We start from the raw sequence: 55,029 nt of genomic DNA on the forward strand, positions 1-55,029 counted from the left end.
GGATGGTCCTCACCGAGCCGGACGACCTGCTGAGCACCGGCGTCGACGTCGAAGCGCGCCCGCCGGGCAAGAAGGTCAAGCGGCTGTCGCTGCTGTCGGGTGGCGAGAAGTCGCTGGTCGCGGTGGGCATGCTGGTCGCGATCTTCCGCGCCCGGCCCTCACCCTTCTACGTCATGGACGAGGTCGAGGCGGCGCTCGACGACACGAACATGCGCCGCCTGATCGGGCTGCTGGAGCAGCTGCGCGACTCGTCGCAGCTGATCATCATCACCCACCAGAAGCCGACCATGGAGATCGCCGACGCGCTCTACGGCGTGAGCATGCAGGGTGACGGCATCACGAAGGTGATCTCGCAGCGCCTGCGCACGGCCGACGACGAGCCCGTCGCGGTCGGCTGACCCTCACATCTGGTCTTCGCGCGGCGCGCGGCGGTCTTCGCCGCGCACGCGCGGCTCGTAGGTGCTCAGGTCGTTGCCGACGCTTCCGGCGTCGCCCATCTGCGGCCGCCGCCCGCCGGGCCGGAGCATGCCGTGCCTGACCCCGCGCTTGCGGTCGAACCGGTCCATGACCAGGCCGACGACGAGCAGCACGGCGATGACCACGCCCAAGCCGATGAAGAACCCCATGTGAAACCCCCTGTCCCCGCAGCCAGTCTACGGCGGTGCGGGAGCAGGGGGCAGTTCGATTTCCCGAACGCTACTACTGGGCCACCCAGAAGGCGTAGTCGGCCGAGTAGCGCACCGCGGTCTGCGCGCCGTCGGTGCAGGCTCCCGTGGGGGCCACGCCGCCGCGGGTGTTGAGCCGCTGGACGTACGTGACCTTCCCGAAGATCCCGTCACCCGTGTTGAGGTTGGCCTTGAGCAGCAGTTCCGGGATCGCGCCGTCGCGCGGCGCGTTCGCCACCGCCGCCGCGCCGACCGTGCTGCCGTCCACAATGGACGTCCACACCGGACCCTTGCTGTGCAGGGCCACCGGCTTGCCGTGTCTGGAGAGCACCGCCGCGGGCTGGATCAGCGTCCACGCGCCGGTGGTGCACCCGTAGATCTGGACACCCTCGGCCGGGTACGTCGCGAGCGCCCGGTTGCCGGCCGGGACCTTGATCGTCTCCGGCACCTTCGGGCCCGCCGGGCTGGCCGAAGCCGTCGCCGCGCCGCCGAGCACCAGGGCGCCGACCGCGAGCGCCACCGTCATCCGTTTCATGAACCCACCTTCGATTCCTCCCGCCGCTTCCCGGCGGGCACCCGCTGACCAACACGGGCGCCCGCCGGAAGCGGTTCAGAAGAATCAGGCGGCGGCTTCCTCCGGCGCCGTCTCGGCGGCCTCGGCCTCGGCCGCCTTCGGGTCCGGCGTCCGGTGCCGCAGCGAAAGCAACCCGCCGACGACCAGCGTGATCACCACGCCCAGCAGCGTGTACCAGGGGTAGGCGAGCGCGACCTTGTCCCCGGCCGCCTTGCTGAAGTCGATGCCCAGCAGACCGCCGGTCTTCGCGCTGAACTTCACGCCGAGGATCACGAACGCCATCACCACGACCGTCGTGACGAACGCGATGACCGCGTCCGCCTGCCGCGCCTTCTTGACCAGCAGGCCGAGCAGGAACGACCCGAGCAGCGCGCCGTACGTGTAACCGGTGATCGCGAGGCCCAGCTCGATCACCGAGTTCTTCGTGGTGGAGAACAGCGACGCGAACACCGCGAACACCACGGCCCAGATGAGTGTCCACATGCGACCGTGCTGCAGCAGCTTGGAGTCTTCCGGCGAGCGCTTGGTGAAGCGCTGGTAGAGGTCGGCCACGGTCGACGTCGAAAGGGCGTTGAGCGCCGACGCCAGAGCACCCATGGTCGAGGCGAGGACACCCGCGATGAGCAGGCCCGACACCCCGACCGGCAGGTCGTCGATGATGAACCGCGAGAACACGTCGTCCGGGCTCTGCAGGCCGAGCTCCGCGACCGACTTGCGGCCGTTGAACACCCACAGCATCGCCCCGACCAGCAGGAACAGCGCGAACTGGATCGTCACGATGATGCCGCTGCCGATGAGCGCCTTCTGGCCGTCGCGCAGGCTGCGCGTCGCCATCAGCCGCTGCGCGATCAGCTGGTCGGCGCCGTGCGAGGCCATCGAAAGCGCCGCGCCGCCGAGCACCGCCGTCACGAAGGCGTACGGGCTGGTCAGCAGGTTCTTCGTGAAGTCGACGAGCATGAACTTGCCGTCGTCGGACGCCTGGGTCATCCAGTCGCCGGGCAGCTTGTTCAGCAGCACGATCGCGGCCACCGCGGCGCCGCCGAGGTACAGCGTGAGCTGGATGACGTCGACCCAGACGACCGCCTTGATCCCGCCGATGTAGGCGTAGATCAGCGTCAGCGCGGTCAGGATCACCACGATCACCCAGTAGTCCAGGTGGATGTTGTAGTGCCCGAGGATCACCTTGATCGGGATCGCGCCGGCGAACAGGCGCACGCCCTCGGCGAGCAGCCGGGTGATCACGAACGTCACCGACGCAGTGCCCTGCAGGCCCGAGCCGAACCGCTTGCCCAGGAAGGCGTACGCGCTCACGAGGTTGCCCCGGAAGTACCGCGGCAGCAGCACGAACGCCGCGATGACCCGGCCGATGATGTAGCCGAAGGCCAGCTGCAGGAACAGGAACGCGTTGCCGAACACGAGACCCGGCGTGCTGATCACGGTGAGCGTGGAGGTCTCCGTGGCCACCACGGACAGCATCACCGCGCCCCACGGCAGGCTGCGCTCGCCGACGAAGTAGTCGGCGGCCGAGCGTTGTTTCCGCCCGACCAGCACGCCTATCAGCGGCATCGCCGCCAGATAGACCACGATGATGGCGAGGTCAACACCGCGCATGGGCTTCTCCTACTTGTGATCCGGCCTTCTCCGCGACTCGCAACCGCGTCACGGCGCCCCCCAGTGGGGCGGGAAGGGTCAGTGGCCCGGCGCCCGGCACGAGCGCGCCGAGCAGGCGGGGCCCGCGGGCGCCGGTCGCCGGCGGAACCGTACCCGGCACACCGCACCAGGTGAGCCAGCCGAGCAGCGCGGTCAGGTACGCCTCCTTGCCGGCGCCGGGCAGGCCGAGGTCGTCGCTGGTCTTGAGCGCGGCGGACGGCAGGTTCCGCGCCAGCGCGGCCATCACGGCCGGGTTCGCGACCCCGCCGCCGGAGGCGATGACCGCCGTGACGCCGTGCCGGCGGCATTCGTCGGCGACGCTCACCGCGGTGAGCTCGGTCAGCGTCGCCAGCAGGTCGCCGGGGGCGACCGGCGGGAGGTCGTGCAGGGCGGCGTCGAGGAAAGGCGCGTTGAAGTGCTCCTTGCCGGTGGACTTCGGCGGCGCGGCGGCGAAGTACGGATCGGCGAGCAGCCGCTGGAGCAGGTCCGCGCGCACCGAGCCGCTGAGCGCGAGCTGCCCGTCGACGTCGCTGCGGCGCCCGGTGACGCGGTAGGCGGCCAGGTCGAGCAACGCGTTGGCGGGCCCGGTGTCGTAGGCGAGGACCGGCCTTCCCTCGGCGACGACGGTGATGTTCGCGATGCCGCCGAGGTTGAGCGCGGCGACGGGCCCGCCGGTGTCCTCGGCCACGCCGCGCAGCCACAGCTGGTCGAACGTGCTCGCCAGCGGCGCGCCGTGCCCGCCCGCGGCGACGTCCCGGGCCCGCAGGTCGGCGACCACCGGCAGCCCGGTGCGCTCGGCGATCCACGCGGGCTGGCCGAGCTGCAGCGTGCCGTGGACGTGGCCGCCCTCGACCCAGTGGAACACCGTCTGGCCCAGCGAAGCGACGAAGTCCGCGGTGCCACCGGCCAGCTCGACGGCGCCGCGCAGGGCCGCGTCGGCGAACGCCTGGCCGACGCCGGTGTCGAGCCGCGTCAGCTCGCCGGCGGTGCACGGGTTCGGCGGGAGGGCGGCGAGCAGGCCGTCACGCAGCGGCTCGGGGTAGGCGACGTCGAGCTCGCCCAGCGGGGTCAGCACCACCGTGCCGTCCTCGGCGTGCAGGTCGGCGGCGGCCACGTCGATGCCGTCGACCGACGTGCCCGAAATCAGCCCGATCACCCGGAAGCCGTGGCCGGCTCGTTTCCCCATCCGGAGGGGTTTAGTGCAGGCTTCCGGGTGACGCAACCCACGTGGTGAAGTCTTGGCCCAATCGGGATCTACGTCGTTACGAATTGCCTGTGCGGACGGGGTGTCCGGCGCGAGCGGGTGCGGATGAAAGGATGGGCCGGTGTCGAGCACCTGGTTCCTGTTCGTAGTCCTCGCCGTTGTCGTGCTGGTCGCCCTCCTGGTGACCGGCCTGCTCATCGCGCGCCGGCGCCGGATCACCCTGGACGCCCAGCGGGAGGTCGAGGAGAAACCGAAGGGCGGCAGTTACGCGGCCAGCGGCGGCATCGCGCTCGCGCCCGGCGGGACCGAGGTCGAGCACCCCGTCGACGACCGGCCGGAGACCGACGGCCAGCCCGCGGTCGGTGACGACGCCGCGGTGCCGCGCGACTCGGCCCAGCGCACGGTGCGCGACGTCAAGCTGCCCGACGCCGAGGTCGTCGAGCCGGCGCCGGTCACCGAGGAGATCGACCCCGCGACCGGGCGCATGGAGCGGCTGCGCGGGCGGCTGGCGAAGTCGCGGTCGGTGTTCGGGACGAGCCTGCTCGGCCTGCTCGGCGCCGGTGACCTCGACGAGGACTCCTGGCAGGACGTCGAAGACACGCTGCTGATGGCCGACCTGGGCGCGGCCACCACGAACCAGATCGTCGAGCGGCTGCGCGACGAGCTGTCCCGCCGCGCGATCCGGTCGTCGGCCGAGGCCCGTGAGGTGCTGCACGAGGTGCTGACGGCGCAGCTGTCCACCGACGGCGAGCGCGCGGTGCGGGCGCTGCCGCACATCGTCGACGGCCAGAAGCAGCCCGCGGTGGTCCTGGTGGCCGGCGTCAACGGCACGGGCAAGACGACGACCACGGGCAAGCTCGCCCGCGTCCTGGTGGCCCAGGACAAGACGGTGGTCCTGGGCGCGGCGGACACGTTCCGCGCGGCGGCGGCCGACCAGCTCCAGACGTGGGCCGAGCGCGTGGGCGCCGAAGTCGTCCGCGGCAAGGAAGGCGCGGACCCCGCCGCCGTGGCGTTCGACGCGGTCAAGCGCGGCGTGGACACGGGGGTCGACACGGTCCTGATCGACACCGCGGGCCGCCTGCACACGAAGACCGGCCTGATGGACGAGCTGGGCAAGGTCAAGCGAGTCGTCGAGAAGCAGGCGAAGGTCGACGAGGTCCTGCTGGTCCTGGACGCGACGACCGGCCAGAACGGGTTGATGCAGGCCCGCGTGTTCGCCGAGGTCATCGACGTGACGGGCATCGTGCTGACCAAGCTGGACGGCACCGCCAAGGGCGGCATCGTGTTCCAGGTCCAGCGCGAGCTCGGGGTGCCGGTGAAGCTGGTCGGGCTCGGTGAAGGCCCGGACGACCTGGCGCCGTTCGAGCCCGGCGCGTTCGTGGACGCCCTGCTCGGCTAGAGGCGGAAGAGCGGCGTCCCGTCGGTCCGGCGCAGGCCGAGCTGCAGGACGGCGGGCTCCGACGGCCGCTGGGCCGAGATGAGCAGCGGCGACGTCCGGTGCGCCGCGACCGTCAGGTGCGACCACCCGATGCCCTGCAGGACCGGGCCCGACCGGGTCCGACGACCGGGGTCGACGACCAGGGCGGCCCCGAAGTACCGGCCGCCCGGCAGGGTGAGGCGGGCCGTGTGCCCCAGCACCACGGAAAACGCCGTGCCGCTGCGGCTGCCGTCCAGCTGCAGGGTGACGATCACCGGCGTGCGGACCTTAGCGGCCCGGTGGTGCCGCACGGTGATCTCGACCTTCCCGCCCGTGCCCGAAGCGGGCGGGTGCGGCCACGCGGGAGGCGGCGGCGAGCCGTCGAGCGCACGGTCGACGAGTCTTTCGACGGTGTGCGAAGCGGCGAGCCACGCGAGCGCGCCGCCGACGTGCGGGTCCATGGTGGTCCCTTCGGCGAAAATCGGATGACGGAGGACGCGCGCCGGCGCACACCCCGGGCATGCCCGGTTGACGCACGTCCTCTCGTGCCCCTCCTCGTACCCGACGTCGCCCAAAGCCGTCATTCGCTACGAGAGAGGACCAAAGCATGCCCATCATCCCTGGTGCGCGCGTACTTTTGCGTACCATTTCGGCAAAAGACCGCGGCCGCGTCCGCGAGATCCTGGCCACCCCGGAGGTCGCCCGCTGGTGGGGCGACCCGGACCACGAGGTCAACGGCCTGTACGAGGTCGAAGACGGCTACACCTGCTACGTCATCGAACTCGGCGGTGAGGTCGTGGGAGTCATCCAGAGCTGCGAGGAGCTGGAGCCGCAGTACCGCCACGCCGGGATCGACATCTCGGTCCATCCGGACGTCCACGGTCGCGGCGTTGGCACGGACGCTCTGCGTACGTTGGCCCGGCATTTGCTGGAGAACGGCCACCACCGCTTGACGATCGACCCGGCGGCGTCCAACGAGACGGCGATCCACGTGTACGAGAAGGTCGGCTTCCGCAGGGTCGGAATCATGCGGAACTACGAGCGCGCCCCGGACGGCACCTGGCACGACGGCCTGCTCATGGACCTGCTGAAGGGAGAGCTGAAGTAGCGGTCAGTCCTTGTCGACGACCTGCTGGAGCAACCGGCTGATCTGGTCCATGCTGGTGCCGATCTTGGTGAAGCCGCTGGTCAGGTCGGCCCTGAGGCTGCCAACCTCGATCTTGAGATCGGAGACATCGGTCTTGAGGGTCGCGATGTCCTGACCCTGCTCGACCTGCGTCTCACGTACCGCGTTCAGCACTTTGGTGTGACCGTTCAAGGCCTGCTTGAACTCGGAGACGTCGCGGTCCGCTGTCCCGGCGAGTACGCGAGCGGCCGCGGCGTCTTGCCTGGTCGACCGCATCTGCTCTTCCAGTGCGGACACCCGGGTTTCGAGGTCTTCGAGGCTGGCCATGTCCGGAACTTTACCGGCCGGGTCGGAGCCCTCGGCAGCAGGGTCACTTTCAGTCACTAGATATCACCTAAAGTTACACTGATAGTGGGGCGCTGGACAGGCTGGCTCCCAGTGCGTCCGCCACCCGCTGCACCGCCGGGGCGATGTGCGCCACCGCCTCGGCGGTCAGCCGGCCCGACGGGCCCGACACCGAAACCGCCGCCGGCACCGGAGCCCCCGGCACCGCCACCGCCACGCACCGGACGCCCAGCTCCTGCTCGGCCTCGTCGAGCGCGTACCCCTGCTGGGCGATCCGCGAGAGCTCCACGGCCAGCGCGTCCGCGTCGGTGAACGTGTGCTCGGTGTAGGCCGGCATCCCGGTCCGGTCCAGGATCGAGCGGACCTCCGACGCCGGCAGGTGCGCCAGCATCGCCTTGCCGACGCCGGTGCCGTGCGGCAGCAGCCGCCGGCCGACCTCGGTGAACATCCGCATCGAGTGCTTCGAGGGCACCTGGGCCACGTACACCACTTCGTCGCGCTCCAGGACCGCCAGGTTCGCCGTCTCGCCGACCTCCTCGACCAGCTCCGCCAGCAGTGGCCGCGCCCAGGCGCCGAACTGCATGCTCGCGTTCTCGCCGAGGCGGATCAGCCGGGCGCCCAGCGCGTACCGGCGGTTGGTGTTCTGCCGGACGTACCCCAGGTCGACCAGGGTGCGGATGAGCCGGTGGATCGTCGGCATCGGCAGTCCGGACAGCGTCGCGAGCTCGGACAGGCTGGCTTCACCGCCGGTGTCCGCGAGGTGTTCCAGCAGCTCGAAGGCACGCTGCAGGGACTGGACGCCGCCGTCGCGCCCGTTCTTCTCCGCCGGCACGGTGGCCCTCCTTACGTCGGCGTTGAGCTTCCGCTATGCAGAAACTATAGTCCGGCTGGTAGAAAACCGTAGGGCCGTTATCCAAAGATCCGAACCCTCGAGGTGTTCCACATGTCTTCTGAAGCCCAGGTGCTGGGTGACGCGGTCGAGCGCGGCGACGAGATCCTCACGCCGGCGGCGCTCGACTTCCTCGCCGGCCTGCACGATGCCTTCGCCGGTCGCCGCGACGAGCTGCTCCAGGCGCGGAGCAAGCGTCGCGAGGAGGCCCGGACCACCGGCCGGCTCGACTTCCTGCCGGAGACGAAGGGGATCCGCGAGGGCGACTGGCAGGTCGCCGGCGCGCCCGAGGCCCTGCGTGACCGCCGGGTCGAGATCACCGGGCCGACCGAGCGCAAGATGACCATCAACGCGCTCAACTCCGGCGCCAAGGTCTGGCTCGCCGACCTCGAGGACGCCAACACGCCGCACTGGGCGAACGTCGTGTCCGGCCAGGTCAACCTCTACGACGCCGTCCGCGAAAGCATCACGCTGGAGAGCGGTGGCAAGAGCTACGCGCTGAAGGACGACGTCGAGCACGCCACGATCGTGGTCCGCCCGCGCGGCTGGCACCTGCCCGAGCGCGGCCTGTCCTTCGGTGGCCGCCAGGCGGTCGGCGCGCTCGTCGACTTCGGCCTGCACTTCTTCCACAACGCGGCCGAGCTGCTCAAGCGCGGCAAGGGCCCGTACTACTACCTCCCGAAGATGGAGAGCCACCTCGAAGCGCGGCTCTGGAACGACGTCTTCACCCACGCCGAGAAGACCCTCGGCATCGACCACGGCACCATCCGCGCGACCGTGCTGATCGAGACCATCCCGGCCGCGTTCGAGATGGAAGAGATCCTCTACGAGCTGCGCGAGCACGCGTCCGGCCTCAACGCGGGCCGCTGGGACTACCTCTTCAGCGTCATCAAGTACTTCCGCGACGCGGGGGAGAAGTTCGTCCTGCCGGACCGCAACTCCGTCACCATGACCGCGCCGTTCATGCGCGCCTACACCGAACTGCTCGTGCGCACCTGCCACAAGCGCGGCGCGTTCGCGATCGGCGGCATGGCCGCGTTCATCCCGAGCAAGGACCCGGAGACGAACAAGGGCGCCTTCGACAAGGTGCACGCGGACAAGTCCCGCGAGGCCGGCGACGGCTTCGACGGCTCCTGGGTCGCGCACCCCGGCATGGTCGCCCTCTGCAAGGAGGAGTTCGACAAGGTCCTCGGCGACCAGCCGAACCAGCTCGGCCGTACCCGCGACGAGGTCAGCGTGACCGCCGACCAGCTGCTGGACGTCGCCTCGACGCCGGGTGGCGCGACGGCGGGCGGCCTGCGCGCCGCGGTCGACGTCGGCGTCCGCTACATCGCGTCCTGGCTGGGCGGCAACGGCGCGGCGGCGATCCACAACCTGATGGAAGACGCGGCGACGGCGGAGATCTCGCGCTCGCAGATCTGGCAGTGGGTCAAGAACGGGACCACTTTGGACACCGGCGACGTCGTGACGTCGGAGCTGGTGCGCGGGGTGCTGGCGGAGGTCCGCGGTGAGCTGGCCGCCGAGCTCAAGCCGGAGCTGCTGGAGCCGGCCGTGGAGCTGTTCGAGCAGGTCGCGCTGGCCGACGACTTCCCGGACTTCCTGACGCTGCCCGCTTACGAGCGGATCAAGTAGTGCGGCTGTCCCAGGACGTCTACGACGCCGCGGACGCGCGCTTGGCCGAGGCCGACGCGCGCGTCGCGGCGGCGTACCCGGGGGAGCGCCCGGGACGGCAGCCGGTGCACACCGTCTACGTCCCGGCGTCGCAGTACCGCACCCGCCTGGTCGCCGACTGGGGCAAGCAGGCGATGCGGGTGTTCATCGAGCACGAGGACCTGCTCGGAGTCGACGCGGACGTCTACGAACGCGTGCGGGCGAAGCTGCTCACCGAGCCGATCGAGGACCTGCGGATCGACTTCGAGGACGGTTTCGGCCGGGTGCCGGACGACGTCGAGGACGCGGCCGCGCGGGCGGCCGGGCAGACTCTGGCCACGACCGGCGGAACGCCGTTCTGCGGCATCCGCTTCAAGAGCTTCGAAGCGGCGACGCGCCGGCGGGGCATCCGCACCTTGGACCTGTTCCTGGGCTCGTTGCTGGACAACGGGCCGCTGCCGCCGGGGTTCGTGGTCACCCTGCCCAAGGTGACGGCGGTCGAGCAGGTCTCGGTGGCCGCGGAAGTGCTGGCCCGGCTGGAATCCGCGTACGGCCTGGCTTCGGGAGCGCTGCGGTTCGAGGTCCAGATCGAGACGGCTCAGTCCATTGTGGACGTCGACGGCACGCTCTCGGTGGCGCGCATCGTGCATGCCGCGGCCGGGCGCTGCACCGGGCTGCACTACGGCACGTACGACTACAGCGCCGGACTCGGCATCGCGGCGGCGTACCAGAGCATGGAGCACCCGGCGGCGGACCTCGCCAAGGGCCTGATGCAGGTTTCGGCGGCCGGCACGGGCGTACGGCTGTCGGATGGTTCGACCAACCGCCTGCCCATCGGCGACGCGCTGCCTTCGGCGTGGGCGGAGCACCTGCGCCTGGTCCGGCGTTCGCTGGAGCGGGGCTTCTACCAGGGCTGGGACCTGCACCCCCACCAGCTGCCCACACGCTTCGCGGCGACGTACACGTTCTACCGCTCGGGATTTCCGGCGGCGGTGGAGCGGCTGCGCGCGTACGCGGAGAAGCAGGCCGGGGGAGTACTGGACGAACCGGCGACGGCGCAGGCCCTGGCGGTGTACCTGCTGCGCGGCCTGGACTGCGGGGCCCTCGACGAGGGGGAGCTGCCGTTCGGTCGGCCGGAGCTGGAGAAGTACGCCCGCCGCGAGGACTAGCGGAGGCGGGCGCGGTCGGCGGCCGACCGGCCCGCGTCCCAGCCGTCGAGGTCGCGCACCGTCACGGACTTGCCGACCACGTCGGGGAAGAGTGCGGTGAAGGCCGACTCCACCTTCAGCTCGTGCGAAGCCAGCACGGGCAGCAGGCGAGCCGAGTCCGGTGACGCCGCGATCGTCGTTTCCGCGGCGCGTTCGAGGCGCTCGCCGATCCGGGTGGCGTAGGCGACGAGGAACGACTTCCGGAACGGCCGCGACCGGCCGGCCGGGTCGGCGATCATCGCCCGTGTCGCCTGCACGAGCAGCGACGTCGTCAGCACCGCGACGGCGTCCAGGTCTTCCTCGTCGCCGACGACGGTGACGAACCCGAAGCGCGGGTCGAAGATCGCGCGGCACCGGTTGGCCTTCGAAACCACCTGGACCAGCAGCGACTTGGCGTCGACGTACGGCGTGTCGAGCCAGATCCGGCGCGACGTCGGCCGGTCGCGTTCGGCTTCATCCGCCTCGACCAGCACCCGGTCGAGGGCGTGGCGGGTCATCAGCTCCTGCGCCTTCGCCGAAAGGGCTTCGGCCTCCTCCGGGAACGAGCTCGACTCGGCCTTGGCCAGCAGCGCGCGGACCCGGCCCAGCTTCTTCTCGTCGACCGTGTGGGGGACCGTCCGGTCCGGCAGCGGCAGGTCCGGCAGCGACAGCAGGAATCCCAGCGCTTCGATGACGGAGGTCAGCGCTTCGGCCGGGGTGAGGATGTGCCGGGCCGCCCACTCAGCCAGGTTTGGCTCGGCGAGGGCGTCGAGCACGTAGGAGCGGGCGAACTCGTCGACGCGCCGCCGAGCCGCTTGGTCGAGGTCTTCGCGCAGCCACCCGCCCCGCCGGACCCGCGCGCTGACGTGCCGGGTCGCGAGCCCGGCGCCTTCGACCGGTCCGGCCGGCCAGTCGAGACCCGGGGCGAGCCGGTTCGCGCACCGCTCGGCCGCGCCCGGGATCCCTCGCGCGGTCTCGGAAGCGGCGACGAGCAGCGTGTCGCGGAACTCTTCGGCTGTGCTCTCGCCGCCCCGAGCCGCACGCTTCTGCTTGCCCATGCTCTCCCCTCTACCGGTCTCGCGCTGGGCCCGAGCCGTCGTTCGCCGCCTGCCGGGCCGAGGTGATCTCGTCGGTCATCCTGGTTGGTCTCCCGCGCGCAACGCCAGGTAGACGTCGAGCTGGTCGGTGAACTCGGTCAGGTCCGCGCCGAGCAGCTCGCCCGCCCGGCCGATGCGGTAGCGGAGGGTGTTGACGTGGACGTGCAGCGCCTTCGCCGCCCGCGTCGGCGATCCCGAGCACTCGAGGAACACCCGCACCGTGTGGACGAGGTCCGTGTGCTGCTCGGCGTCGTACTCCAGCAGCGGCCCGAGGACCCGCCGCCGCACGGCCGCGCGCAGCCCGTCGGGTGCTCCGGCCAGCAGCAGCCGGTGCACGTCCACCTCACCGGCCGAGACCACCCGCGCGTGCCGCCGGGCCGCGACTTCCAGCGCGTACCGGGCCGATTCCCACGCTTCGTCCCGGGGGCCGGGGTCGCTCACCCCGCACCAGATCCGTTTCGACCGCAGCAACGGTTCCACAGTGGACAGCTCGGCCGCGGACGGCCGCCCCGCGGTCGCCGCGAAGGAAGTGTCCCCGGTGGATTCGAGCAGCAGCCCGTCCGGGAGCAGCTCCAGCAGGACGTCCCGGCTCTCGTCGCTGCCCTCGGTCCGCAACGCGACGACGCGCGCCTCTCCGGGCAATTCGGCCTCGGGCCGCGGAGAGCGCGCCCGCGTGACGCCGACGAGCCCGGCCAGCTCCTCGGCCAGCTCGGCCTGCGCGGTGCTCAGCGTCCCGCCCGCGGCGATCAGCCACGGCACGGCGTGCCGGCCCTCGACCGGGACCACCGTCAGCGGCCCGGGCTCCTTCGCCGCGTACTTGCCGACGACGTCGGCGGCGGGCACTGGCAGCGTCGTCGTCCCGGCGACCACCCGGCCGAGGCCCGACAGCACCCAGCAGGGCACCCCGAGCTCGGCCGACGCGCGCTCCAGCAGCGTCTCGACGGGCGCATCCGCGGCGGCCTGCAAACGTTTGCGCGCGCTTTCGGACGCGGCTGCCAGTGCCAGCACCACCTGCTCGGTGATCACCGAGAACGAAAGGTCGGTGGGCACTTCCAGCAGCGGGATCCGGTGCCGCTCGCAGGCCTCGGCGACGTCACCGGGGATGCCGCCGGAGTCGGCGCCGGACGCGGCCAGCGCTGCCGCGCCCGCCCGGGCCAGCGCGGCCACGAACGGCTCGGCGTCGCCTGGGCGACGCCACCAGAGCAGGCCGGAAAGCACCAGCTCACCGGCCGACAGGTACCGTCCGGGGTCGGGTAGCTCCGTGACGTAGATGCGCGTCACCGGCCGGTCGAGCAGGTCGGCCCCGGCCAGCGGGCGCAGTCGCAGCCCCGGCAGTCCCAGCAGAGTTTTCACGGTCGTCATCAGGCTTGTAGGAAAGCACAAACGCCCGGTGTTTCGCTGCTGTGCGTTTCATGCGCCGTGCCGTTGCCGCCCGGCCCGGCATAGGCGTCTACTGGTCTATCGCCCCTCACAAAGGAGCAAGCGTGGAGTTCCTGCGTCCCACGACGCTGGCCGAGGCCCTGGCGCTGAAGGCCGAGCGGCCCGACGCCGTGCCCATCGCCGGCGGCACCGACGTCATGGTCGAGCTGAACTTCGACCACCGGCGTCCCGAGGCCCTGCTGGACCTGACCACGGTCCCCGAGCTCACGGAGTGGTCCACATCGGACGGAAAGGTCCGGCTCGGCGCCGGTGTCCCCTACAGCCGCATCATCGCTGAAGTGGGTGAATCCGTCCCCGCGCTGGCGATGGCGTCGCGCACGGTCGGCTCGCCCCAGATCCGCAACCGCGGCACGGTCGGCGGCAACCTCGGGGCGGCGTCCCCGGCCGGTGACACCCACCCGGTGCTGCTGGCCCTGGACGCGCGGGTCGAGGTCGCGTCCGTCCGGGGGACCCGGCTCCTCCGCGCGGAGGAGTTCTACGTCGGGGTGAAGCGCCACGCGCTCGAGCCGGACGAGCTGATCACCGCCGTCCACCTGCCCGCGCACGCCGGGCCGCAGCAGTTCGCCAAGGTCGGGACGCGCAACGCGATGGTCATCGCGGTCTGCTCGTTCGCCCTGGCCCTGCGAGGTGGCGAGGTCGGCGCCGCGATCGGCTCCGCCGCGCCGACGCCGCGCCGGGCTCGCGCGGCGGAGGACTTCCTCGCCGCCGAACTGCCGTGGGGCTCGCCGGAGCCGCTGCCCGACTCCCTGAAGCGCCGCTTCGGCGACCTGGTGGCCGAAGCGACGGCGCCGATCGACGACGTCCGGGGCAGCGCCGCGTATCGAAAGCACGCGCTGGGGGTACTCGCCCGGCGTACGTTGACCTGGGCCTGGGACGAACACCGGACGGGGGAGCGGGCATGCGCCTGAATGTCACGATCAACGGCGAGAAACGGCAGGCCGACGACGTCTGGGAGGGCGAAAGCCTCCTCTACGTCCTGCGCGAGCGGCTCGGCCTGCCGGGCTCGAAGAACGCCTGTGAGCAGGGCGAATGCGGCTCCTGCACGGTCTACCTCGACGCCGTCCCGGTGTGCGCCTGCCTGGTCGCGGCCGGGCAGGCCGAGGGCCGCGTGGTGCGCACGGTCGAGGGCCTGGCCGACGGCGACACGCTCGACCCGATCCAGCAGTCCTTTGTGGACCAGGGTGCGGTGCAGTGCGGCTTCTGCACACCGGGCCTGGTCGTGGCCGCGCACGACCTGCTGAACCGCGTCCCCGATCCGAGTGACGAGGAGATCCGCGAGGCGCTGGCGGGGAACCTGTGCCGCTGCACCGGCTACGAGAAGATCCTCGACGCGGTGCGGGTCGCGGCGAAGGGTGGTGTCGCGTGAGGACGCTCATCTCCGGTGCCGCGATCGCTACGGTCAGCGGTCCTGAGCACAAGTCCGGCCACGTCGTCATCGAGAACGACCGGATCGCCGAAGTCGGCGAAGGCGTCTACACCGGCGAGTTCGACGAGCGTGTCGACGCGTCGGGCTGCCTGGTCACGCCCGGCCTGATCAACACCCACCACCACCTCTACCAGTGGGCGACCCGCGGGCTGGCCGCCGACCACACGCTCTTCGAGTGGCTGGTCGCGCTCTACCCGGTCTGGGGCCGCCTCGACGACGGGATCACGCACGCCGCGGGCACCGCCGGGATGGCCCGGCTGGCGCTGACCGGCTGCACGACCGTCGCCGACCACCACTACGTCTTCCCGCGCGACGGCGGTGACCAGGTCGCGGCGCTGGCCGCGGCCCGCCAGCGGATCGGCGTCCGGCTGCACGTCGTGCGCGGGTCGATGGACCGCGGCGAGTCCGACGGCGGGCTCCCGCCCGACAACCTCGTCGAGACGACCGAGGACGCGCTGACCGGCACCGAAGCCGCGATCGCCCGCTTCCACGACGACTCGGCGGGTGCGCACCTGCAGATCGCCGCGGGCCCGTGCTCGCCGTTCTCGGTCACCGAGCGCCTGATGTCCGGCGCGGCCGAGCTGGCCCGCCGCAAGGGTGTCCGGCTGCACACGCACCTCGCGGAGACCCTCGACGAGGAGAAGCAGTGCCTCGCCGAGGTCGGCTGCACGCCCGCCGAATACGCCGACAAGCTGGGCTGGCTCGCCGAGGACGTCTGGCTCGCGCACACCATCCACCTCGCCCCCGACGCGATCCGCCGCTTCGGCGCGACCGGCACCGGCTCGGCGCACTGCCCGACGTCCAACGGCCGGATCGGCGCCGGCATCGCGCCGGTCCGCGACCTCCTGGACGCGGGAGTCGCGGTCGGCCTCGGCGCCGACGGGGCCGCGTCCAACGAGTCCGGCGGCCTCGGGGAAGAACTGCACCAGGCGTTGCTGCAGGCCCGCCAGCGCGGCGGGCCGCGCGGGCTGACCACGCGCGAAGCGCTGTGGATGGGCACGATGGGCGGCGCGCGCTGCCTCGGCCGGGCCGGCGACCTGGGCTCGATCGAGCCCGGGAAGCTCGCCGACCTCGCGATCTGGGACCTGACCGGGCTGAACCACGCGGGCATCACCGACCCGGTCGCGGCGCTGGTGCTGGGGACGACACCGCCGGTGCGGCGGCTGTTCGTCGGCGGCAAGGCCGTGGTCGAGGACGGGGTTCTGCGCGAGGCGGACGAGTCGGAGATCGCGTCCGAGCTGGCGGCCGCGAGCGCCCGGTTGCGGGAGGACCGATGACCACTTCCGTCGGCACGCAGACGGTCAACGGCGTCGGCACCTCGCCGCGGCGACCCGACGGCACGGTCAAGGTGCGCGGCGAGTTCGCGTACTCCTCGGACCTGTGGCACGAGGACATGGTGTGGGGCGTGACGCTGCGCAGCCCGCACCCGTACGCGCGGATCACCGGCATCGACATCACCGAAGCCCTGAAGGTGCCCGGCGTCTACGCGGTGCTGACCCACGAGGACGTCCCCGGCGTCAACCGGTACGGGCTGGAGCACTCCGACCAGCCGGTGCTCGCGTCCGACGTCGTGCGGTACCAGGGTGAGCCGGTCGCGCTGGTCGCCGCCGACCACCCGGAAACCGCGCGACGCGCGATGAAGCGGATCGCAGTCACCTACGAAGAGCTTGCTCCCGTGACGGACTCCGAAGCCGCTGTCGCGGGCGAAGGGCCTTCGCTGCATGACGGCGGCAACGTCGTCCGGCACGTCAAGATCCGCCGCGGACCGCAGGATCTCTCCGCCGACGTCGTCGTTTCGGGGGTTTACGAGGTCGGCATGCAGGACCAGGCGTTCCTCGGGCCGGAGTCCGGGCTCGCCGTGCCGGACACCGAAGGCGGTGTCGACCTGTACGTCGCGACGCAGTGGCTGCACGTCGACCAGCAGCAGATCGTCGCCGCGCTGGGCCTGCCGGTCGAAAAGGTGCGGCTGACGCTCGGCGGCGTCGGGGGAGCGTTCGGCGGGCGTGAGGACCTGTCGATGCAGGTCCACGCGTGCCTGCTGGCGTTGCACACCGGCAAGCCGGTGAAGATGGTCTACAACCGCGAAGAGTCCTTCTACGGTCACGTCCACCGCCATCCGGCGAAGATGTACTACGAGCACGGCGCCACTCACGATGGCCGTCTCGTGTACGTGCGTACGCGGTTGTTCCTCGACGGAGGCGCGTACGCGTCTTCAACGGGCGCTGTGGTCGCGAACGCCGCCACCCTCGGCGTCGGACCGTACACAGTGGACAGTGTTTCGGTCGACTGCTGGGGCACCTACACGAACAACCCGCCGTGCGGCGCGATGCGCGGCTTCGGCGCCGTGCAAGCGGCGTTCGGCTACGAGTCGCAGATGGACAAGCTGGCTCTCGCGTGTGGCCTGGACCCGGTCGAGATCCGCGTCCGCAACGCGATGAGCGAGGGTTCGCTCATGCCGACGGGCCAGGTCGTCGACTCCGACGCGCCGGTCGCGGAGCTGCTGGAGCGGGTCCGCGCGAAGCCGATGCCGCCGGACCGGCCGTTCGACCTGCGGCACATGCCAGGCGGCGTCTCGAACACCACGCACGGCGAAGGTGTCGTCCGCGGGGTCGGGTACGCCGTCGGGATCAAGAACGTCTGCTTCTCCGAAGGGTTCGACGACTACTCGACGGCCCGCGTGCGCCTGCAGCTGGTCGGCGGTGAGCCGGCGGCGACCGTGCACACCGCGGCCTGCGAGGTCGGCCAGGGCCTGGTGACGATCATGCAGCAGATCGTCCGGACCGAGCTGGGTGTCGAGCAGGTGACGGTGCTGCCGATGGACACCTCGATCGGCAACGGCGGCTCGACGTCGGCGTCACGCCAGACCTACGTCACCGGCGGCGCGGTGCAGGCCGCCTGCGGGGCGGTCCGGGCGCGGCTGCTGTCCCGCTTCGACGAGCGGGTGCGCCTGGTCGGCGGCAAGCTCGTCGCGGCCGACGGCCAGGTGGTCGCCGAGCTGGGAGACGTCCTCGGCGACGACGTCTACGACGAAACGATCGAGTGGCGGCACCGGCCGACCACCGCGTTGGATCCGGAAACCGGGCAGGGCACCGCGCACGTCCAGTACGCGTTCGCCGCGCACCGGGCGGTCGTCGACGTCGACGTCGAGCTGGGCCTGGTCAAGGTGGTCGCGCTCGACTGCGCCCAGGACGTCGGCAAGGCGCTCAACCCGCAGGCCGTGCTCGGGCAGATCCAGGGCGGTTCGGCGCAGGGGCTCGGGCTCGCGGTGATGGAGGAGATCCAGACTTCCGGCGGGAAGATCCGGAACCCCTCCTTCACCGACTACCTGATCCCGACGGTCCTGGACATGCCGCCGATGAGCATCGACGTCCTGGAGCGCCCGGACCCGCACGCGCCGTACGGCCTGCGCGGGGTGGGGGAGCCGCCGACGATCTCGTCGACGCCTGCGATCGTGGCGGCGATCCGGGCCGCGACCGGGCTCGCGCTCACGCGCGTCCCGGTGCGGCCGGAGCACCTCACCGCTACCTGAGCTGCCAGTTCTGGTTGGCGTCGTCGTTGCAGCCCCAGAGCTCGAGCTGGACGCCGTTGACGTTGCCGGCGGGCTTGTCGCCGCCGGTGACGTCGACGCACAGGCCGGTCTGGGTGCCGGTGATCGAGCCGTCGGGGTTGAGCTTGAACTTCTGGTTCGCGCCGCCGTGACAGGTCCAGGCGATGAGCTTGGTCCCGGCCGCGGTGCCGCCGTCGTCGGCGTCGAGGCAGAGGCCATTCGACGCCTTCAGTTCACCGGCGCCGGTGAAGGTCCAGGTCTGGTTGGGGCCGCTGTCGCAGTCCCAGATGTCGACCTTGGTGCCGGGGGTGGTCACGTTGCCGTTGATGTCGATGCAGCGTGACGACGACGCGCCCTGCAGCGCCTTGGCGGCGGTGGTGCCGCCGGCATTGGCCTTCACGCGGTAGATGACGGTGCCGTGCGACGGGACGTTCGCGCTGATCGGGCCGCTGCTCGTGGTCTGCTCTTTCGACCAGAGGTTGGTCAGCCGGTAGCTCGACGCGCCGGGCAGTCCGGCCGCGGCGGCCGTGGTCGAGACGGTCTTCGTGGTGCCGTTTTCGTTGAACAGCACGACGGCGACGTCACCGTCTTGGAGCGGCTTCTTGAGCACGTCGAGACCGCCGCTGGACGAGATCCGCGTGGCCTGCTTGCCGAGCGGGTCCTGGTCGACGGCGATGACGTCGCCGTTGAGGTAGGTCGAGAAGGTGGCGACGCTGGCTGAGCGCAGGTCGGCGCCCGCGATCAAAGGTGCGGCCATCGCGGCCCAGAGCGTGAAGTGGGCGCGATCCTCCTGGAAATCCATGCCGTCGCCGACCTCGAGCATGTCGGGGTCGTTCCAGGCGCCCGGCTTCGCGGCGGACGCGAGGCCGACGTTCTGGCGGTAGATCGAGTCGATGCTGCCCCAGTTGTTGGTGATGTCGCCCGTGGTGCGCCACAGGTTGCCGACGTCCGGCGCCCAGTTCGACGGCGTGAAGTTGCCCCATTCGCAGATGCTGTAGGCGATCGGGCGGCCGGTGGCCTTGAGCGCGTCGCGCATCGCGGAGTAGCGGCGGACGTAGTCCTGCTGGGTCTCGCCGCCGGGGCTGCCGCAGTTGTCGTACTTGAGGTAGTCGACACCCCAGCTCGCGAAGCTGTTCGCGTCGGTCTGCTCGTGGCCGAGGCTGCCGGGGTAGTGCTGGCAGGTCTCGCTGCCGGCGCTTTCGTAGATGCCGAACTTCATGCCGCGCGCGTGGATGTAGTCCCCGAGCGACTTGAGCCCGCTGGGGAACTTGGCGGGGTCGGCGACGAGGTTGCCCGCGGCGTCCCGGTTGCGCGTCATCCAGCAGTCGTCGAGGTTGACGTAGGTGTAGCCGCGGTCGCGCATCCCGGAGCTGACCATGAGGTCGGTGGTCTGCTTGACGAGCGTCTCGTTGATGTTGCACTCGAAGGTATTCCAGGTGTTCCACCCCATCGGGGGTGTTCGGGCGAGCCCGTTCTCGAGGGCGTTCGCGGCCGGGGTGACCAGCCCGATCGCGGCGACGGCGGTGACAAGGACGGCGAAGACTCGGCGCATGGCAGCTCCAACCGACAGCGGTGGGGGAGGAGAAGAGCAGCTTCCGTGTCCACTGCTGCGCGGTCAAGCGCCATTTTGAGTATTCTTGTTGGATTCCCGACTAAAGTTGCGTCGCTTCTTGGAGCAGTCGCCGGGCGACGTCCACGGTCGCCGCCCCCGCGACGGCCATGGCCTCGGTGTCCCGCAGCGAGCGGCAGAGGATGAAGGCGCCTTCGAGGTTGTTGACGGCGGTGATCGTGAGCGTCCGGGCGGCTTCGGCGCCGATGCCGAACTTCGCGAACTTCTCGGTGCCGGCGTCGATCCAGGCGGTGAAGACGTCGGCGGTGGCCTGCCGCAGCGGCTCGTTGGTGCTGGCGACCTCGAGGGCGACCGTGGCGATCGGGCAGCCTTCGACGTAGTCGGTGGCTTCGAGGGTCGCGATCCCGGCGGCGAAGAAGGTCTCGATCCCGCTGACCAGGTCGGGCGCGGGCGCGATGAAGAGGTCGAAGAGCTGGATGTAGGCGAGCCCGGAGGTGCGGACCACCTCTTGGCCGAGCTGTTCCTTGCCGCCGGGGAAGAAGTGGTAGAGCGACCCGAAGGGGGCGTTCGCTTGCGCGACGATCTGCTTCAGCCCGGTCCCGCTGTAGCCGTTGCGCCGGAACAGCTCGGCGCCGGCGGCCATGATGCGTTCCTTGGTCCCTGCCACGACGTCACGATACGCCCGGATTGATAGAACGCTCTATCAATCCGGGCTCGTGGTCAGTGGATGTCCCAGGCCGGGCCGGGGTCCTCGGCGTCGTCACGCAGGATCGTGCCCTCGATCAGGCCGTACGGCCTGTCCGCCGCGTAGAACACCTCGTTGTCGTTCTTCAGCCCGAACGGGCTCAGGTCCACGAGGAAGTGGTGCTTGTTCGGCAGCGAAAGTTTCACCTCGGCGACCTCTGCGCGCGCTTCCAGTACGGCTTCGCCCATGGCGTACAGCGTCTGCTGCAGCGAAAGGCTGTGCTTGAGCGCGAACGTCTCCAGCATCACGCGCCGGATTTCGCGGTGGCTCTCCGCCCAGTCGACGTCCTCGCCCTGGTAGCGCCACTTCGCCGTGACGGCGGTCGCCAGGATCCGGTCGTCGGTCTCGGCGAGCGTGGTGTACTGGTCGCGCGGGAAGCCGTGGAACTCCGAACCGGTGGACTTGAGCAGGGTCAGGCCGTCGATGCCGGAGACGACCCACGCGCGGGAACCTTGGATCGTGACGGCCGTGGTGCGCCGTTCGTCACCCGAGCGGCTGAAGGCGTGGTCGTGCGGCTCGCCGCCGACGGCGATCCGGTCCCAGCCGTGCTCGTCGATCTTGATCCGGGCGCCGGTGATGTTTTCCTGCGTGCCGGTGAAGTGCCGCCCCAGCCGCAGCGCGAAGTCCTCGATCTCGCCGACCGGCGCCTCCTTCGCGAAGGCGTACACGGTGTTCTTCTGCGTGTCGGTCGCGAGCACGCCCGCGTTGTCGCCGGTGAGGTGCGTCGCGGCCAGCTCGCCGCGCAGCGACGTCGACACGGTGAGGTCCTTCAGGTGGTGCACGGGGCCGTCGCGGCGCACCGTCACCAGACGGACCTCCGCCTTGCCGTACTGGTTGGGGCCCAGGGTGATGGCCACGGTTCAGCTCCCTCGGTAGGTCGAATAGGCGAACGGGCTGAGCAGGAGCGGCACGTGGTGGTGCGCGGTGCCGTCGGTGATCCGGAAGGTGAGCGCCACCTCCGGGAAGAAGGCGTCCGGGCCCAGGTAGGCGCCGGTGTCGAAGACCAGGCGGTAGGCGCCGGGGTCCAGGGTTTCGGGCCCGAGGTCGCGGATCCGGCCGTCGTCATCGGTGCGCCCGTCGGCGACCTTTTCGCCGGTTTGCGTCTCGAACCGCACGGCGATTCCCGGGGCGGGGCGCCCGGTCGCCGTGTCGAGGACGTGGGTGGTCACGAGGCTCACGCGGTCACCGCTTTCGCGAGTCGGAGTTCGGCGATCTTCAGCAGCTCCCGCCCGGCGACGGCCAGTTCGGTCGCGGGGTCGTTGTCCAGCCGGCTTTCGAGGATCTTCAGCAGCTCTTCGCCGCTTTTCCCGCTGGCGCAGACCAGGTAGACGTGGCCGAACTTGGCTTCGTACCGGGCGTTCGCCGCGGCGAACGCCTCGGCATTGTCCACACCGGACTGTTCCGATCGTGACCAGTCGCCCTCGGTGCCCTGCTGCTTCGGCTTTTCCCCGATCCGGGGATGCGCGGCCATGGCCTGCCGGATCTCGTCACTGCTCAACGGCAGCTCGGCGGCGGCCTTGAGGGCGTCGGCGTTTTCGTAGGGCCGGTGGTCGAGCATGGTGTCCACCCAGCGGGGGACGGCAAGACAGGCCGTCAGCGCCGGACGCACGTCATCGGCGTCGGCGGTGTTGAAGTCGGTGAGGGTGAGCGGCACGGGGAACTCCTCGTGAGTGGCGTCCCGCTGACCGTACGTTGACGCCGGAGTTCCGTCAACATTTTGTTGAAAGCCCAGGTCAGTCGGCTTCCCGGTTGAGGTAGTTGTAGACGGTGAACCGCGTGACCCCCAGCGCGTCGGCCACCGAGGAGACGGATTTCCGCAGGCCGAAGGCCCCACGTTCCCGCAGTAGCCGGACGGCCCGCTGCTTGCCGGTCCGGTCGAGGTCGCCGAGTTTCGCGCCGAGTTCGCGTTCGACGTCGGCGATCAGCCGGGCGAGCGCGTCGTGCAGCTCGACGACGGTTTCGGGTGCGCCGGCTGTGCTCGTGTCCTGCGGTGCGCCGACGGTTTCAGCCGCGCTGGCTTTGCTCGTGTCCTGCGGTTCGCTCGCGGTTCCCGGCGTGCCGGTCGTCCTCGTGTCCCGCGGTGCGCTGATGGTTTCGGGTGCGCCGGGTTTCCTCGCGTCCTGCTGGTTGCTGCCGGTTCCGGGCGTGCCGGTTTTCCCCGTGTCCCGCGGTTCGCTCGCGGTTCCCGGCGTTGCCGTGCCGGCCGGTTCGGCGGCGTCGGCCTGGCCTGAGCCTGCGTGGCGCACCTGCAGTGTCACCTGGGTCGCGCCGCCCTCGAACGCCGCCTTCGTGATGGCCGGGATGGCGTCGAGCAGCGCCTTCGCCTCGCCTCGGGCGAGCGTCCCGAGCGGGCCGAAGTCGGTCTCCAGTCCCGCTTCCGCGGCGGCGTCCCGCGCGGCGAGCGCGTGCTCGGGCGGCGAACCCTCGCCGTGGAACGGTTCGCTCGTGAACTCCGCTTCAAGCCGCACGGCTTGACCGTAACGCGCCGCGTCCGTCGTTGACGAGCGGCGCGCGCCGTGGTTACTGTCGTTGTGCGAAACCGTCTTTCCGTACTGTGAAATCGGCGGTGGTCAATCCTCCCGGAGAAGGGTTTTCGGATGGATCTTGTGGTGCGCGCAGCCCGGGCCGTGACGGCCGAGGGTGAGGTTCCGGCGACCCTCGGCGTCGACGGCGGCCGGATCGTCGCGGTCGAACCCGGCGGCGCTTCGCTGACCGGCGACCGGGTGCTCGAGCTCGGCGAAGACGTCGTGCTGCTGCCGGGACTCGTCGACACGCACGTCCACGTCAACGATCCCGGCCGCGCCGAGTGGGAGGGCTTCGAGACGGCGACCCGCGCGGCTGCCGCCGGCGGGGTGACCACGATCGTGGACATGCCGCTCAACAGCCTGCCCCCGACCGTCGACGTGGCGGCGCTGGAGGTCAAGCGCAAGGCGGCGGCCGGCCGGGTTCACGTCGACGTCGGCTTCTGGGGCGGCGCGATCCCGGGGAACGTGTCGGACCTGCGAGGCCTGCACGAAGCCGGCGTGTTCGGCTTCAAGTGCTTCCTGCTGCATTCGGGAGTCGACGAGTTCCCACCGCTCGACCCGGCGGGCCTCGACGAAGCGTTGCGGGAGCTGAGTTCCCTCGACGCGCTGATGATCGTCCACGCCGAGGACGCCCACGAGATCGACTCGGCCCCGGAGCCGCACGGCGGTCGTTATGTCGACTTTCTGCATTCGCGGCCGCGGCAGGCGGAGAACCTCGCGATCACACACGTGATCGAGGCGGCGCGCCGGAACTCGGCCCGGGCCCACATCCTGCACCTGTCCTCTTCGGACGCTCTGCCGCTGGTCGCTTCGGCGCGCAGCGAGGGAGTGGCGCTGACCGCGGAGACCTGCCCGCACTACCTCAGCTTCGTCGCCGAGGAGATCCGCGACGGCGCGACGCAGTTCAAGTGCTGCCCGCCGATCCGCGAGGCGGCCAACCGCGAACGGCTTTGGCAGGGGCTCGCCGACGGCGTGATCGACACGATCGTCAGCGACCACTCGCCGTGCACGCCGGAGCTGAAACGCTTCGACAGCGGCGACTTCGGCCTCGCCTGGGGCGGGATCTCCAGCCTGCAGCTGGGGTTGCCGGCGATCTGGACACAGGCGCGGCAGCGCGGGTTCGCGCTCACCGACGTCGTCCGCTGGATGGCCGAGCGCACGGCCGCGCAGGCCGGGATGCGCCGCAAGGGCCACCTCGCGGTGGGCTACGACGCGGACTTCTGCGTCTTCGCGCCGGACGAGGCTTTCGTGGTCGACGTCGCGAAACTGAAGCACCGCAACCCGGTCAGCGCGTACGACCGGCGGCCGCTCGCCGGCGTCGTGCGCTCGACCTGGTTGCGGGGCACACCCATCACCGGCGACGAGCCGCGCGGCGCGTTGCTGACCCGGGGGGACTGCTGAAATGGAGGCTGCTTTGCCCGATCGTCCTGATCACCCTGATCGTCCTGAGTGGACGGAACTGCCCGACCTCGCCTCACGCCGGTTCGGCGGGACGGTGATGTGGGCGACCGACGAGCTGTTCGCCGAGAAGGAGAACCTGGTCAACCCGTGGACGCCGGCGCACCGCGCCGAGACGTTCGGCCCGAAGGGCCAGGTCTACGACGGCTGGGAGACCCGCCGCCACCGCGAACCGGGCGACGACCAGGCGATCCTGCGCCTCGGCCTGGCGGGCACGGTCACCGGCGTGGTGGTCGACACGGCGTTTTTCAAGGGCAACTACCCGCCGTTCGTGTCCGTCGAGGCCGCGTCGGTGCCGGGATACCCGAGCGCGGCGGAGCTGACGTCGGCGGACTGGGACGTCCTGGTCGACCGCGCCCCGGCTTCGGGACACACGGAGAACTTCTACGCGGTGAACGGCTCGCGCCGGTACACGCACGTGAGGCTGACCCAGCACCCGGACGGCGGTGTCGCCCGCCTGCGTGTGCATGGAGCCCCGATCCCGGACCCGGACCTGCTCGACGTGGACGCGCTCGACCTGGCGGCCCTGGAGAACGGCGCCCTGGTCACCGGCTGCAGCAACAGGTTCTACTCGTCGCCGAACAACATGCTTTCGCCCGGCCTGGCCGCGCACCAGGCCGAAGGCTGGGAGACGGCCCGCCGCCGCGACGACGGCAACGACTGGGTGACCCTCCGCCTGGCCGGCGCCGGCATCGTCCGGTTCGCCGAGCTGGACACGAGCAACCTCAAGGGCAACGCGCCCGGCTGGGCCTCGGTCAGCGGCCGCGACACGTACGGCGAGTGGGTCGACCTGCTGCCGAAGACCCGCTTGCAGCCGGACACCCGCCACCGGTTCGCCCTGAAGGACGGCCCGGAGATCACGGAGGCCCGCCTCGACATCTACCCGGACGGCGGCCTAGCAAGGCTGCGCCTGTTCGGCCGCCTCACCGAAGCGGGGCGCACCAACCTGAAGGCCCGGTTCGCCAAGACTCGCTGAGCAGCACCGACCTGCGCTGACCTGCGCGGGCCGCCGGTCTCCCGGCGGCCCAAGGTCGGCCTGACGTCGGTCCTCGGTCGACTTGCGGCCGGCCCGTGGTCGGTCCGGTGTCGGCTCACGGTCGGCCCGGTGGCAGATCATGGTCGGCCCGTGCCGGCTCGCGATCAGCCCGCGTCGACCCTGGTCGGCTCGCGGCCAGTCCGCTGCCAGCCCATGGTCGGCTCGGTGTCGGTCCGTGGTCGACTTGGTGGCAGCCCGTGGTCGGCCCGTGCCGGCTCGCGGTCAGCCGAGTCGGCCATGGTCGGCTTGCGGCCAGTCCGGTGCCAGGCCACGGTCGGCTCGGTGTCGGTCCGCGGCCAGCCCAACGCCAACCCATGGTCAGCCCGGTGGCAGCCCATGGTCGGCCCGGTGGCGGCTCGCGGTCGGCCTGTGCCGGCTTGCGGTCAGCCCGCGTCGGGACGGTTGAGGTAAGCCGAGGCCAGCGACAGCACGCATGCACAGCCGACGACCGCGCTCACCCACCACGGCAGCCCGGCCACGATGCTCCAGACGAAGCCCGCCGCCGCCAAGACGGCGACGAGGATGTTCCGGAACTGCAGCGGGGTCGGTTTGGCCATGCCGCCAGCCTCTCACGCGCCCGCGTCAGACCTCCGCGCGCTCCCCGGGTTCGAGCAGCACGAGCCGCTCGGCCAGCCCGGCCGCCTCGAACTCCTTCCGCAGCACGTCCGGACCCTCGTGGAAGTGCTGCCAGCCCCGGAAGTGCAGCGGGACGATCTTCGCCGACCCGAGCACCTTCGCCGCCTCGACGGCGTTCTCGCTGGTCAAAGTCAGCGGAGCCCCGTCGAAGAGCTTGGTGCGAGCGCCACCGGCGAAGAGCACCGCGATGTCGACGCGGAACCGCGACGCGATCTCCCGCACCAGCCCGACCGACGCGTTGTCCCCGCTCACGTAGACCGTGGGCAGCCCGTCGCCGCTCAGCACGAACCCGGTGACCTCCCCGCTGACGCGCTCGGCGCCTTCCGGCCCGTGCAGCGCCGGGACGGCCGTGACCGTGAGCGGCCCGACCTGTGCCTCCTCCCAGGCCGCGAGGCCGCGGGCGGTCCCACCCAGCCGGCTGGCCCCGCTGGGCGTGATCAGCGTCAACGGCACCGTCGCCAGGTACGCGCGACCCCGGTCGTCGAGGTTGTCGGGGTGCTGGTCATGGGACAGCAGCACGGCATCCACCACGCCGACGGCCTCCTCGGTCAGCACCGACTCCTCGGTCTTGACCAGCACCCGCTCGCCGATGGGATGGTCACCCGGCGGGTCGAACGTCGGGTCGGTGAGCAGCCGGACACCGCCCAGCTCCAGCAGTGCGGTCGGACCACCGGACAAAGTGATCCCGAGTTTCTCGGTCATATCGGGGCCAACAGCGGGAGCGGACGTTCCCTTCCCTAGGGTGCCGACTGCCTCCGTGAACTGATCACGCCGGTGTTGAACCCGGCCAGGTGCAGCCCGCCTGCGAACCGCGCGTGCTCGATCTTCACGCACCGGTTCATCACGACGTCCAGCCCGGCCTCCCGGGCCCGGTCGGCCACCGGCTCGTGCCACAGCCCGAGTTGCAGCCACAGCGTCCGCGCGCCGGCGTCGATCACCTCGTCGGCCACCTGGGGCAGGTCGTCGTGCTTTCGGAACACGCTGACCAGGTCCGGCTCACCCGGCACGTCCTTGAGAGAGGCGTACACCGGCTTCCCGAACAGGGTGTCCAGCCGCGGGTTGACGAAGTTGACCTCGTAGCGCGTCGACGAAAGCAGATAGGTGGCGACGAAGTAACTGGGCCGCGCCGGATTGGCGGACGCGCCCACCAGAGTCACCGACTTGGTCCGGTTCAGGATCGCGCGCCGCTCGACCGCTCCGACCGCATGGGTCATCCGGCCACCGCCTTCCCCAGCGCCTGGTCGAGGTCCCAGAGGATGTCCTCGACGTCTTCGAGCCCGATCGACAACCGGATGAGGTCGGGCCCGACCCCGGCCGCGGCCAGCTGTTCCTCCGACAGCTGCGCGTGTGTTGTCGACCCCGGGTGGATGACGAGGGTGCGCGCGTCCCCGACGTTCGCCAGGTGGGATAGCAGCTCCACCGATTCGACGAACTTCTCACCCGCGGCGCGCCCGCCGGTGATGCCGAACGAGAACACCGCGCCCGGCCCAGCCGGCAGGTACTTCTTCGCCAGGTCGTGGTGCTGGTGCGAGGGCAGTCCGGCGTACGAAACCCACGCCACCCGGGGATCCGCTTCGAGGTACTCGGCGACGGCTCGGGCGTTGGCGACGTGGGCGTCCATCCGCTGCGGAAGCGTCTCGACGCCTTGCAGCAAAAGGAAAGCCGAGTGGGGCGAAAGCACGGCGCCGATGTCGCGCAGCTGCTCGGCGCGCAGCCGGGTGCAGAACGCGTACTCGCCGAAGTTCTCCCAGTACCGGAGTCCGCCGTAACTCTCGACGGTCTCGGTCATCCGCGGGAACTTCCCGTTGCCCCAGTCGAACTTCCCGGATTCGGCGACGATGCCGCCGAGCGTCGTCCCGTGGCCGCCGAGGAACTTCGTCGCCGAGTGCAGCACGATGTCCGCGCCGTGTTCGATCGGCCGGCACAGGTACGGCGTCGCCAGTGTCGCGTCGACGACCAGCGGGATGTCGTGGGAGTGCGCCAGGTCCGCCAGCGCCGCGAGGTCGGCGATGCCGCCGCCCGGGTTGCCGATCACCTCGGTGTAGAGCAGCCGGGTCCGGTCCGTGATCGCCGCCGCGTAGTCGGTGATGCCGCCGCTCACGAACGTCGTCTCCACACCGAAGCGCCGGAGCGTGCCGGTGAGCTGGGTGACCGTGCCGCCGTAGAGACCGCTCGCGGACACGATGTGGTCGCCCGCCTCGGTGAGCGCGCTGAAGGTGAGGAACTCCGCGGCCTGCCCGCTCGCGGTGGCGACCCCGCCGATGGCGCCTTCGAGACTGGCGATCCGCTCCTCGAACGCGGCCACGGTCGGATTGCCGATGCGGCTGTAGACGTTCCCGTACTTCTGCAGGGCGAACAGGTTCGCCGCGTCGGCCGCGTCTTCGAAGACGAAGCTCGTCGTCTGGTAGATCGGCACGGCGCGGGCGCCCGTCGCCGGATCGGGAGTTCCGCCCGCGTGCAGTGCGCGGGTGCGGAAGCCCCAGGTGCGTTCACTCATCGGTTCTCACCGTAACCGTCCTCCCCTTCGGATCGCCACGCCTTCCACGAGGTGGGCGAGGTTGTTTCGTGCCGCCAACGCTAGCACGCTTTGGCATTCCGTGCGCTACACTCGAAAGCATGAAATGCGCCGCCTGTGGCAAGCCACTGCCACCTCGCCAGGGATCTGGGCGAAATCGCCAGTATTGTGATGCCACGTGCCGGAGCGCCGCCCGCCGGCAACGCGAACACGTAAAGTCTGACTTGACACGCCCGCCGCGTCAATACATCCTTGACACTGTGCCGAAGCACGAACCGCTGGCCACGGTCGGCGAAGCGTTGCGGAAGGTCCGCGACGCGGAGGCGACGTTGCGCGACGCGGTGGACGCGGCCCGGACGGCCGGGCACACGTGGCAAGAGATCGGCGACCTGCTCGGCACCAGCCGGCAGGCCGCTTTCCAGCGGTTCGGCCGGCCGGTCGACCCGGCGACAGGAGCATCCATGGCGGAACTGAAGCTGCCCGACGCGGTGCGCCGCGCCGAAGGGCTGGTGGCGGAGCTCGTCGGCTGCCAGTGGCACGAAGTGCGCCGGGACTTCGACGACCGCATGCGTGCGGCGGTCGGCGAAGACGAGCTGCGGCTCGCCTGGGCGCAGGTGGCCGGAGCGGTCGGTCAGTACGAGCGGATGGGGGAGGCGTATGCGCGGAGCACGGGCGACTACACCATCGTCCACCTGCCGCTGGCTTTCGAGGCCGGCGAGCGGACCGTGCTGGTGACCTACCGCGAGGACGGTCAGGTGGCCGGGTTGTGGATCCGGCCGCCCGAGGAATAGCGGACAACCAAGGGGGAACCATGAAACCGCAAGGGGGAGTCATGAAAACGGCGATAGTGGGTGTGGTCGCGCTACTGGCGCCGCTGGTGGCTCCGGCCGCCGGCGCCGCGGAGGTGCCGACGGCGGGCCAGCAGCTCGCATGGGTGGTCGACGCGACCGGGCGCGTCCCGGTGGCCGATGCCGAGGTGCGGCAGCACGTCGCCGAGGTCCTGCTGACCGCGGCCGGCGGCACGGCGGGCGTCAACGCCGCGTTCACCGGATTCGGCCGCCTCGAAGTGAAACGGGTCGTCAGCGAAGCACCGGACCACGTCGAGGCCGCGGTCCACGGCACCGCGGACGACTACCTGCTGGACCTGCACGTGGACCAGGCCGGGCTGATCGACGGGCTCCGCGCGACGCCGGACGACCCGGCGCCGTCGTCGTGGCCGGAGATCGACACCCAGCTCGCGGCGCTCGGCGCCCGGGTGTCGTTCGGCGCGTCGGAGATCCTTCCGGACGGGCGCTGCCGCGACGTGCACGGCGTGCGTGACAACGTGCAGCGGCCGTTGGGTTCGGCGTTCAAGCTGTACGTGCTGGGAGCGCTCGGCAAGGCGGTCGCCGAGCACAAGGCGTCCTGGACCGAGCAGCTGGCGATCCGCGACGACTGGAAGAGCCTGCCGTCCGGGGTGCTGCAGAACCAGCCCGCGGGCACGAAGCTCCCGCTGTCGGAGTACGCCGACAAGATGATCTCGATCAGCGACAACACCGCCACCGACCACCTGATCCACCGGCTCGGCCGGGATGCGGTGCAACGGCAGGTCGTGGCGTTCGGCAACCAGCGGCCGTCGGCGAACATCCCGTTCCTGACCACGAAGGCGCTGTTCGAGCTCAAGGCCACGCAGTACCCGGCTCGCGCCGATGCTTACCTGGCGTTGCCCCGCTGGGCACGTCCGGCGGCGGTGGCCGGGCTGGAACGGCTCCCGCTCACCGGGCTCACCGCCTGGCCGGCGCCGGAGAAGATCGACGACATCGAGTGGTTCGGGTCCCCGGACGACATCTGCCGTGCGTTTTCCGGACTGCAGAAGGAGAACCAGCCGGAGATCGGGCACGCGCTGTCGCTGAACGACGGCGGGCTCGGGCTCGACCGGGCGAAGTTCCCGCAGGTCTGGTTCAAGGGCGGCAGCGAACCCGGCGTGCTGACCTTGAACTACCTGGCCCGCTCCGCGGACGGCCGGTCGTTCGTCACCAGCGTCATGGTGTCGGACCCGGTGGCGCCGTTGAACGAAGGTCACGTCGCGGCACGAGGAATCGCCGTCGCGAAGGGCGCAGTCGCGCTTCTCGCGGCTACGCTTCGTCCGTGACGGTGCGGTGGAGCCTGACGATCGACTGCGCGGGTCCTCGCGCGCTGGCAAGGTTCTGGGCGGTGGCCCTCGGCTACATCGAGCGGCCACCGCCCGCCGGCTTCGCGAGCTGGGAAGCCTGGTTCGCCGACCACGACGTGCCCGAGTCGGAATGGGACGACGGCGCCTATCTGAGTGACCCTGAGGGCGTTCTGCCGAACTTGAGCTTCCTGAAGGTGCCCGAAGGCAAGGTCGTGAAGAACCGTGTCCACCTGGACGTTCAGGCCGGTGGCGGCCGGGAGGTCCCGTGGGACACGCGCTGGGAGCGCGTTGTCGAAGCGGTCGCCCGGCTCACCGCGGCGGGCGCGACGATCGTGCAGGAGTACGAACTCGACGGCCGTGCCGACCACATCATGATGGCGGATCCGGAGGGCAACGAGTTCTGCGTGCTCTGAGCCGTCGGGTCGTTCTTCGTCCGATGACCCAGATCACGGGTGGAGTCGTGCGTTCGTGTCACATCGGCCTGCGCCGCGGGGTCTACTGCTGAGAGCCCCGGCGAAAGGAACAGGACACGGTGGACGAGCTGACCGAGCGGTTCGAGCAGGAGCGGCCGCGGCTGCGAGCGGTCGCCTACCGGATGCTCGGTTCGGCGAGCGAGGCCGACGACGCCGTCCAGGAGGCTTGGCTGCGGTTCGACCGCACCGACATGAGGGAGGTCGAGAACGTCGGCGCGTGGCTGACGACCGTTATCGCGCGGGTGTGCTTGTCGATGCTCCGCACGCGTCGAAACCATCGTGAGGAGCCGCTGGAGGGGCGGCCCGAGCCGGGCGAGGAGCGCCGGGACCCGGAGCAGGAGGCGGAGCTGGCCGACACGGTCGGGCTGGCGCTGCTGGTCGTGCTCGACTCGCTGGGGCCGGCCGAACGGGTCGCGTTTGTGCTGCACGACATGTTCGCCGTGCCGTTCGACGAGATCGCGCCGGTGATCGACAAGACGCCGGCCGCGACCAGGCAGCTCGCGAGCCGGGCCCGTCGCCGGGTCAAGGGCGGCGCCGCGGTGGACGCGGACCTGCCGCGGCGGCGGAAGGTGGTCGAAGCGTTCCTGGCCGCGTCGCGCGGAGGTGACTTCGAAGCGCTGCTCGCCCTGCTCGACCCGGACGTGGTGCTGCACGCCGACCGGTTTGTCGGCCCGAGCCCGGCGCCGGTGGTGCTGCGCGGTGTCGAGAGCGTGCGCATGGGCGCGGTGCTGGCTTCCGAACGGGCCCGCGCCAGCGAACTGGCCCTGGTCGACGGCTCGCCGGGCCTGCTGCTGGTGCGCGAGGGACAACTCTCGGTTGTCCTGTCGTTCGAGGTCGACGGCGACCGGATCACCGGCATCGAAGTCATCGCCGACCCGGAGCGGCTGCGCGAGCTGGAGGTGGCCGTTCTCGACTGAGGCCCGGTCAGCCGAGAACGGCGCGGAGGCGTGCTTCGCGCTCGGACGGCGTTTGCCGCGGACAGCTGACGCACTTGGGGTTGCCGACTTCGTAGATCAGGCAACACGACGCCCGGCGCACGGCAGGCGTGCGTCCGACGCGCACGAACCGCGGCTTCGGCAGGCCGAGCCCGATCGCGGCGACCAGGGGCTCGGCCAGCGTCATGGCCAGCTCCGGATCCGGTGTCCAGAGCAGCCGGTTGCCGATCGAGTCGGTGGTGATGGCGCCCAGTGCGCGTTCACGAGCCCCGCTGACCTCGGCGATCGTGCTGATAGCGGCACCAAGCGCTCCAGCGAAGGCGGCGCCCAGCTCGGCCAGGCCACCGGAGAGGCGGCGGGTCGACCGGGCACCGAGGAACCGGCCGTCGGCGACGAGGTCGAGCTCCATGGCGGCCAGGGAGGGATCGGCGAGGACAGAGCGGGCGGAGGGGGCGAGAGCCTGGCCCGTGGACGAGCCGGAAGGGACCGCTCCGGCGGAAGGGACCGCTCCGGCGGAAGAGACCGCTCTGGCGGAAGGACCGCCGGTGTCAGCCGGGGCCGGCCTGCCTGCAGGGGCAACCCCCGCCCGGCCGGCCGATATCGGGGCCGCCGAACCGCCCCCACCCGCGGGCACCTTCAGCAGCCCCGCCGACACCGCCGCGACCAGGCTTTCCACCGCGGGCGCCACCAGCACCGACGAAAGCGAGTACCACCAGATCGTCCCGAGCACCTCCGGCCTCGCGCAGCCGTACAGCTTCGCCGCGCCGCCGATGCGGGCCCGGACCCACTCCGGGTCCGCGAGCAGGGCTGCGGACGCGGTCCAGTCGGGCTTCACGACCTCCAGCCTGCCAGACCGCCACCTACCGCCCTCACAACCGGCGGTAGGTCGACACCGTGAACGACAACGTCACCACCTGCGGCTCGCTCAGCGCGTCGAGGCGCTCGCGGCGGCCGTCGCGGTCGAGGTGGTGGGCCGTCGGGCCCATCTCCACCGCCTGGCGGACCTGGGTGGCCGTCAGCTCCGTCGTGTGGCGGACCGGGGTGCGGCTCGTGCGGGCGAAGTACTCGCCGAGGGTGCCGTCCAGGCGCTCCTGCTTGCGGTCGTCCACGGCCAGCACCAGGTCGCCCAGCTCGCCGAGGTGGTCCGGGGCCGGGGCCGCGACCACCAGCAGGCCGCCGGGGCTCAAGACGCGATGGAACTCCGGTCCGTTGCGCGGTGCGAAGACGTTCAGCACCACCGACGCCACCCCGTCGCCCACCGGCCAGGGCTCCCAGAGGTTCCACACCGCCGCGCCCAGCCGGCCGTGCGCGCGGGCCGCTCGGCGCAGGGCGACCGCCGAGACGTCCAGGGCCAGACCGGCCGCGAGCGGGGCCGCCTCCAGGACGTGGGCCAGGTAGTAGCCCGTGCCGGCGCCCGCGTCGATCACCAGGCCGTCGGTCTCCGCGCACACGCGCGCCAGCGCGTCCGCGAGGGGGCGGTACGCGCCCGATGCCAGGAAGTCCGCGCGGGCCGCGACCATCGGCGCCGTGTCCGCCGTTCCGGCCGGGATTCGCGCGTGCAACAGGTTCACGTAACCCTGGCGCGCTAGATCGAACGAGTGGCCGTTGTCGCAACGCAGCGTGCGTTCGACTGCCCCGATCGGGGTGGCGCACACCGAACATCGCAACGCGTCGACGACCCGGGGTGGCAGTGGGTCATTCCCGTGGCCGGCTGAGGTCATGGGGATATTCGACCACGACGTTTCGCAACCGGACACTCCAGCACAGGTGGCGGGAAACCTGGCTGTAACAACCGGGCGTGGACAGTTCACGCGGGTGAAACCTCGCGAGCCGCCCCGTGAAACACCGCGCGCCAAAACTGCCTTCGCATGAACCCAGGGCACGGGAGGACGATGTGCTGAACGCAGGAGACACCGCGTGGGTATTGGCCAGCGCCGCGCTGGTCATGCTCATGACACCGGGATTGGCCTTCTTCTACGGCGGTATGGTCCGTGCGAAGAGCGTCCTGAACATGCTGATGATGAACTTCATCGCACTGGCGGTCGTGGGGGTGCTGTGGGCCCTCTACGGGTTCACGATGTCCTTCGGCGACGACGCTTTCGGCGGGCTGCTCGGTAACTTCCACTTCGCCGGCCTCGAAAACACCTTCGGCAAGCTGGCCGGCTTCGCGACCGCCGCCACCGACACGAGCCCGGCCGTCGCCTGGCCCGGCTCGGACGGCCTGCCGATCCTCGCTTTTGTGATGTTCCAGCTGATGTTCGCGATCATCACGCCCGCGCTGATCTCCGGCGCCATCGCCGACCGCGCGAAGTTCTGGGGCTGGACGCTGTTCGTCGTCATCTGGGTGACGGTCGTGTACTTCCCGGTCGCTCACTGGGTGTTCTCCTTCAACGGCTTCGTCGGCGAGAACTCCGTCGGCGGCTGGATCGCCAACAACCTCAAGGCACTCGACTTCGCCGGTGGCACCGCGGTCCACATCAACGCCGGCGCCGCGGGTCTGGCGCTGGCCATCGTGCTCGGCAAGCGCCGCGGCTGGCCGAAGGACACCGGGCGCCCGCACAACGTGCCGTTCGTGCTGCTCGGCGCGTCCCTGCTGTGGTTCGGCTGGTACGGCTTCAACGCCGGTTCGGCGCTGGCCGCCAATGACCTCGCCGCCGTCGCGTTCACCAACACCACCGTCGCCACGGCGGCCGCCGTGCTCGGCTGGCTGATCGTGGAGCAGCTGAAGTTCGGCAAGCCGACCACGCTCGGCGCGGCCTCCGGTGCGGTCGCCGGCCTGGTCGCCATCACCCCGGCGTGTGGTTTCGTGAGCCCGATCGGGGCCATCGCGATCGGCCTGATCGCCGGTGTCCTCTGCGCGCTGGCCATCTCGCTCAAGTACAAGTTCGGCTTCGACGACTCGCTCGACGTCGTGGGTGTCCACCTGGTCGGCGGCATCGTCGGCACGCTGCTGATCGGTTTCTTCGGCACCACCAGCGTCAACTCCCTCGGCGCCGACGGCCTCTTCTACGGCGGCGGGTTCACCCAGCTGGGCCGTCAGGCGCTCGCGGCCGGTGCGGTGCTGCTGTACTCCTTCGTGTTGTCGTTCATCATCGGCTTCGTGATCAAGAAGGCGGGCGGCTTCCGCGTCAGCACCGAGGACGAGGTCAGCGGCATCGACGAGGCCCAGCACGCGGAGAGCGCGTACGACTTCACCGGGTCGGGCGGTGGCCTCGGCCAGCCGACGACCATCCCGGTCAAGACCGCCACCTCGCACGCGAAACTCGAGGAGAGCAAGGCATGAAGCTCATCACGGCGATTGTGAAGCCGTTCACGCTCGACGACGTCCGCTCCGCGCTGGAGCAGCTGGGCGTGCTGGGCATGACGGTGAGCGAAGTCCAGGGTTACGGCCGTCAGAAGGGCCACACCGAGGTCTACCGCGGTGCGGAGTACTCGGTCGACTTCGTGGCCAAGCTGAAGATCGAGGTCGTCACCGACGACACCAACGTGGAGAAGGTGCTCGACGCCATCACCACGGCCGCGCACACCGGCAAGATCGGTGACGGCAAGCTGTGGGTGACGCCGGTCGAGACGGTCATCCGGGTACGAACCGGCGAGCGCGGCACGGACGCGCTATAGGCGTCCGGGATGGCCGACGGGGGCGAACTGGTCAAGGCCACCGAGCGACTGCTCGAGGGCAGGCACGGGAGGCTGGGGGCGTCCGCACTGCGGGCGGCCCTGGTCGACCTCTACGAGTTCTGGCTGGGCAGGGGAGCCTCGGCGGCCGGCGTCGACACCGCGGAACCGGGTGTCGCGCTGGTCGCCGTGGGCGGGCTCGGCCGCCGGGAGCTGGTGCCGTTCTCCGATCTCGACCTGCTGCTGGTGCACAACGGCAACAGCAGGGTCGGCGAGATCGCGGACGCGCTCTGGTATCCCTTGTGGGACGCGAAAGTCGGGCTCGACCATTCGGTCCGCACGCCCGGTGAAGCGCTGAAGGTCGCTTCGGAAGACCTGCGGGTGGCCATGGGCCTGCTCGACGCCCGGCACCTCGCCGGGGATGCCGAGCTGGCCGGCCGCCTGGTTTCGGCGGCACGTGACCAGTGGCGCCGCACCGCGCGCAAGCAGATCCCCGATCTGACGGCGTCGGTGCGGCAGCGCTGGACCCGCAGCGGCGAGATCGCGCAGTCCGCGGAGCCCGATCTCAAGCACGGCCGGGGTGGCCTGCGCGACTTCGCCGTCCTGGAAGCCCTGGCGGCGGCGCAGCTCACCGCCCGCCCGGGCGAGGAGCTCCTCCAGGCCAAGGAGCTCCTGCTCGACGTCCGCACCGAGCTGCGTCGCGAGATCCGGCGCGAACGGGACGTCCTGTCCGCGCCGGAGGCCGAGCTGGTGGCCGCCGAGCTCGGCTTCGGCGACCGCTTCACGTTGGCCCGCAAGCTTTCCGGCGCCGGACGCACGATCGCGTACGCGCTGGACGTCGCGTTGCGGTCCACTGTGGAGCCACCGAAGTCGCGGTTCGGACGGCGGCCTTCCCGCACACCGCTCGCCGAAAACGTGGTGCTGCACGGGAACGAGGTCGCGCTCGCCCGCGACGCCGTCCCGGCGAAGGACCCGGCGCTGCTGCTGCGGGTCGCCGCCGCGTCGGCGCGCACGGGCAAGCCGATCGCGCTCGGCACGCTCAAGGCGCTGGCGGAGTCGGCTCCGGAGCTGCGGGCGCCGTGGCCGGCCGAGGCGTTGAACGCCCTGGTGGAGCTGCTGGGCGCGGGGGAGGGCCTGGTCGACGCCGTCGAGTCGCTCGACCGGACCGGGCTCTGGTCCCGGCTGTTCCCCGAGTGGGGCGCGGTCCGCGACCTGCCGCCGCGCTCGCCGGTGCACCAGTGGACGGTCGACCGGCACCTCGTGCGCACCTGCGTCGAGGCGGCCAAGCTGACCACCACGGTCTCCCGGCCCGACCTGCTGCTGATCGGCGCGCTGCTGCACGACATCGGCAAGGGCCGCGACGCCGACCACTCGGAGCTCGGCGCCAAGATCTCCGCCCAGGTCGCGACCCGGCTCGGCCTCGACCCGGCCGACGCCGCGACGGTGTCGGCGATGGTCCGCCACCACCTCCTGCTCCCGCACACCGCGACCCGCCGCGACATCAGCGAGCCGGCGACGGTGGCGCGCGTGGTGAAGACCCTGGACAGCGATCTCGTCCTGGTCGAGCTGCTGCACGCGCTCACCCAGGCCGACTCGCTGGCCACCGGTCCCGGCGTCTGGACGGACTGGAAGGCGCGGCTGCTCGCCGAGCTCGTCACCGGGTGCGAAGAAGTGTTGCGCGGCAAGGGGTTCACCGCGCCGGAGCCGATGGACGCCGAACAACGCGAGCTCGTCGCGCAGGCCGTGGCGTCGGGCAACGGCGAGATCCGGATCAGCTCACACGGCAAGGTCGTCACGGTGCTGCTGGCCGTGCCGGCGCGCGCGGAGCTCCTGGCCCCCGCGGCCGGCGTGCTGGCGCTGAACTCCCTGGAGGTGCATTCGGCGGTCCTGCGCGGGCACGACGGTGGCCGCGCCGGGGTCTTCACGGCGTCCCCGAAGTTCGGCTCGCTGCCGGAGGTGACGCTGCTGCGCGAGCAGTTCGCCCGCGCGGTCGCCGGCACGCTGCCGCTTACCCAGCGTCTCGCGGCGAAGGAGCGTGACTACGGCTCGCCCGACGCGGCCACGGTCGCGCCGAAGGTCCTCTGGTTCGACGACGAGACGAGTGGCCCGGACACGGTGGTCCTCGAACTGCGCGCCGCCGACCGGATCGGCCTGCTGTTCCGGGTGGCGGGCGCTCTGCGGCGCTGCAACGCCGAGGTGCGCTGGGCCAAGGTCGCGACGCTGGGCGGCGCGGTGGTGGACTCGTTCGCGGTGACGCCCCGCAGCGGCCGCATCGAGCCGGGCTGGCGCCGCGAGGTCGAGCAGGCAGTTTTGGCCGCGGCTTCCTGATCGGGCCTTGCCTGGGCGGACCGCTCAGGCAAGGTCACACCAGGGCGACCGCGGGTTCACCGAACCACTTCGTCAGCGCGTTTTCCAAGCCGGGCCCGCCGTTCCAGACCACGTACCCATCGGGCCGGACGAGCTGGGGACCAGCACCGTGCCGGGTCTCGACCCGGTCGCCCCACCCCTCGGGGAGCGCCGCGCCCACCAGCACGGCCCGGCCGTCCGGCGCGGCCGGGACCTCGGCCCGGCCGAGGACACCCGGGTAGGTCAGCCCGAGGCCCGAGACCTCCATCGCGACCGCCCGCCGCGCTTCCGGCACGGCGATCAACCCGGTCACGATCTCCCGCACCGCCGCGGCATCGGGATCGGGCACGCCCAGCACCGCCTGCGCGCGAGTGCTGAGCAGCACCCGCGCGGCGACGGGATGCCGTTCGGCGTGGTAGCTGTCGAGCAGGCCGTGCCCGCGGATCTCCGCCGCCAGCTTCCAGCCGAGGTTCACCGCGTCCTGCAGGCCCAGGTTGAGCCCCTGGCCGCCGACCGGGAGGTGGATGTGCGCGGCGTCGCCCGCGAACAGCACCCGGCCGTGGCGGTAGCGCTCCAGCTGCCGTGCCGCGTCGCCGAACCGGGACGCCCACCGCACTTCGCCGATCTCGACCCCGGGACCGTGCGCTGCGGTGAGTGCCCGCTGCAGCTCGTCGGCCGTGACCGGGGTGCCGCGGTCGAGCCGTTGCTGCTCTTCGCCGAAGACGATCGTGCGGTAGCGGCCGCCCGACAGCGGGAGCAGGTAGCCGGACGAGCCGGCCGGCAGTGACCAGGCCTCGGCCAGGCCGGCGGGTTTCGCGGCGAGCGTGATGTCGGCGACGACCAGCGAGATCCGGGCCGGGGTGCCCGGGAACGCGGCGCCCAGCAGCGTCCGGACCGTGCTGTGGCCGCCGTCGGCCGCCACGAGCCACCCGGCGCGGTGAGTGCGTCCCCCTGCAGTGACGGTGACGCCGTTGCTGTCCTGTGCGACAGCGGTGACGCCCGCACCGCGCAGCACCGGGGTGCGCAGCCGCGCCTCGATCGCCGCCGCGACGTGGATCTGCTCGACGCCGAGCTGGTACGGGAAGCGCGTCGGCAGATCCGTGTAGTCGATCGGGACGCCGGAGAAGTGCCCGGCGGGCAGCTTCGCCTGGACGTGCGGCTCGATCGCGGCGAGCAGGCCCCGGTCGGCCAGCACCTCGACCGACCGGGGCTGCAGGCCGAGCGCCTTCGACTGCGTGGTGGGTTCGGTGTCGCGTTCCAGGACCAGCACGTCGAGTCCGGCGCGCTCAAGTTCGAACGCCGTCAGCAGGCCGGTCAGGCCGGCGCCCGCCACCAGGACGTCAGGCATCGAGGTTCTCCTTCTTGAGGTACCAGAGGTGCCAGACGATCAGGAGGGCCAGCGCGCCGAACCACGCCACGTTGGTGACCAGCGCGATGAGGTCGATCGGCAGCGTGTAGACGAGCACGATGTGCAGCACCGCGCCGGCCAGCAGCACCGCGCCCCAGGCGGCCGTGTTGATCCGCAGGCCGCGCCGGAAGCGGGCGTCGGTCTCCCAGCGGCCGACCCACGCGTCCGCGCCTTCGGCGCCGCGCTTGACCTCGGCGATCGTGCGGCCCAGCGTCAGCTGCGCCGGCCGGCCGACGAACACCGAGACCAGCATCCACGCGCCGAAGACGCCACCCAGGGCCGCGGTCCAGCCTTCGCGGATCACCAGGGTGCGCGGGTCGTCCGAGAGCAGTCCCAGCACCACCGACAGCACCAGGACGCTCAGCGTCACCAGCGCGACGAGGTCGACCTTCCGGGTGCGCACGATCGTCCACAGCACGTACGGCGCGGCGACCAGGACGCCGGCCATCAGCGCCCACCACTGGTCCACGCCGGCGGCGCGCAGGCCGTAGAACAGCGCCATCGGCACCAGCACTTCGAACACCACGGTCAGCACGTTGGCGCGGACCAGCCGGCGCAAGCCGGCGTCGGGCTCGGACTTCGCTTCGATCATCATGCGGATCCCCCAGCGGATTCGGGTGCGGTCGCCCGCACGTAGAGGTCGGCGAGCTCGCGGCCGATGCGCGTGAGCTCGGTGGGTGCCAGGCCGGCCGCGGCCGCCGTGGCGACGACGGCGTCGAGGCCGGCGGTGAAGGCGAGCGCCGTGGTCCGGGCGTCGAGCGGGCCGAACGTGCCCGCCGCCCGCCCGGTGCGGAAGTGCTCTTCGAACAGCGCGAGCCGTCCGTTGACGCTCGCGCTCTGCGAGCCGGCGTTCTTCACCAGGTCGATCAGCGCGCGGACCTCGACCGGGTGCTCGCCGACGAGCTCGACGTTCGACTCGACGTAGGCCCGCAGCTGCGCGACGTGCCCGACGGCGGCGTCGATGCGCGGCTGCATGAACGCGCCGGTGATTTCTTCGATTTCGGTGATGCACGCCGCGAGCAGGTCGTCCTTGCCCTTGAAGTGGTAGCTGATCATGCCGGTGCTCGACAGGCCCGCCTGCTTCGCGATCCGGCTGAACGACGCCTTCGCGTAGCCGGCCTCGGCGATCACTTCGATCGCCGCCCGCACGATCTGGGCCCGCCGGCCGGACTCGGTGAACGTTCTTGCTCGCATGAGCAAAATTTAGCTCAGTCGAGCAAAAATGACAAGTCACCTGGTCAGCGCCGGGAAAGGGGGGAGTGGGTCAGGCGGTCGCGGTGCCGTCGACGACCTGGTTGCGGCCCGCGTCCTTGGCTCGGTACAGCGCCTTGTCGGCGGCCTGGAGGAGCCGCTCGACGGCCGTGCCGCCGTCGGGGTAGGTCGCCACGCCGATGGACGCCGACAGTGAGGCGATGACGCGGACGTGGCTGCCGTCCTCGTACTCGACCTGCAGGGACTCGATCGCCGACCGGATGCGCTCGGCGACCGCCAGTACCGCCGCCGGGCCGATGTCCGGGAGCAGGACCACGAACTCCTCGCCGCCGAAGCGGCCGACCGAGTCGTAGTCGCGGACCGCGCTCTTGATCGACGCCGCGACGGCGCGCAGCACCGTGTCGCCGGCCAGGTGGCCGTGCGCGTCGTTGATCAGCTTGAAGTGGTCGAGGTCGATCATCAGCACGCCGAACGTGCTGCGGGAGCTGCGCTGCGCCCGGGCCAGCTCACGCGAGGCCAGCAGGTGCCAGCCGGTCGTGTTGAACAGGCCGGTCTTCTCGTCGGTCGTCGCCGCGATCTCCAGCTGCTTGATCAGCACCGCCCGGTGCAGCACCAGCAGCGGCGGCACGATCGCGACGGCGAGCGCGGGCAGCGTCGCCAGCGTCAACGCCGTGAGCAGGCCCAGGCAGAGCGTCGCGACCTCGAGGAGGTTGTCGCCGAGACCGCCGAAGAACGCCTTCACCGAGCGCTTCGTGATCGTCAGCGCCGGGACGATCGTGATCGCCGAAACCAGGAAGTACGCGACCGCGGCGAGCGTGATGGCCGTGACGCCGCGCCAGCCCGACGTCAGCGCCGTGTACATGTCCGGGACGCCGAGGCGGCTCAGGACCAGCTCGGCCGCGTAGCAGGTGACGACGACCAGCGTCGCGTTCAGCGTCGTCCGGAACGGCGGCACGCGCTTGATCCGCGCGAGGCTGCGCGTCGCCAGGTGCACATACAGGACGGCGACCAGCGCGGTGCCGAGCGCGGGCGGCAGGAGCAGCACGCCCGCGAACGTCCAGACCGACGTCAGGTTGATGTGCGGGGTGTCGGACACCAGCCGCCGGACGCGCTCGATCTGCCGGCCCAGCTCCGCCTGCAGGACGCCGAGCGCGGCGAGCACCCCGAAGACCACCAGGTCCCAGGCGTCCACCGGCACCACGACGGCGGTCCAGACGGTGGCCACGAGGGCCACCGACTCGACGAGGAAGCAGTAGAAGACCAAGGTCGGCCGCTGCCGCCAGAGCGTCCAGCGCGCAGGACGGGGCACCCCTCGGATCCGGCCCGCTCGGGGCTCGGCCGGACGGGCGCCGTCCATACTCAAGGCGGTGCAACTCCCCTGGTGATCCGACGATCCGCGTCCACCCCACCACACCGGGCGGCCGCGATCGACGATTGCCACACGATCGGAGCAGTGAAGGGAGGCCGCCGCCATGCGCAACCGCGAGTCCTGAGGCCCCGACGTCCGATTTTCCGCACCGGACCAGTGAGGGAGGCCGTCATGCGCAACCGCGAGTCCTGAGCACACCGCCGCCCGCCCGTCACCACGCGCGAGAGGAGAGCTGTCGTGCGCAACCGCGAGTCCTGAACCCCGTCGCACACCGTCCGTTTCCAGCCGGAGAGGGGATCGTCACCATGCGCAACCGTGAGTCCTGAAACCCCGCGGCCCGGGTGGGCCGCCTACGCGGTCGCGCCGCCGTCGACCACCAGGTCGTGCCCGACGGTGAACGCGGCCTCCGCCGAAGCCAGCCACAGCACCGCGGCGGCCACTTCGGCGGTGGCGCCCACCCGGCCCAGCGGAATCGCGGCAGCGAGCCGCGCAGCACGATCGGCGTCGGTCTCGCCCGGGCGCCGCGACATCTCCGTGTCCGTGGCGCCGGGGCTGACGGCGTTGACGCGGACGCCCTCGGCGATGTGGTCGCGGGCCGCGGTCCGGGTCAGCGCGCTCACCGCGGCCTTCGACGCGGCGTAGGCCGCCATGTTCGGCAGCCGGCCGTGCGCGCCGATGTTCGACGCCATGTTGACGATCGCGCCGCCGCCGTGCGCCCGCATGTAGGCGATCTCGTGCTTCATCGACAGCCAGGTGCCGGTGACGTTCGTGGCCATCACCGCGGCGAAGCCGTCCTCGCCGAGGTCGGCCACCGGGGCCGGCGCCCCGAGGATGCCCGCGTTGTTGAACGCGACGTCCAGGCCGCCGTGCCGCGCGACGACCGTCTCGACCATCCGCGCGACGTCGGCGGAGTCGGTGACGTCCACGACGACCGCGCTCGCCGTGCCGCCGGCGGCTTCGATCTCCTTCACCGCCGACGCGAGCCGCTGCTCGTCGCGCCCCGCCACGACCGCCGTCGCGCCCTCGGCGGCGAACGCCCGCGCCGTCGCTCGCCCGATGCCCGAGCTGCCGCCGGTCACCAGGACGATCTTGTCCGCGAACCGTGCCGCCATGTCTGCCTTCTTTCTGGTCCGATCAGTCTTGAATGAGGAGACGCATCGCCTGGGAGACGGCCGCGTTCAGCCGGCTCGCGGCGTCGGCGCCCTTGCCCAGGACACGCAGGCCCTGGAGGACGGTGAGCAGGAACCGGGCGAGGGTCGCCGGGTCGCTGCCGCCGGGAAGCTCGTCCTGCGCCTTGGCGCGTTCGAGCGCCATGGTGAGGGCGACCTCGAGGGTGTCCCAGCTGCGTTCCACGACGCGGGCGACTTCGGGGTCGCGGGGGAGCAGCTCGATCGCCGCGTTGACGACAAAACAGCCGATCGGCCCGGCTTCCCCCAGGATGTCCGCGACGTAGCCCGCCAGGAGCCGGCGCACCGCGGGCACCCCGGGGCCCGGCTGCGAGAGGTCCGCCATGACCCGCGCGTCGGTCTGGTCGGCGTAGCGCTTCAACGCCGTCACGTACAAGTCGTGCTTCGTGCCGAAGGTCGCGTACAGGCTCGCCTTGGCGACGCCGAGGTGCGTGACGAGGTCGCTGACCGACGTCGCCTCGTACCCCTGACGCCGGAAGAGCGCCAGCGCGGCATCGCACGCTTCGCCGACGTCGAACTCCTTCACCCGGGACATGATCAAAACTCTAGCCTTATCGAGAACGCTCGGTCAAATAAGTGGACGGCGGTGTGTCGAGTCCGATGACACGGCGTGCGGTGGCACTATGGCTGCTCGGACCGGCCGGAGGGGGTGCGTGATGCAGGACCTGCCGCGGCTGACGCTGCCACCCACGGTCGTCGCCACCCACCTGCGTTCCTGCGCCGAAGACCTCGCCGCGGGCCTGCGTGCCGGCGGCCCGGGCGCCACCACCACCGAGCTCGTCGACGTCGTCGCGCAGCTGGTGGCCGGCCAGGAAGCCCTCTCGCACGCGCTCGCCGGTCTCGCCGCCCGGGTCGAAGGCGGCGGCGACGTGCTCGCCGCGGCCCCGCCGCTGGACGTCGAGGTGGTCACCGAAGTGCTCCGCGCGGCGGCCATCGCGGCCCGCTGTTCGGCCGAAGCGCTCGACGAGGTCACGCCGTCGTTCGAATGTGTGAGCGAATCCGTCGCGCCTGACACCCGTTTGTAGGTGTGGACGCGCGAGGCCGTCCGCCTAGCCTGGGCGCTGCGGAGGTGTCGCATGCGAGCGGTGTGGACGGGCACGATCGGGTTCGGGGACTACGCCGTTCCGGTGAAGGCGTACAGCGCGACCGAGGAACACGAGATCCCGCTCCACCAGGTCCACGAAGCCGACGGCGGCCGCGTGCGCGTGAAGCGCGTCTGCGAGGTCGACGGCGAAGAGGTGCCGCCCGCGGAGATGGTCCGCGGTTATCCCGTGCCCGGTGGCGACGTCGTGCTGCTGTCGGACCACGAGCTCGCGTCGCTGCCGATGCCCGGTCGTACGATCGCCATCCGCGGGTTCGCCCCGCTCTCCGACGTCGACCCGATCTGGTTCGCGAAGAGCTACTACCTCGAGCCCGAGCCGGCCGGCACCAAGCCGTACGTGCTCTTCAGCGAGGCGCTCCAGCAGTCCGGCCGGATCGCGCTGGTCACCGTCGCGCTGCGCCGCCGCGAGACGCTGGGCGCGCTGCGCGTGCGCGACCAGGTGATCGTGCTCGAGACGATGCTGTGGCCCGACGAGGTGCGCGTGCCCGACTTCCCGTTCCGGCACGCCGACGTCGACATCCGGCCCGGTGAGCTGCGCCGCGCGGTGAACCTCGTCGAGGAGCTGACCGGCGAGTTCGACCCCACGCGTGTGCCCGACCGTTACCGCGAGGCGCTTCAGGCGTTGATCCGCTCGAAGATCGACGGCGCCGAGGTCGTCCAGCCCACGGCTGCGGAGCAGGACGAAGGCGTCACGCGCCTCCTGGCGGCGCTGCAGGCGAGCGCGTCCGAAGCGGAAGACGTGCGCAACGCGGCCGTCGCGAAGGCCAAGGCCGCCGCTTCGAGGGCGGCGAAGGCGCGTACGACGGCGAAGCGCGCGGCGTCACGTAGTCGCACGAAGACGTCTTGAGTATTACTACCCACGGGTAATTGAGGGTTCTCCCACTGCTGGCAGGCCGCCCGGCGCGGCAAACTTTGTCCTGCCGGCGGATACCGGATCGCCGGCGAGGGGGTTCGGACGGCCCCTGGGGAGGTGAGCCGTCCGGGCACCGGGGTTCCGGGGCGGGCCGACGGAGGAGCGGCCCGTTTCGGGACCCGCGTTCACACCGCGGGGAGGCGGTGTGAGCCAGGGGGTGTCTTGAAGGCCGCCGCGGAGGGATCGAGGGGTCTCCGCGGCGGTCTTCAGGCGTCCGCGACGCGCATCAGCAGCTCCGACGCCAGTTTCAGCAGCTGCCGTTCGGTCGGCGAGAGTGTCGACTCCAAAGCCGCCGCCAGCCAGCGTTCGCGCTGGATGCTGTACTGCCGCAACACCGTCAGGCCGTCCGGGGTGATGCTGATCAGCGACCGGCGGCCGTCCGCCGGGTCGGTCGTGCGCGTGACGAGCTCGCGTTCGGTCACCCAGGCGAGGATCCGGGTCAGCGACTGCGGCTGCAGCCGTTCCGCCTCGGCCAGCTCGGTCGGCGTGTGCGTGCCCGCCCGGTAGAGCCGGCTCAGCACCGCCAGCACCGCCGGGCCGGGGCCGTTCGGGTCGCGCTCGGCGCGCATCCGCCAGTTCAGCCGCCCGACGCCCTCGCGGACCCGCCACGCCAGGTCGGCCAGCTCGGGGTCCGCGCTGACGGGCGAGGCGACGTCGGGTTCGGGCTGCATGGGCCCAGATTAGGCGGTTCCCCTGACCAGCCGGGCATAACGCCCGTCGCGCGCTAGCAGCTCTTCGTGCGTTCCGCGTTCGGCGATCCGGCCCTCGTGCAGCACCACGATCTGGTCCGCGTGCTCCACAGTGGACAGCCGGTGCGCGATCGTCAGCGTCGTGCGGCCCGCGGCCAGGCGGTCCAGCTCGGCCTGCACCGAGCGTTCGGTGCGGGTGTCGAGCGCGCTGGTCGCCTCGTCGAGGATCAGCACCGGCGGGTTGCGCAGCAGGATCCGGGCGATCGCCATCCGCTGCTTCTCGCCGCCGGAGAAGCGGTAGCCGCGCTGGCCGACCACGGTGTCGTACCCCTCAGGCAGCCCGGCGAGGGTGTCGTGGATGTGCGCGGCTTTCGCGGCCGCCTCGACCTCGTCGTCGGTCGCGTCCGGCTTCGCGAAGCGCAGGTTCTCGCGGACGGTGTCGTGGAAGAGGTACGTCTCCTGCGACACCATCCCGACCCCGGCGGCCAGCGAAGCGAGCGTCACGTCGCGGACGTCGGTGCCGTCGATCGTCACGGACCCGTCGCTCACCTCGTACAGCCGCGCCACCAGGTACGCGAGCGTCGTCTTGCCCGAGCCGGTCGAGCCGACGAGCGCGGTTGTCGTCCCGGCTGGGACGTCCAGGTCGATGTCCGCCAGCGTCAGCGGCCCGGATTCGTCGTAGCGGAACGACACCCCGCGCATCGCGACTTCGCCGCGGCGCACCTCCAGGCGGCCCGCGTCCGGCTTGTCGGAGATCTCCACCGGCAGGTCGAGGACCTCGAAGATGCGGCCGAACAGCGCCTTCGACGTCGCCACGTTCTGCCCGATCGTCTGCATCGCGCTGGCCGGCGCGACCAGCCGGTTGAGCATGCTGGTGAACGCCACGACGGTGCCGAGCGAGATCGGCGACGCGCCGCCGGCGAGCGCCAGCCCGGCGATCCAGTAGACCAGCGCCGGGATCACCGTCAGGCTCATCGCCCGCGACGCGGTCTGCCAGCGCCCGGCCAGCGCGGCCGCCCGCTCCAGCGTCGCGATCTCCCGCGACTCCGCGCCGAAGCGGTCGCGCATCGCCCGCTCGTTGCCCATCGTCTTCGCGAGCAGCACGCCGGTGACCGACAGGGACTCCTCGACCATCGTCGTCAGCCGGGCCATCCGGCGGGTCCGGCCGCGGGCCAGGTTCCGCCGCCGCTTGCCCAGCCGCAGCGTGAACAGCAGGAACAGCGGCACGACGACCAGCGACAGCAGCGCGAGCTGCCAGTCGAGGGCGACGAGGGCCACGGTGATCGCGATGGTCGTGGTCGCGTTCTGCACCATCGACCCGGCGGTCGTGGTGATGACGTTGTCGACACCGCCGATGTCGTTGAACACCCGCGAGAGCACTTCGCCGCTCTTCGTCCGCGTGAAGAAGCCGAGGGACATCCGCTGCAGGTGGCCGTAGACCGACACGCGCAGCTCGTTCATCACCCGTTGCCCGATCGTGTTGGACAGGCCGGTGGTGGCCACGCCGAGGGAGCCGCTGCCGACCGCACAGACGATCATCCCGGCGGCCAGCAGGCTGATCAGGAGCGTGTCGCGGTGCGGCAGGGCGGTGTCGAGGATCTCGCGCAGGAGGAACGGCGACACGACGCCGAGCCCGGCCTGCAGCACGATCAGCGAGAACAGCGCGGCCAGGGGCCCGCGGTGCGCGTGGAACAGCCCGGCGATCCGCCGGAGGGGGACCGGCTCGTCGGTGTCGACGGCCGGTTCGGCGAGCGACGGCCGGGGTCTGGTCGCGGAAGTCATACACGTATGTTTACTTATCTCGGAGACGCGTGCCAGACATTTTCCCGATGTTGCCGGTCGGGTACTACGTGCGCGCGTACTGATCGGGTGCACGACTTTTGCGTACCCGCGAGGCGGGGAAGCCCGAGCGACTACCCTCGGAGGTGCCGGCCTCGTCCGGCGCGCCACTCTCGACCCAGCTGGAGCGTGCACACCCGTGTTCGACACCCTCTCCGATCGGCTCACCGCCGCCCTTCAGACGCTCACGCGCAAGGGCAAGCTGTCCGACGCCGACATCGACGCCACCGCGCGCGAGATCCGCATCGCGCTGCTGGAGGCCGACGTCGCCCTCGGCGTGGTCAAGACCTTCATCGCGAGGATCAAGGAACGGGCGAAGGGCGCCGAGGTCTCCCAGGCGCTCAACCCCGCGCAGCAGGTCATCAAGATCGTCAACGAGGAGCTCGTCGGGATCCTCGGCGGCGAGACCCGGCGGCTGAACCTGGCCAAGAACCCGCCGACCGTGATCATGCTCGCGGGTCTGCAGGGCGCCGGTAAGACGACGCTCGCCGGCAAGCTCGCGCTCTGGCTGAAGAAGCAGGGCCACGCGCCGATGCTCGTCGCGTGTGACCTCCAGCGCCCGAACGCCGTCACGCAGCTGCAGGTCGTCGGCGAGCGCGCCGGCGTCGTCACCTTCGCGCCGGAGCCGGGCAACGGCGTCGGCGACCCGGTCGACGTCGCCCGCCGCGCCATCGCCGAGGCGAAGCACGCCCAGCACGACGTCGTCGTGGTCGACACCGCGGGCCGCCTGGGCGTCGACGAAGAGCTGATGAAGCAGGCCGCCGACATCCGCGACGCCGTCCAGCCGGACGAGACGCTGTTCGTCGTCGACGCGATGATCGGCCAGGACGCCGTGACCACGGCCGAGGCGTTCCGCGACGGCGTCGGCTTCACCGGCGTGGTGCTCACGAAGCTCGACGGTGACGCCCGCGGTGGTGCCGCGCTGAGCGTCCGCGAGGTCACCGGCCAGCCGATCCTCTTCGCCTCGAACGGCGAGAAGCTCGAGGACTTCGACACCTTCCACCCGGACCGGATGGCCTCGCGCATCCTCGGCATGGGTGACGTCCTGACCCTGATCGAGCAGGCCGAGCAGGCCTTCGACCAGGACCAGGCCGAGAAGGCCGCCGCGAAGCTGTCCAGCGGCCAGCTGACGCTGGAGGACTTCCTCGAGCAGATGCTCGCGGTCCGCAAGATGGGCCCGATCGGCAACCTGCTCGGCATGCTGCCGGGCGCCGGTCAGATGAAGGACCAGCTGGCCCAGGTCGACGACAAGCACCTGGACAAGCTGCAGGCGATCATCCGCGGCATGACCCCGGCCGAGCGCGACGACCCGAAGATCATCAACGGTTCGCGGCGGCTGCGCATCGCCAACGGCTCCGGCGTCACCGTGCGCGAGGTCAACGACCTGGTCAACCGGTTCTTCGAGGCCCGCAAGATGATGGCCCAGATGGCCGGCCGGTTCGGCTTCGGCGGCGGGGGCGGCGGCTCCAAGTCGCGCAAGGGCAAGAAGGGCAAGAAGGGCCGCGGCCCGACGCAGCCCAAGGTCCGCGGCGGCTTCCCCGGCGGCATGCCGATGCTGCCCCCGGGCGGCGGGATGCCGGGCGGCGGTGGCATGCCCGACCTGTCGAAGCTGGGCGGGATGAACGACGTCCCGGGCTTCGACCCGACGAAGTTCAAGCTGCCGAAGAACCCCAAGGACAATTGAGCACCGCGCTCCACGCCGCCGGGGTGGTCCTGCCCGGCGGCGAGTCCCGGGACCTCTGGGTCAGCGGCGGCCGGATCTCGTTCGAGCCGGTGCCGGACGCCGAGACGCTGGGCCGCGACGTCTTCCTCGTGCCCGGCCTGGTCGACGCCCACTGCCACCCGGGCATCGGCGTCGGCGGGCCGGTGTCGCTCGAAGAAGCGGCTTCGCAGGCCCTGGCCGACCGTGCCGCCGGGACGCTGCTCATCCGCGACTGCGGCCTGCCGATCGACGTCCGGCCGCTGCAGCAGCGCGCCGACCTGCCGACGATCATCCGCGCCGGCCGCCACCTCGCCCTGGCCAGGCGCTACGTCCCGGGGCTCGGCCTCGAGCTGGACGACCCCGCGCAGCTGCCCGCGGCCGTCGCCGACCAGGCCCGCGACGGCGACGGCTGGGTCAAGCTGGTCGGCGACTGGATCGACCGCGGCGCCGGCGACCTCGCGCCGCTGTGGCCGGACGACGTCCTGGCCGAAGCCGTCAAGGTCGCGCACGACCACGGCGCCCGCGTCACCGCGCACGTGTTCGGCGAAGCGGCGCTGCCCGGGCTGATCGCGTCCGGCATCGACTGCCTCGAGCACGGCACCGGCCTGAGCGCCGACCAGCTCGCCGAGCTGGCGCGTCACGACGTCGCGCTGGTGCCGACGCTGATCAACATCGAGAACTTCCCGGGCATCGCGGACAAGGCGGGCAAGTACCCGGCCTACGCGGCGCACATGCGGGCGCTGCACGCCGGCGTCGGCGAGATGGTCGCCACGGCCGTCGAAGCGGGCGTACGCGTTTTCGCGGGCAGCGACGCCGGGGGCATGGTCGAGCACGGCAGGCTCGTCGACGAGATCGAGGCCCTGCACCACGCGGGCATGACCCGGGAGCAGGCCCTCGCGAGCGGGTCGTGGGCCGCCCGCGACTGGCTCGGCCACCCCGGGATCACCGACGGCGCACCCGCCGACCTGCTCGTCTACCCGAGCGACCCGCGCGAGGACCTGGGCGTCCTGCGGCATCCGGAGCACATCGTGCTCGGCGGTGTCGTCTACGCGTAGACCCCGCCGTTTTCCTTGCGGGACCGGCACTTTGCCGATCCGGCCGAAGGTAGGCGGATACGTTTCGCAACCGATCAGCACGAGGTGCCTGTTTCCGCCGTGGCTGCTGTCGGATCGGCAAACATCGGCACAGTAGCGTTGGACCCTGTGACGGACGACGACGGCGCACGGCGCGTGCTGGGAGCGCACTGGTGTTTCGTGGCGTTCTTCGCGGGGATCGCCGGCTACTACCTGGTCAACCTCGTCATCGCCGCGGCGGTCAACCGCAACGTCGGTGAGTTCGACCCCCTGGAGCTGCGGGACATCGGCCCGCTGCTGCTCCTGGCGTTCGTGCCCAACCTCCTGCTCGGGCTCGGCCCGGCGGTGGGCTCGTGGCGCTGGGGCGGCGGCCTGCGCGCCGACTTCGGGCTCAAACCGACCTGGCGCGACGTCCGGATCGGCCTCGCCTGCGGGGTGCTCGCCCTGGTCGTCGGGTACGGGCTCAACCTGGTGCTGATCGCGATCTACGGCGCCGACGACGTCTCCGACAGCCCGCTGACCGACCTCGCCGACACCTTCGACGGCGACACGGTCTGGCTGGTGCTCGCCGCGGTGATCGTCATCGCCGGCGCCCCGATCACCGAAGAGCTGCTGGTCCGCGGCACGCTGTGGAACGCGCTGTCGTTCCACCGGATCCCGCCCTGGGTGGTCCTGGTGCTCACCGCGCTGGTGTTCGCGCAGCTGCACGGCGAGCCGACCCGCACGATCGCGCTCTTCGGCCAGGGCATCGCGATCGGCCTGGCCCGGCACCTGTCCGGCCGGGTGAGCGCCGGGGTGATCGCGCACGCGGCGAACAACCTGCCGCCCGCGGTCCTGCTGTTCGTCGCGCACTGAAACCATTACGAAGATCGATGGACAGTAGTCGGACGGGCACTGTGTGATCACCCTCCGGCGGCTAGGCTCGGGCGGAGGAGCCGAGCGATCGCGGAGGGCAGGCGTGACCACTTCCCAGCCTCGGGACCCGGCTCCCGACGCGTTGCCCGAGCCCGAGGAGCCCGCGGCGACGGCCTTCCTGCCGCCCCTGCCGCGGCACCGCTGGGGGTTCGGGGCGTTCCTGCTCGTCGAAGTGGTCCTGCTGTCGTCCGCGGCGTTCGTGTCGGTGCTGGTCGGCGACACCGGGCCCGGCCCGCTGCCGATGCGCGTCGTGCTGCTCGGCACCATGCTGCCGACGATGATCGCGGCCGCCGTCGCCGTGCTGGTCACCTACGTCCGGGGCAACGGCCCGATCGTCGACCTGCGGCTCGAATGGCGCTGGTCCGACGTCAGGACCGGCGTCCGGTACGGCTGCGTCGGGCTCGTGTTCACCACCCTCGGCGCCTACCTCTGGACGCAGCTGGTCGGCGACGCCAACGCGACGTCGGCGATCAGCGCCCTGGTCGAGGACCGCAAGATGTCGGTGTCGGCGGCCGTGGTGATGTTCGTCTACCTCTGGCTGCTCGGCCCGATCTGCGAAGAGGTCATCTACCGCGGCCTGCTCTGGGGCGCCGCGGAACAGCTGCAGTGGCGCAGCGAGCGCTGGGCGGGCGCGGCCGCCTTCCTGCTGTCGACGGCGGTGTTCGCGGCCAGCCACCTGGAGCCGCTGCGGACGACGTTGCTGCTGGTCATCGCGGTGCCGATCGGCCTGGCCCGGCTGGTCACCGGACGGCTGCCCGCCAGCATCGTCGCGCACCAGGTCAACAACTTCCTCCCGGCGCTCACCATCCTGCTCGGCGCGCTCGGCGTGGCCTCTTTCTGAGCCTCTTCGGCCGGTCGCGGAGGCCGTCTGGCAGAATGGTGCACTGCCTGCTTCCGCCGGACCCTCTCACCGTGCGAAAGCTCCTGACCTTCGGGTGCCCGCGTCCGTGTCCCCACTCGGCCCGCGTGCGCCCAGCCCAGTACCAGAGAGACTCGAGGAGAACCCACACCCGTGGCCGTCAAGATCAAGCTGCAGCGCCTCGGCAAGATCCGTGCGCCGTACTACCGCATCATCGTCGCCGACGCGCGCACCCGCCGGGACGGCAAGGCCATCGAGACGATCGGCAAGTACCACCCGAAGGAAGAGCCGAGCCTCATCGAGGTCGTCTCCGAGCGCGCCCAGTACTGGCTGGGTGTCGGCGCGCTGCCGACCGAGCCGGTCCAGCGCCTGCTGGAGATCACCGGTGACTGGCAGAAGTTCAAGGGCCTGCCGGGCGCCGAGGGCACCCTGAAGGTGGCCGAGCCGAAGCCGTCCAAGCAGGACCTGTTCAACGCGGCGCTGGCCGCGGCCGGTGAGGAGCCCTCCACCGAGGCCACCACGCCGAAGAAGAAGTCCGCCCCGAAGAAGGCCGAGGCCGAGAAGGCCGAAGCCACCGAGGGTGAGAAGGCCGAGTGAGCTTTCTGGCTGACTCCCTCGAGCACCTGGTGCGCGGGATCGTCGACAACCCGGACGAGGTCCGGGTCGAGCTGCTGACCACGCGCCGTGGCCGGACGCTCGAGGTGCACGTGCACCCCGACGACCTGGGCAAGGTGATCGGCCGGGGTGGTCGCACCGCGACCGCCCTGCGCACCGTCATGGGCGGCATCGGTGGCCGCGGCGTCCGCGTGGACGTCGTCGACACCGACCGCTGAAGCCTGTTTCGGAAACGGTCATGGACGTCGTAGTCGGTCGCATCGCCAAGGCGCACGGAATCCGCGGGGAGCTCGCGGTGGACGTGCGCACGGACTCGCCGGACCAGCGGTTCCGGGTCGGTGCGGCCGTGACGACCAAGCTGCGTGACGGCAGCACAAGGGAACTCACCATCGCAGCCGCCCGCGAACACAGCGGGCGGCTGCTGGTGCGTTTCGAGGAGGTTCTGACCCGCGACGTCGCCGAGACGCTGCGGGGCGCGCTCCTCATCGCCGACACCGGCACGCTGCCGCCGACCGAGGACCCCGACGAGTTCTACGACCACGAGCTGGCCGGCCTGCGGGCCGAGCTGCTCGACGGGACGGTCGTCGGCAAGGTCGTCGAGATCGTCCACTCGCCCGCGGGCGAGCTGCTGGAGGTCGACGTCGAGGGCCGCGAGGTCCTGGTTCCGTTCGTGCGCGCGATCGTCCCCACGGTGGACGTCGCGGGCGGCCGCGTCGTCCTCGACCCGCCGGAAGGCCTGCTCGACGCATGAGGCGCTGGACGGCCGCTGTCGCGGCACTGCTGCTCGCCTCGGTCCTCGCGCCTCCGGCCGAGGCCGCGGGCCCCACCTACGGCGACTTCTCGATGATGTTCCAGCGCAGCGCGGGCCAGTTCGCGCCGCCGGGCGAGAAGGCGTACCAGTGGGCCTGGTCGCCTCAGTCGGCCACCGAATCGCAGATCTCCTGGGGCGACCCGGTCACCTGGCCGCCGTCCTACGCCGAGCACTTCGTCCACGACGGCGACTGGGTGCTGCTCGACGGCTGGCACGACAACGGCACCTACTACACCGAACGCGTGACCAGCGAGTCGCTGTGCGAGGGCGGAGCCTGCACGCCGATCCCGTCGCACGGGGGACAGCAGCACTACGTCCGCTGGAACGTCCCGGCCTCGGACTACCAGCTGGTCGCCGAAGGGACCATCACCGAGCAGAGCAGCGGCAAGAACTTCCGCTTCAAGCACGTGCAGACCTGGCACGCGCCCGCGCCGTGCAGCACGGCCCGCTTCGGCGCCCGGACATGCATCACGCAGAGCGAGTCCTGGTCGTCCGACCAGGGGCTGCCCGCCGGCTCGCCGTTGCGCGAGACGAAGCGCCGCGACATCCGGATCGCGCAGGGGCTCGGCATGGCCTTCACGATCGACCAGCAGGTCGAGTCCCCGTGGCACGCCGAGGCCACCGAGTACTGGAACTGGTGACCGGGTGCGCATCGACGTCGTCACGATCTTCCCCGAGTACCTCGACCCGCTGCGCGCCGCGCTGCTGGGCCGGGCGATCGACCGCGGCCTGATCGAGGTCGGCGTGCACGACCTGCGTGACTGGACCCACGACGTGCACCGCGCGGTCGACGACGCGCCCTACGGCGGCGGCCCGGGCATGGTCATGAAGCCGCAGATCTGGGGCCCGGCGCTGGACGACGTCTGCGGAGACGGGGCGCGGCTCGTCGTGCCGACCCCGGCGGGCAGGCCGTTCACCCAGGAGCTGGCGCACGCCTACGCGGCCGAGAAACACCTCGTGTTCGCCTGCGGCCGGTACGAGGGCATCGACCAGCGCGTCGTCGACGACGCCGCCCGACGGATGCCCGTCGACGAGGTCTCGATCGGCGACTACGTCCTGGTCGGCGGCGAAGCGGCGGTGCTGGTCATCGTCGAAGCCGTCGTCCGGCTGCT

Annotated in this window: 58 protein-coding genes and 1 pseudogene (2 of these 59 cut by a window edge); 29 read left to right on the top strand and 30 right to left on the bottom strand. The window is 71.3% G+C overall.

The annotated features are described in order from the left end of the window. Positions 1-398, top strand: partial view of a chromosome segregation protein SMC gene (gene smc / locus ACZ61C_RS26785; RefSeq protein ID WP_465310567.1) — the final stretch only. Its footprint begins 3,205 nt before the window's first position; only the last 398 of its 3,603 coding nucleotides appear in the window; the start codon falls outside the window, past its left edge; it ends in the stop codon at positions 396-398. Positions 399-401: 3 nt separating this feature from the next. Here the strand turns inward: smc and ACZ61C_RS26790 are convergent, their stop codons facing one another. The 4 genes from ACZ61C_RS26790 to ACZ61C_RS26805 form a co-directional block, all read right to left on the bottom strand. Beyond that, entirely contained in the window at positions 402-626 is a 225-nt protein-coding gene (locus ACZ61C_RS26790; RefSeq protein ID WP_465310568.1) for a hypothetical protein, read from the bottom strand. A gap of 73 nt (positions 627-699) precedes the next feature. Continuing rightward, a complete protein-coding gene (locus ACZ61C_RS26795; RefSeq protein ID WP_465310569.1) occupies positions 700-1,200 on the bottom strand; it encodes a DUF3455 domain-containing protein in 501 nt (166 codons plus the stop codon). An 84-nt stretch (positions 1,201-1,284) separates the two neighbouring features. Next, entirely contained in the window at positions 1,285-2,850 is a 1,566-nt protein-coding gene (locus ACZ61C_RS26800; protein ID WP_465310570.1) for a sodium:solute symporter, read from the bottom strand. Next, positions 2,837-4,075 (bottom strand): anhydro-N-acetylmuramic acid kinase, encoded by a 1,239-nt coding sequence (locus ACZ61C_RS26805; protein WP_465310571.1) that lies wholly within the window; start codon positions 4,073-4,075, stop codon positions 2,837-2,839. Before ACZ61C_RS26805 ends, ACZ61C_RS26800 begins: the two co-directional genes overlap by 14 nt. 139 nt (positions 4,076-4,214) lie before the next feature. Here ACZ61C_RS26805 and ftsY point away from each other — a divergent pair, with 139 nt between their 5' ends. After that, positions 4,215-5,492, top strand: a complete 1,278-nt coding sequence (gene ftsY, locus ACZ61C_RS26810; RefSeq protein WP_465310572.1) for a signal recognition particle-docking protein FtsY — start codon at positions 4,215-4,217, stop codon at positions 5,490-5,492. On the opposite strand, the gene ACZ61C_RS26815 is transcribed toward ftsY, so the two are convergent. Beyond that, entirely contained in the window at positions 5,489-5,971 is a 483-nt protein-coding gene (locus ACZ61C_RS26815; RefSeq protein ID WP_465310573.1) for a hypothetical protein, read from the bottom strand. The two genes, ftsY and ACZ61C_RS26815, sit on opposite strands and share 4 nt — an antisense overlap. 146 nt (positions 5,972-6,117) lie before the next feature. Here ACZ61C_RS26815 and ACZ61C_RS26820 point away from each other — a divergent pair, with 146 nt between their 5' ends. After that, positions 6,118-6,618 (top strand): GNAT family N-acetyltransferase, encoded by a 501-nt coding sequence (locus ACZ61C_RS26820; RefSeq protein WP_465310574.1) that lies wholly within the window; start codon positions 6,118-6,120, stop codon positions 6,616-6,618. 3 nt (positions 6,619-6,621) lie between these two features. Here the strand turns inward: ACZ61C_RS26820 and ACZ61C_RS26825 are convergent, their stop codons facing one another. After that, positions 6,622-6,963 carry a hypothetical protein gene (locus ACZ61C_RS26825; protein WP_465310575.1) on the bottom strand — a complete coding sequence of 114 codons (342 nt, stop codon included), beginning with the start codon at positions 6,961-6,963 and terminating at the stop codon, positions 6,622-6,624. A 73-nt stretch (positions 6,964-7,036) separates the two neighbouring features. Beyond that, positions 7,037-7,813: an IclR family transcriptional regulator gene (locus ACZ61C_RS26830; protein WP_465310576.1), complete on the bottom strand. Its 777-nt coding sequence runs from the start codon at positions 7,811-7,813 to the stop codon at positions 7,037-7,039. 111 nt (positions 7,814-7,924) lie between these two features. On the opposite strand from ACZ61C_RS26830, the gene aceB reads away from it, so the two are divergent. After that, complete coding sequence (gene aceB / locus ACZ61C_RS26835; protein WP_465310577.1) at positions 7,925-9,502, top strand: malate synthase A; 1,578 nt, start codon at positions 7,925-7,927, stop codon at positions 9,500-9,502. Then, entirely contained in the window at positions 9,502-10,689 is a 1,188-nt protein-coding gene (locus ACZ61C_RS26840; protein ID WP_465310578.1) for a DUF6986 family protein, read from the top strand. The genes aceB and ACZ61C_RS26840 overlap by 1 nt, the downstream gene beginning before the upstream one ends. Here ACZ61C_RS26840 and ACZ61C_RS26845 read toward each other — a convergent pair. Continuing rightward, the gene (locus tag ACZ61C_RS26845) at positions 10,686-11,765 is read right to left on the bottom strand and encodes a DUF2786 domain-containing protein (protein ID WP_465310579.1); all 1,080 of its coding nucleotides are present in this window, start codon (positions 11,763-11,765) and stop codon (positions 10,686-10,688) included. The genes ACZ61C_RS26840 and ACZ61C_RS26845 overlap by 4 nt on opposite strands. A 75-nt stretch (positions 11,766-11,840) precedes the next feature. After that, positions 11,841-13,166 carry a PucR family transcriptional regulator gene (locus ACZ61C_RS26850; RefSeq protein ID WP_465310580.1) on the bottom strand — a complete coding sequence of 442 codons (1,326 nt, stop codon included), beginning with the start codon at positions 13,164-13,166 and terminating at the stop codon, positions 11,841-11,843. Positions 13,167-13,288: 122 nt separating this feature from the next. Here ACZ61C_RS26850 and ACZ61C_RS26855 point away from each other — a divergent pair, with 122 nt between their 5' ends. The 4 genes from ACZ61C_RS26855 to pucD are packed head-to-tail and all read left to right on the top strand — an operon-like array spanning position 13,289 to position 18,199. Continuing rightward, positions 13,289-14,152 carry an FAD binding domain-containing protein gene (locus ACZ61C_RS26855; protein ID WP_465310581.1) on the top strand — a complete coding sequence of 288 codons (864 nt, stop codon included), beginning with the start codon at positions 13,289-13,291 and terminating at the stop codon, positions 14,150-14,152. Then, positions 14,143-14,610, top strand: a complete 468-nt coding sequence (locus ACZ61C_RS26860) for a (2Fe-2S)-binding protein (RefSeq protein ID WP_465310582.1) — start codon at positions 14,143-14,145, stop codon at positions 14,608-14,610. Before ACZ61C_RS26855 ends, ACZ61C_RS26860 begins: the two co-directional genes overlap by 10 nt. Beyond that, a complete protein-coding gene (locus ACZ61C_RS26865) occupies positions 14,607-15,947 on the top strand; it encodes an 8-oxoguanine deaminase (RefSeq protein ID WP_465310583.1) in 1,341 nt (446 codons plus the stop codon). Before ACZ61C_RS26860 ends, ACZ61C_RS26865 begins: the two co-directional genes overlap by 4 nt. Further along, positions 15,944-18,199, top strand: coding sequence for a xanthine dehydrogenase subunit D (pucD, locus tag ACZ61C_RS26870; RefSeq protein WP_465310584.1), 2,256 nt, complete (start codon positions 15,944-15,946; stop codon positions 18,197-18,199). The genes ACZ61C_RS26865 and pucD overlap by 4 nt, the downstream gene beginning before the upstream one ends. Here the strand turns inward: pucD and ACZ61C_RS26875 are convergent. From ACZ61C_RS26875 to ACZ61C_RS26905, 7 genes and pseudogenes are all read right to left on the bottom strand, one after another. Then, entirely contained in the window at positions 18,192-19,769 is a 1,578-nt protein-coding gene (locus ACZ61C_RS26875; protein ID WP_465310585.1) for a glycoside hydrolase family 27 protein, read from the bottom strand. The genes pucD and ACZ61C_RS26875 overlap by 8 nt on opposite strands. A 100-nt stretch (positions 19,770-19,869) precedes the next feature. Beyond that, complete coding sequence (locus tag ACZ61C_RS26880; RefSeq protein WP_465310586.1) at positions 19,870-20,454, bottom strand: TetR/AcrR family transcriptional regulator; 585 nt, start codon at positions 20,452-20,454, stop codon at positions 19,870-19,872. A gap of 53 nt (positions 20,455-20,507) precedes the next feature. After that, positions 20,508-21,389, bottom strand: coding sequence for a factor-independent urate hydroxylase (gene pucL / locus ACZ61C_RS26885; RefSeq protein WP_465310587.1), 882 nt, complete (start codon positions 21,387-21,389; stop codon positions 20,508-20,510). Between the two features lie 3 nt (positions 21,390-21,392). After that, on the bottom strand, positions 21,393-21,710 hold the full coding sequence (uraH, locus tag ACZ61C_RS26890; protein ID WP_465310588.1) for a hydroxyisourate hydrolase: 318 nt from the start codon (positions 21,708-21,710) through the stop codon (positions 21,393-21,395). Further along, complete coding sequence (gene uraD / locus ACZ61C_RS26895) at positions 21,707-22,186, bottom strand: 2-oxo-4-hydroxy-4-carboxy-5-ureidoimidazoline decarboxylase (RefSeq protein WP_465310589.1); 480 nt, start codon at positions 22,184-22,186, stop codon at positions 21,707-21,709. The genes uraH and uraD overlap by 4 nt, the downstream gene beginning before the upstream one ends. A gap of 79 nt (positions 22,187-22,265) precedes the next feature. Further along, positions 22,266-22,622: a helix-turn-helix domain-containing protein gene (locus tag ACZ61C_RS26900; RefSeq protein WP_465310740.1), complete on the bottom strand. Its 357-nt coding sequence runs from the start codon at positions 22,620-22,622 to the stop codon at positions 22,266-22,268. Between the two features lie 141 nt (positions 22,623-22,763). Next, positions 22,764-23,000 (bottom strand): annotated as a pseudogene (locus tag ACZ61C_RS26905) (helix-turn-helix domain-containing protein); the annotation flags it as partial. 129 nt (positions 23,001-23,129) lie between these two features. Between ACZ61C_RS26905 and allB the strand changes: the two are divergent. After that, a complete protein-coding gene (allB, locus tag ACZ61C_RS26910) occupies positions 23,130-24,458 on the top strand; it encodes an allantoinase AllB (RefSeq protein WP_465310590.1) in 1,329 nt (442 codons plus the stop codon). A gap of 1 nt (position 24,459) precedes the next feature. Then, positions 24,460-25,491, top strand: a complete 1,032-nt coding sequence (alc, locus tag ACZ61C_RS26915; protein ID WP_465310591.1) for an allantoicase — start codon at positions 24,460-24,462, stop codon at positions 25,489-25,491. Between the two features lie 443 nt (positions 25,492-25,934). Here the strand turns inward: alc and ACZ61C_RS26920 are convergent, their stop codons facing one another. The 4 genes from ACZ61C_RS26920 to ACZ61C_RS26935 are packed head-to-tail and all read right to left on the bottom strand — an operon-like array spanning position 25,935 to position 28,684. Next, the gene (locus ACZ61C_RS26920; RefSeq protein ID WP_465310592.1) at positions 25,935-26,108 is read right to left on the bottom strand and encodes a hypothetical protein; all 174 of its coding nucleotides are present in this window, start codon (positions 26,106-26,108) and stop codon (positions 25,935-25,937) included. Positions 26,109-26,133: 25 nt separating this feature from the next. Beyond that, positions 26,134-26,889 (bottom strand): MBL fold metallo-hydrolase, encoded by a 756-nt coding sequence (locus tag ACZ61C_RS26925; RefSeq protein ID WP_465310593.1) that lies wholly within the window; start codon positions 26,887-26,889, stop codon positions 26,134-26,136. Between the two features lie 35 nt (positions 26,890-26,924). Further along, positions 26,925-27,401 carry a CoA-binding protein gene (locus tag ACZ61C_RS26930; protein WP_465310594.1) on the bottom strand — a complete coding sequence of 159 codons (477 nt, stop codon included), beginning with the start codon at positions 27,399-27,401 and terminating at the stop codon, positions 26,925-26,927. Then, complete coding sequence (locus tag ACZ61C_RS26935; RefSeq protein WP_465310595.1) at positions 27,398-28,684, bottom strand: O-acetylhomoserine aminocarboxypropyltransferase/cysteine synthase family protein; 1,287 nt, start codon at positions 28,682-28,684, stop codon at positions 27,398-27,400. The genes ACZ61C_RS26930 and ACZ61C_RS26935 overlap by 4 nt, the downstream gene beginning before the upstream one ends. 278 nt (positions 28,685-28,962) lie before the next feature. Here ACZ61C_RS26935 and ACZ61C_RS26940 point away from each other — a divergent pair, with 278 nt between their 5' ends. The 4 genes from ACZ61C_RS26940 to ACZ61C_RS26955 all read left to right on the top strand — a co-directional run bounded on the left by ACZ61C_RS26940 (position 28,963) and on the right by ACZ61C_RS26955 (position 32,244). Then, a complete protein-coding gene (locus ACZ61C_RS26940; protein WP_465310596.1) occupies positions 28,963-29,493 on the top strand; it encodes a DUF3887 domain-containing protein in 531 nt (176 codons plus the stop codon). A gap of 41 nt (positions 29,494-29,534) precedes the next feature. Next, entirely contained in the window at positions 29,535-30,833 is a 1,299-nt protein-coding gene (locus ACZ61C_RS26945) for a serine hydrolase (RefSeq protein ID WP_465310597.1), read from the top strand. Beyond that, the gene (locus ACZ61C_RS26950; RefSeq protein ID WP_465310598.1) at positions 30,830-31,267 is read left to right on the top strand and encodes a VOC family protein; all 438 of its coding nucleotides are present in this window, start codon (positions 30,830-30,832) and stop codon (positions 31,265-31,267) included. The genes ACZ61C_RS26945 and ACZ61C_RS26950 overlap by 4 nt, the downstream gene beginning before the upstream one ends. A 119-nt stretch (positions 31,268-31,386) precedes the next feature. After that, on the top strand, positions 31,387-32,244 hold the full coding sequence (locus tag ACZ61C_RS26955; RefSeq protein WP_465310599.1) for a sigma-70 family RNA polymerase sigma factor: 858 nt from the start codon (positions 31,387-31,389) through the stop codon (positions 32,242-32,244). A 7-nt stretch (positions 32,245-32,251) separates the two neighbouring features. On the opposite strand, the gene ACZ61C_RS26960 is transcribed toward ACZ61C_RS26955, so the two are convergent. Beyond that, a complete protein-coding gene (locus tag ACZ61C_RS26960; protein ID WP_465310741.1) occupies positions 32,252-32,863 on the bottom strand; it encodes a (2Fe-2S)-binding protein in 612 nt (203 codons plus the stop codon). Positions 32,864-33,131: 268 nt separating this feature from the next. Continuing rightward, the gene (locus ACZ61C_RS26965) at positions 33,132-33,983 is read right to left on the bottom strand and encodes a putative RNA methyltransferase (protein WP_465310600.1); all 852 of its coding nucleotides are present in this window, start codon (positions 33,981-33,983) and stop codon (positions 33,132-33,134) included. 173 nt (positions 33,984-34,156) lie between these two features. Here ACZ61C_RS26965 and ACZ61C_RS26970 point away from each other — a divergent pair, with 173 nt between their 5' ends. The 3 genes from ACZ61C_RS26970 to ACZ61C_RS26980 are packed head-to-tail and all read left to right on the top strand — an operon-like array spanning position 34,157 to position 38,205. Further along, the gene (locus ACZ61C_RS26970; protein WP_465310601.1) at positions 34,157-35,545 is read left to right on the top strand and encodes an ammonium transporter; all 1,389 of its coding nucleotides are present in this window, start codon (positions 34,157-34,159) and stop codon (positions 35,543-35,545) included. Then, on the top strand, positions 35,542-35,880 hold the full coding sequence (locus ACZ61C_RS26975; protein WP_093952295.1) for a P-II family nitrogen regulator: 339 nt from the start codon (positions 35,542-35,544) through the stop codon (positions 35,878-35,880). The genes ACZ61C_RS26970 and ACZ61C_RS26975 overlap by 4 nt, the downstream gene beginning before the upstream one ends. A 9-nt stretch (positions 35,881-35,889) precedes the next feature. Continuing rightward, positions 35,890-38,205 carry a [protein-PII] uridylyltransferase gene (locus tag ACZ61C_RS26980; RefSeq protein WP_465310602.1) on the top strand — a complete coding sequence of 772 codons (2,316 nt, stop codon included), beginning with the start codon at positions 35,890-35,892 and terminating at the stop codon, positions 38,203-38,205. Between the two features lie 34 nt (positions 38,206-38,239). Here the strand turns inward: ACZ61C_RS26980 and ACZ61C_RS26985 are convergent, their stop codons facing one another. The 6 genes from ACZ61C_RS26985 to ACZ61C_RS27010 form a co-directional block, all read right to left on the bottom strand. Beyond that, on the bottom strand, positions 38,240-39,571 hold the full coding sequence (locus ACZ61C_RS26985; RefSeq protein WP_465310603.1) for an FAD-dependent oxidoreductase: 1,332 nt from the start codon (positions 39,569-39,571) through the stop codon (positions 38,240-38,242). Next, positions 39,564-40,226, bottom strand: a complete 663-nt coding sequence (locus tag ACZ61C_RS26990; RefSeq protein ID WP_465310604.1) for a VC0807 family protein — start codon at positions 40,224-40,226, stop codon at positions 39,564-39,566. The genes ACZ61C_RS26985 and ACZ61C_RS26990 overlap by 8 nt, the downstream gene beginning before the upstream one ends. Continuing rightward, positions 40,223-40,825, bottom strand: coding sequence for a TetR/AcrR family transcriptional regulator (locus ACZ61C_RS26995; RefSeq protein WP_465310605.1), 603 nt, complete (start codon positions 40,823-40,825; stop codon positions 40,223-40,225). Before ACZ61C_RS26995 ends, ACZ61C_RS26990 begins: the two co-directional genes overlap by 4 nt. Before the next feature lie 70 nt (positions 40,826-40,895). Then, entirely contained in the window at positions 40,896-42,200 is a 1,305-nt protein-coding gene (locus tag ACZ61C_RS27000) for a GGDEF domain-containing protein (RefSeq protein WP_465310606.1), read from the bottom strand. A gap of 362 nt (positions 42,201-42,562) precedes the next feature. Beyond that, positions 42,563-43,324 (bottom strand): glucose 1-dehydrogenase, encoded by a 762-nt coding sequence (locus ACZ61C_RS27005; protein ID WP_465310607.1) that lies wholly within the window; start codon positions 43,322-43,324, stop codon positions 42,563-42,565. A 22-nt stretch (positions 43,325-43,346) separates the two neighbouring features. Then, on the bottom strand, positions 43,347-43,934 hold the full coding sequence (locus ACZ61C_RS27010) for a TetR/AcrR family transcriptional regulator (protein WP_465310608.1): 588 nt from the start codon (positions 43,932-43,934) through the stop codon (positions 43,347-43,349). A gap of 121 nt (positions 43,935-44,055) precedes the next feature. Between ACZ61C_RS27010 and ACZ61C_RS27015 the strand changes: the two genes are divergently transcribed. Beyond that, on the top strand, positions 44,056-44,424 hold the full coding sequence (locus tag ACZ61C_RS27015) for a hypothetical protein (RefSeq protein WP_465310609.1): 369 nt from the start codon (positions 44,056-44,058) through the stop codon (positions 44,422-44,424). A 51-nt stretch (positions 44,425-44,475) separates the two neighbouring features. Continuing rightward, positions 44,476-45,348 (top strand): non-homologous end joining protein Ku, encoded by an 873-nt coding sequence (gene ku, locus ACZ61C_RS27020; RefSeq protein ID WP_465310610.1) that lies wholly within the window; start codon positions 44,476-44,478, stop codon positions 45,346-45,348. 272 nt (positions 45,349-45,620) lie between these two features. Here the strand turns inward: ku and ACZ61C_RS27025 are convergent, their stop codons facing one another. Both ACZ61C_RS27025 and ACZ61C_RS27030 read right to left on the bottom strand, forming a co-directional pair. Then, entirely contained in the window at positions 45,621-46,085 is a 465-nt protein-coding gene (locus tag ACZ61C_RS27025; protein ID WP_465310611.1) for a MarR family winged helix-turn-helix transcriptional regulator, read from the bottom strand. A 9-nt stretch (positions 46,086-46,094) separates the two neighbouring features. After that, positions 46,095-47,885 (bottom strand): ABC transporter ATP-binding protein, encoded by a 1,791-nt coding sequence (locus tag ACZ61C_RS27030; protein ID WP_465310612.1) that lies wholly within the window; start codon positions 47,883-47,885, stop codon positions 46,095-46,097. Positions 47,886-48,081: 196 nt separating this feature from the next. Here ACZ61C_RS27030 and ffh point away from each other — a divergent pair, with 196 nt between their 5' ends. The 9 genes from ffh to trmD form a co-directional block, all read left to right on the top strand. Next, complete coding sequence (gene ffh, locus ACZ61C_RS27035) at positions 48,082-49,626, top strand: signal recognition particle protein (RefSeq protein WP_465310613.1); 1,545 nt, start codon at positions 48,082-48,084, stop codon at positions 49,624-49,626. Continuing rightward, the gene (locus ACZ61C_RS27040; protein WP_465310614.1) at positions 49,623-50,699 is read left to right on the top strand and encodes an amidohydrolase family protein; all 1,077 of its coding nucleotides are present in this window, start codon (positions 49,623-49,625) and stop codon (positions 50,697-50,699) included. The genes ffh and ACZ61C_RS27040 overlap by 4 nt, the downstream gene beginning before the upstream one ends. Before the next feature lie 147 nt (positions 50,700-50,846). Then, positions 50,847-51,572, top strand: coding sequence for a lysostaphin resistance A-like protein (locus ACZ61C_RS27045; protein ID WP_465310615.1), 726 nt, complete (start codon positions 50,847-50,849; stop codon positions 51,570-51,572). A 103-nt stretch (positions 51,573-51,675) separates the two neighbouring features. Then, positions 51,676-52,473: a lysostaphin resistance A-like protein gene (locus ACZ61C_RS27050; RefSeq protein ID WP_465310616.1), complete on the top strand. Its 798-nt coding sequence runs from the start codon at positions 51,676-51,678 to the stop codon at positions 52,471-52,473. Positions 52,474-52,644: 171 nt separating this feature from the next. Continuing rightward, on the top strand, positions 52,645-53,088 hold the full coding sequence (gene rpsP / locus ACZ61C_RS27055; protein WP_364626326.1) for a 30S ribosomal protein S16: 444 nt from the start codon (positions 52,645-52,647) through the stop codon (positions 53,086-53,088). Next, complete coding sequence (locus tag ACZ61C_RS27060) at positions 53,085-53,324, top strand: RNA-binding protein (RefSeq protein ID WP_003103110.1); 240 nt, start codon at positions 53,085-53,087, stop codon at positions 53,322-53,324. Before rpsP ends, ACZ61C_RS27060 begins: the two co-directional genes overlap by 4 nt. A gap of 20 nt (positions 53,325-53,344) precedes the next feature. Next, positions 53,345-53,857 carry a ribosome maturation factor RimM gene (gene rimM, locus ACZ61C_RS27065; protein ID WP_465310617.1) on the top strand — a complete coding sequence of 171 codons (513 nt, stop codon included), beginning with the start codon at positions 53,345-53,347 and terminating at the stop codon, positions 53,855-53,857. Continuing rightward, positions 53,854-54,558: a hypothetical protein gene (locus ACZ61C_RS27070; protein ID WP_465310618.1), complete on the top strand. Its 705-nt coding sequence runs from the start codon at positions 53,854-53,856 to the stop codon at positions 54,556-54,558. Before rimM ends, ACZ61C_RS27070 begins: the two co-directional genes overlap by 4 nt. Positions 54,559-54,562: 4 nt before the next feature. Then, on the top strand, positions 54,563-55,029 hold the 5' portion of the coding sequence (gene trmD / locus ACZ61C_RS27075) for a tRNA (guanosine(37)-N1)-methyltransferase TrmD (protein WP_465310619.1). Its footprint extends 280 nt past the window's final position; 467 of the gene's 747 nt are visible here — the first part of the coding sequence; its start codon is at positions 54,563-54,565; its stop codon lies off the right edge, out of view.

It is taken from the genome of Amycolatopsis sp. NPDC104587, from assembly GCF_055583645.1.

What these genes read in the sequence shown, in the direction of transcription:
- ACZ61C_RS26805 (WP_465310571.1), bottom strand. Translation starts at nt 4,075, where the DNA reads ATGGGGAAACGAGCCGGCCACGGCTTCCGGGTGATCGGGCTGATTTCG.
- ACZ61C_RS26860 (WP_465310582.1), top strand. Translation starts at nt 14,143, where the DNA reads ATGCGCCTGAATGTCACGATCAACGGCGAGAAACGGCAGGCCGACGAC.
- ACZ61C_RS26820 (WP_465310574.1), top strand. Translation starts at nt 6,118, where the DNA reads ATGCCCATCATCCCTGGTGCGCGCGTACTTTTGCGTACCATTTCGGCA.
- ACZ61C_RS26925 (WP_465310593.1), bottom strand. Translation starts at nt 26,889, where the DNA reads ATGACCGAGAAACTCGGGATCACTTTGTCCGGTGGTCCGACCGCACTG.
- rimM (WP_465310617.1), top strand. Translation starts at nt 53,345, where the DNA reads ATGGACGTCGTAGTCGGTCGCATCGCCAAGGCGCACGGAATCCGCGGG.
- allB (WP_465310590.1), top strand. Translation starts at nt 23,130, where the DNA reads ATGGATCTTGTGGTGCGCGCAGCCCGGGCCGTGACGGCCGAGGGTGAG.
- ACZ61C_RS26825 (WP_465310575.1), bottom strand. Translation starts at nt 6,963, where the DNA reads ATGGCCAGCCTCGAAGACCTCGAAACCCGGGTGTCCGCACTGGAAGAG.
- ACZ61C_RS27000 (WP_465310606.1), bottom strand. Translation starts at nt 42,200, where the DNA reads ATGGACGGCGCCCGTCCGGCCGAGCCCCGAGCGGGCCGGATCCGAGGG.
- ACZ61C_RS26920 (WP_465310592.1), bottom strand. Translation starts at nt 26,108, where the DNA reads ATGGCCAAACCGACCCCGCTGCAGTTCCGGAACATCCTCGTCGCCGTC.
- ACZ61C_RS26945 (WP_465310597.1), top strand. Translation starts at nt 29,535, where the DNA reads ATGAAAACGGCGATAGTGGGTGTGGTCGCGCTACTGGCGCCGCTGGTG.
- pucD (WP_465310584.1), top strand. Translation starts at nt 15,944, where the DNA reads ATGACCACTTCCGTCGGCACGCAGACGGTCAACGGCGTCGGCACCTCG.
- ACZ61C_RS26985 (WP_465310603.1), bottom strand. Translation starts at nt 39,571, where the DNA reads ATGCCTGACGTCCTGGTGGCGGGCGCCGGCCTGACCGGCCTGCTGACG.
- ACZ61C_RS26850 (WP_465310580.1), bottom strand. Translation starts at nt 13,166, where the DNA reads ATGACGACCGTGAAAACTCTGCTGGGACTGCCGGGGCTGCGACTGCGC.
- ACZ61C_RS26990 (WP_465310604.1), bottom strand. Translation starts at nt 40,226, where the DNA reads ATGATGATCGAAGCGAAGTCCGAGCCCGACGCCGGCTTGCGCCGGCTG.
- ACZ61C_RS26875 (WP_465310585.1), bottom strand. Translation starts at nt 19,769, where the DNA reads ATGCGCCGAGTCTTCGCCGTCCTTGTCACCGCCGTCGCCGCGATCGGG.
- ACZ61C_RS26965 (WP_465310600.1), bottom strand. Translation starts at nt 33,983, where the DNA reads ATGACCTCAGCCGGCCACGGGAATGACCCACTGCCACCCCGGGTCGTC.
- ACZ61C_RS26980 (WP_465310602.1), top strand. Translation starts at nt 35,890, where the DNA reads ATGGCCGACGGGGGCGAACTGGTCAAGGCCACCGAGCGACTGCTCGAG.
- alc (WP_465310591.1), top strand. Translation starts at nt 24,460, where the DNA reads ATGGAGGCTGCTTTGCCCGATCGTCCTGATCACCCTGATCGTCCTGAG.
- ACZ61C_RS27010 (WP_465310608.1), bottom strand. Translation starts at nt 43,934, where the DNA reads ATGTCCCGGGTGAAGGAGTTCGACGTCGGCGAAGCGTGCGATGCCGCG.
- ACZ61C_RS26930 (WP_465310594.1), bottom strand. Translation starts at nt 27,401, where the DNA reads ATGACCCATGCGGTCGGAGCGGTCGAGCGGCGCGCGATCCTGAACCGG.
- ACZ61C_RS26845 (WP_465310579.1), bottom strand. Translation starts at nt 11,765, where the DNA reads ATGGGCAAGCAGAAGCGTGCGGCTCGGGGCGGCGAGAGCACAGCCGAA.
- ACZ61C_RS26995 (WP_465310605.1), bottom strand. Translation starts at nt 40,825, where the DNA reads ATGCGAGCAAGAACGTTCACCGAGTCCGGCCGGCGGGCCCAGATCGTG.
- ACZ61C_RS27005 (WP_465310607.1), bottom strand. Translation starts at nt 43,324, where the DNA reads ATGGCGGCACGGTTCGCGGACAAGATCGTCCTGGTGACCGGCGGCAGC.
- ACZ61C_RS27015 (WP_465310609.1), top strand. Translation starts at nt 44,056, where the DNA reads ATGCAGGACCTGCCGCGGCTGACGCTGCCACCCACGGTCGTCGCCACC.
- ACZ61C_RS27030 (WP_465310612.1), bottom strand. Translation starts at nt 47,885, where the DNA reads ATGACTTCCGCGACCAGACCCCGGCCGTCGCTCGCCGAACCGGCCGTC.
- ACZ61C_RS26935 (WP_465310595.1), bottom strand. Translation starts at nt 28,684, where the DNA reads ATGAGTGAACGCACCTGGGGCTTCCGCACCCGCGCACTGCACGCGGGC.
- ACZ61C_RS26815 (WP_465310573.1), bottom strand. Translation starts at nt 5,971, where the DNA reads ATGGACCCGCACGTCGGCGGCGCGCTCGCGTGGCTCGCCGCTTCGCAC.
- ACZ61C_RS27025 (WP_465310611.1), bottom strand. Translation starts at nt 46,085, where the DNA reads ATGCAGCCCGAACCCGACGTCGCCTCGCCCGTCAGCGCGGACCCCGAG.
- ACZ61C_RS26790 (WP_465310568.1), bottom strand. Translation starts at nt 626, where the DNA reads ATGGGGTTCTTCATCGGCTTGGGCGTGGTCATCGCCGTGCTGCTCGTC.
- ACZ61C_RS27070 (WP_465310618.1), top strand. Translation starts at nt 53,854, where the DNA reads ATGAGGCGCTGGACGGCCGCTGTCGCGGCACTGCTGCTCGCCTCGGTC.
- ku (WP_465310610.1), top strand. Translation starts at nt 44,476, where the DNA reads ATGCGAGCGGTGTGGACGGGCACGATCGGGTTCGGGGACTACGCCGTT.
- aceB (WP_465310577.1), top strand. Translation starts at nt 7,925, where the DNA reads ATGTCTTCTGAAGCCCAGGTGCTGGGTGACGCGGTCGAGCGCGGCGAC.
- ACZ61C_RS26800 (WP_465310570.1), bottom strand. Translation starts at nt 2,850, where the DNA reads ATGCGCGGTGTTGACCTCGCCATCATCGTGGTCTATCTGGCGGCGATG.
- ACZ61C_RS26795 (WP_465310569.1), bottom strand. Translation starts at nt 1,200, where the DNA reads ATGAAACGGATGACGGTGGCGCTCGCGGTCGGCGCCCTGGTGCTCGGC.
- ACZ61C_RS26975 (WP_093952295.1), top strand. Translation starts at nt 35,542, where the DNA reads ATGAAGCTCATCACGGCGATTGTGAAGCCGTTCACGCTCGACGACGTC.